Source organism: Simplicispira sp. GW247-4R2A (assembly GCF_059424465.1).
In genome coordinates this window covers 57,672-112,217 of sequence record NZ_JBWKZM010000008.1, presented here as the reverse complement: position 1 = coordinate 112,217, position 54,546 = coordinate 57,672, and the positions used below count along the sequence as shown (strand labels likewise).

Sequence of the window (54,546 nt, the reverse complement as noted above, 5' to 3'; positions counted from 1 at the left end):
GGCATGGGTTGGCGCGGAATGCTGGTGAACACCAGCTTCATCACCAGCCAGTTCATCAGCGAGCCCTCGGCGTAGTGCATCCAGAAGCGGCAGCGCCGGTGCTCGGGGGTGCCGGGCCGGGGCTGCAAATGCGCCAGATCGCCGCTGGCATGGGCGCCGTGGGTTTCCACCAGGTATTCAATGATGGCGCCCGACTCGGCAATCGTCTCGCCGTTCTCGGTAATCACCGGCGACTTGCCCAGCGGATGCACCTTGCGCAGCGCGGCCGGCGCCAGCCGGGTGCGCGGGTCGCGCGCGTAGACCTTCAGATCGTACGGAACACCCAGTTCTTCCAGCAGCCAAAGAATGCGCTGCGAACGCGAGGTTTCAAGGTGGTGGACGGTGAGCATGGCCACTATCTTAGGCAGAAACCCCGTGATGCGCTGACCCGAGATGCAGTGGCGTAGCTATCATAAACATAGCTACTTGCGCTTACCCCATAAGCGCTAGAGGCCAAAAAGATCAAAACTTCAAGGCAGTTCCTTGTTCACCTCGGGCGCCGCCGCATCGCGCGGACCGATCTTGCCCAGACGCTCGCGCAGCGACTGCGGCTTGCCGGTGAGCAGCGCCGCGTAGTTGGTGGTGTTGGCCAGCACCTTTTTCACGTAATCGCGCGTTTCGGTGAACGGTACGTTCTCGGCCCAGATGGCCGCGTCCAGCACCGGGCCGTTGCGCCAGTTGCGCGGCCGGCCTGGCCCGGCGTTGTAGGCCGCGGCGGCCAGCGGCATGGAGCCGGCAAAATCGTCCAGCGCCAGCTTGAGGTAGGCCGTGCCGATGGTGATGTTGGTGTCGCGGTCGTGCAACTGGTCGGGGGTAAAGCCGGCCAGTCCAATTTTTTTCGCCGTCCAGCGCGCCGTGGCCGGCATGACCTGCATCAGGCCCGAAGCGCCCACGCCCGAGCGCGCGTCCATGATGAAGCGGCTCTCCTGGCGGATCAGTCCGTACACGTAGGCCGGGTCCAGCCCCACCTGGCGGCTGTGCGCCACCACCACGCCCTCGAACGGCATGGGGTAGCGCTGCGAATAATCGGCCACCGCCTGGGTGCGCTCGCTGGTGTTGATGCAGCGGTCCCACACCTCGTACTGGCAGGCGAAATCGGCTGCGGCGAGCAACTCGCGCTCGCCCATACCGCCGCGCTCGTGCAGGTTGGTGGCGTAGTTCCATTCGCGCACGCCTTCGTGCCGCAAGCCAATCAGGATCGCGTAGAGCCCACGGTTGAGCCCGGGGTTGGCACGCGCGGCCGCTTTTTCCTCCGCCGTGAGCGGCGCGGGCGCGGGCGGCACGCTGACCCGCTCGCCCAGGTCTTCCAGGGCCAACTGCCCGTAGAAACCGCCGGGGCCGGCAATCGAGCGCAGCAAGGCGGTGGCCTCGGCACGTTCGGTGTCCGTCACACGGCCCTGTAGCAGGGCGCGCGCCTTCCAATAGGTCCAGGCGCTGTCTTTTTGCGCGCCGGGCGACATGGCGGAGATCGCCTTGCGCACCATGTCCCACTGGCCGGCACGCAGGGCTGCGCGCACCTTCCAGGCCAGCAATTCGTCGCTCAGATCGGCGTCGCGGCTGACCTTGGCAAAGTAGTCGCTCGCCATGGGCGAGAGGCGCAACGCGGCCTGTTTGCCGATCACGCCCCAGGTCCAGTTGCGCTCTTCGGCATTGAAATGCACGCTCCACTTTGAATCCAGCATCTGCGCCGCGTTGTCGGGGTCGCTGGTGGCCAGCTTGATCAGCGCCAGCACCATGATTTCCTTGCGCTCGCGGCCAGGCGCGGTGGAGTGTGCACGCAGGAACTTGGTGGGCGCGTCGTTCAACTGCGCGACCTGCGGCAACACATCCGTCGCCACGATAGCCACGGCATCGCGCGCAGCACGCACGCGGTTGGCCTCCATGGCCAGGCGGGCCTTGCGCCATACATCACTCGCTGACAGCGCACCCGCAGAAAACAGCTCGCTCGCCGCGTGCGTGCAGCCGTCGTCCGCGTCACGCTGCGCATACCAGTTCTCGCGCACCTGGGCCCCTATGTCCTGCGGCGCGTGCCCTTCGATCTGGTCAATCGTCAACGCGTAGCAGCGCACTTCGCGGTCATCGCCCATGCGAAATTGCGGCTGCATGGCGGCAAAGCGCGCCCATTCACGCCGCTGGCCCAGCAGCAGCAGCCAGTCGTTGCGCAGCCGATCTTCCTGGTAAGTGCCGGCCCAGCGCTGCAAAAAGGCGTCGACTTCGCTCGCCTGTGCGTCTTCCAGCCGCGCACGCAGTTCCCAGTACGCGGCCCAGGGCTCCAGGACATGGCCGCGCGTTTGTGGCAGGAGCTGCGCCAGACGCACGCGGTCCTTCTTGCGAAATGCCTGCTGCATATCGATCAGCACCTGGTCCGCCGCCGTGGGCGCCGCACCCACGGCCAGCGCCTGCGCACTGCTCCCCATGCCCATCAGGGACAACGAAAGCGCCAAGGGTGTCAGAATCTTCGTCCAATGCATGGGGGGAATTATGTGATGGACAAAGCAGCCTTGCGCCGAGCGCTGGTAGAACAGCGCCTGAATATGCCCGACCGGCTCGAACGCGCCGACCTGTTGCAGCGCGTGATGCGCATCTGGCTGGTGGACAGACCCGACACGGTGATTGGTGCCTACTGGCCCATCAAGGGCGAGTTTGACCCCCTGCCGGCCCTGCACCGCTGGAAGGAAGACGGCGAACTGCTGGACGAACCCCAGCTGCGCCGCATCGGCCTGCCGGTGGTGAACAAGCAGCACAAAACCCTTACCTTCCACGCCTGGTACCCCGGCTGCGAGATGGAGGAGGATGCCTACGGCATCCCCAAGCCCAAGGACACCGAGGTGATCGTGCCCACGCTGCTCTTCGTGCCCTGCGTCGGCTACGCCGCCGGCGGCTACCGCCTGGGCTACGGCGGCGGGTTTTACGACCGCACGCTGGCCACGCTGCAACCGCGCCCCGTTACGGTGGGTCTGGGCTATACGCAAGGCTTTCTGGACGATTTCGTGCCCGAACCGCACGACCTGCCGCTTGACGCCATCCTGAACGACAACGGCATCGTCTGGCCTGTATAAGAGCCTGTTGAGAACGTGCTCACGATCTAAGGGCAACCCTCTGAGCCGCGCGCGGCTCCGTGCCATCGCCAGATGGCGGCAAACAACAGGCAACAAGTGCGCCCAGCGCATGGCAATAAAAAGTGCCATGCATGGGTGCGCACTGTTTTATTACACATATACACAGCAATAGATTATTTATGTAATATTCAACCGCCATGTCTTCCCCCCACGCACCGGACGCCAAGGTCCAACCCAAGCACCTGCTACTGGAACTGCTGCTGGCCAGCGGCGACAACCCGCTGCCGGTCAGCCACGCCGTGGCGGCGTGCGCGGTGTTCGGCATCAGCGAAAACCATGTGCGCGTGACGCTGGCGCGGTTGGCGGCGCAGGACATGGTGCTGGCCACCGAGCGCGGCGCCTGGCGCCTGGGCCCGGCGGCGGAGCGCCTGGCCCAGGACGTGGCCAACTGGCGCAGCACCGAGCAACGCCTGCGCCCCTGGAACGGCCAGTACGTCGCCGTGCACTGCGGGTTGCTGGCGCGCAGCGACCGCGCTGCCACCCGGCAGCGCGAGCGCGCCCTGCACCTGCTGGGCTTTGCCGAGCTACAGCGTGACTTCTGGCTGCGCCCCGACAACATCGAGCAGGACATCGCCGCCATCCGCGAGCGCCTGTGCGCACTCGGGCTGGAGCCACAGGCGGTGGTCTGCGGCTGCACCTCGCTTGATGCGGCGACAGAAGCCGCTGTGGACGCGCTGTGGGACGGCTCGGCCCTCAACCTTGGTTACCGCACCACACAACAACGCCTGAAGGACTGGTTGGCCGGTGCAGCGCGCCTGCCCACCGCGCAGGCAGCGCGCGAATCCTTCTTTCTGGGCGGCGCGGCCATCCGCCAACTGGTGTACGACCCACTGTTGCCCGAGCCCATGGTGGACGGCGCACTGCGCGCGGCGTTCATCGCCAGCGTACATGCCTTTGACGATGCCGGCCGCACCATCTGGAACCGCTTCTACAGCGCCCTGCCTGCCCCGAGCACGGCCAACAGCAAGGCACGTCTGATTCCCTCGCACCTCCTGGAGACCTTGCCATGAACGCCCTTGACGACACCACCCTGAACACCCGTTACCTGGCCAACACCCATGTGGTGGAGAACGTCTCCTGCGAGCTCGCCGACTACAACATGTACGCCCAGGACACCGCCCTGCGCGAAGCCGTGCAGCGCGAGGGGGCGGCCTGGGCGGACGCCGAACTGCTTCAGTTCGGCCAGCTCACCGGCTCGGCCGATTACCTGGAGCAGGGCCATCTGGCGAACAAGTACCCGCCCGAGCTGGACACGCACGACCGCTTTGGCAACCGCATCGACCTGGTCAAGTTCCACCCGGCGTACCACCAGTTCATGGGTACGGCCATCCAGCACGGCCTGCATTCCTCGCCCTGGACCGACCCGAAAGCCGGCGCCCACGTGGCACGTGCCGCCGGCAACTACCTGCACACCCAGGTGGAGGCCGGCCACGGCTGCCCCATCACCATGACCTTTGCCGCCATTCCGGCGCTGCGCCTGCAACCCGACCTGGCAGCGCTGTGGGAACCCAGGATCACCGCCCGCGTGTACGACCCGCGCAACGTGCCCGCAGAGCAAAAGCAGGGCGTGACCATTGGCATGGCCATGACCGAAAAGCAAGGCGGATCGGACGTGCAGGCCAACAGCACCCGCGCCTACCCCGTGGGCCAGGGCGGCCCGGGCCAGGCCTATGAACTGGTCGGCCATAAGTACTTTGTGTCGGCGCCGATGTGCGACGCCTTCCTCGTGCTGGCGCACACCGACAAAGGTTTGTCGTGCTTCCTGCTGCCACGCTGGCGCCCGGATGGCACGAAGAACCCCATGCAGGTGCTGCGGCTGAAGAAAAAGATGGGCAACGCCTCCAACGCATCGAGCGAGACCGAGCTGCGCGGCGCGCTGGCCTGGATGGTGGGCGAGGAAGGACGCGGCGTGCGCAACATCATCGAAATGGTGGCCATGACGCGCTTTGACTGCATGGTGGGTTCGAGCGCGGGCATGCGCATGGCGCTGTCGCAGGCGCTGCACCACTGCGCGCACCGCAGCGCCTTTGGCGCGCGCCTGAACCAGCAGCCGCTGATGCAGAACGTGCTGGCCGACCTGGCGCTGGAGAGCGAGGCCGCGATGACACTGTCGATGCGCGTGGCGCGCGCGCTCGACCACCGTGATGATCGTCACGAAGACTTGCTCGTTCGCCTGGTGACCGCCGTGGGCAAATACTGGATCTGCAAGCGCACGCCGGGCCACGCCTACGAGGCCATGGAATGCATCGGCGGCAGCGGCGTGATGGAGGACAGCATGTTCCCGCGCCTGTACCGCGAGGCGCCGGTCAACGCCATCTGGGAGGGCAGCGGCAACATCCAGTGCCTGGACGTGCTGCGCGCCATGGGCAAGACGCCCGAGGTGGTGGAGGCCTTCTTCGCCGAACTGCGCCCCACGCAAGGCCAGAACGCGCTGCTCGACCAGCAGGTGCGCGGCCTGGCCAAGGAATTTGCCGACACCGCTGACCTGCCGTACCGCGCCCGCCATGTGGTTGAGCGCATGGCGCTGGCACTGCAGGCGTCGCTGCTGGTGCGCAGCGCGCCGGCCTTCGTGGCCGACGCGTTCTGCGCCTCACGCCTGGCGCCGGAAAACAGCTTCAATTACGGCGCTTTGCCGCGCGGCGTAGATGTGACCGCCATCATCGAGCGCGCCACACCGAGGTTGGGTTAAGGATGTCCTGCAAAACTCTACGCGAGTGGGTGTAGCGCGGATCGGGATGGGATGCTAGGCACGTTTTGCAGGCAATAGCCGTAGCTATTGGCTGTGAAACGCAACGACGCAGACCGCCCGAGTCCGGGCTATCACACGCCGCGAGGAGTTATGCAGGACGTCCTTGAGCCCCCTGAAGCACTTCGCGCTTTCCCCCAAGGAGGACGCACCCAGTGGCCCGGCAAAGCCGGTTCCACGGGTGCACTGGTGGAGGCAAACCCTGCGTGCGGCGTCCGAGATCTAAGGTCCGACATAGCGGTATGGAAAAGCGCATTGCCGCACAATGCCCGACGTCTTTCTGACCACCAAGGTGCCCCATGCTCAAGCTCTATATCGGCAACAAGAACTACTCCTCCTGGTCCCTGCGCCCCTGGGTGCTGCTGCGCCAATCCGGCATCCCCTTCCAGGAAGTGGTGGCCCGCTTTGACAGCTTCGATGCAGACTCGCAGTTCAAGGCGACGCTGGCTGGCATCTCGCCTACTGGCAAGGTGCCGGTGCTGGTCGATGGCGACTTGACGATCTGGGACACCCTGGCGATTGCCGAATACCTGGCCGAAACCTATCCCGACAAACAGCTCTGGCCCCAGGACAAGGCGGCCCGCGCCCGCGCCCGCAGCGTGGTGGCCGAAATGCACAGTGGTTTTGCCGCCTTGCGCGGTGCCTGCCCGATGAACATCGAGGCCGATCTGGCCCAGCAAGGCGCCCTGCTCTGGCGCGACCGCCCCGCCGTGCGCGCCGACGTGGCGCGGTTGGTGCAAATGTGGACCGAACTGCTGGAGCGCCACGGCGGCCCAATGCTGTTTGGCGCCTTCACCATCGCCGATGCGTTCTATGCACCGGTGTGCATGCGCCTCTCGCGTTATGGACTGCCCGTTCCGAAACCGATTGCGGAGTACATCCAGCGCGTCGAGCAACTGCCTGCGATGCAGGAATGGATTGCCGCAGCGAAGGCAGAGCAGGATTTCCGTGAGTTTGAAGAACCCTATCGGCTGGGGCGTTGACGCCTCGAACGATGCACTGGGTACCATCAAAGCCAGACAAGAGATCACAAAACTCTGCAAGAAAGGCTTGATGGGCAATGTCTGCTTTCAATTTTCTGGATGAGCTGCTCGACGACACCATCCATGCACTCGACTTCCGCACCTATTGGCGCATATATGCCGCTGTGGGGATCGGATGTCTGGTGGTCTTCATGCTGCCCTTTTTTGTTGCAAAGGAATCTGTGTCCGTCATTGGCATCCTGGGCATCATTGCCGCATCTGGAGTCATTGGCGGCATTTGGCACGGCAGATCTACCAACCGCTGAGCCTCCGCGGTATTCCTCTCGCCACGCACACCTTCTACCGGAACTGTTTGCGTAAAAACGCCTTGTGCCGCGCTATGTGAGCCATCTGCACGGGCGCAATGCTGCCCCCCAGGTCTTCGCCGTCCCCATTGAGCACCGCATTGGCATGCCCCATGGCGCGGGCCACCACGTCGGCCTCGTCAACGCCGTGCTGTGCCGCCAAATCCATGGCCACGCGGCGCATGGCACGCTGCGAGAGCATCCACATGGCGCCAAAGGCGTCCCAGGCGGCTGCGGCTTCAAGGGCCTTTTCACGGTCGGCCAGGATTTCATTCAAGGGTTTGGCAAGCAGCGCCTGGAGTTGATCCACCTGCGCCTGCAAGTGCTCTATCTGCCCCTCTTGATGAAATGCAGCCGCCGCAGCATTGGCCGCTGCATCTGGTGCAACGGGAACTGGCACGCTGCCATCAGGGTTCAACTGTGCAATGGTGAGCGTGGACGACAGGGACATGGTGCAAAACTCCGGCAAACCGCCTCGGATGGCGGCCGGCCACTATACGGCCGGGCAAGCCGGCCCAGGCGCTGTCCAAAGGCAATACTGAACAAGTCCCTCACACTCCGCGCATCCGCACCTCAAGCTGTATGCGGCGTTGCAAATCCTCGCCATAGCTTCGGCTATGGCGAGGATTTGCGCGCAGGGGGCCGCCCCCTTGCCTCCCCTCCCGATGCACGGCGCGCCTCATCGCGGTAACCTATTCGGCATCGCCCTAAACTCGCGGCCATGCAAATCTATATGGTCGGCGGCGCTGTACGCGACCGCCTGTTGGGCCTGCCCGTCAACGACCACGACTGGGTCGTGGTGGGCACCACGCCCGAGCAAATGCTCGCCCGGGGCTTCGTGCCGGTGGGGCGCGATTTCCCGGTGTTCCTGCACCCCAAAACGCACGAGGAATACGCCCTGGCGCGTACCGAGCGCAGCAGTGCACCCGGCTACCGGGGCTTTGTGGTGCACGCAGCTCCCGACGTGACGCTGGAAGAAGACCTGGCGCGGCGTGATCTGACCATCAATGCCATCGCTGCCAGCGCCGACTGGGCCAAAACGGGGGTGGTGATCGACCCTTATGGTGGCCAGCGCGACTTGCAGGCGCGCCTGCTGCGCCACGTCACCGGGGCCTTCCGAGAAGACCCGGTGCGCATCCTGCGCGTGGCGCGTTTTGCCGCACGCTTCACCGATTTTTCCGTGGCACCCGAAACCATGCGGCTGATGCGCCAGATGGTGCAAGCAGGGGATGCCGACCACCTGGTGCCCGAACGCGTCTGGCAAGAGCTTGCACGCGGACTGATGGAGGCGCAACCCTCCCGCATGTTCGAGGTGCTGCGGGCCTGCGGCGCGCTGGCCGTGCTGCTGCCCGAAGTCGAGCGCCTGTGGGGCGTGCCCCAGCGCCCTGAATACCACCCCGAGGTGGACACCGGCGTGCACCTGATGATGGTGCTGGACATGGCGGCGCGGCTGAACGCGCCGCTCGGCGTGCGCTTTGCCTGCCTGACGCACGACCTGGGCAAAGGCACCACGCCCGCCGACATGCTGCCGCGCCACATCGGCCACGAGCAGCGCAGCGCCCAATTGCTGCGCGGCGTGTGCGAGCGCCTGCGCGTGCCGGTGGACTGCCGCGAGCTGGCCGACGTGGTGGCGCGCGAGCACGGCAACATCCACCGCAGCGGCGAGCTGAACGCGGCGGCGCTGCTGCGCCTGCTCGAGCGCTGCGACGCCATCAGGAAGCCGGCGCGCTTCGAAGACGTGCTGCTGGCCTGCGAATGCGATGCCCGGGGGCGCCTGGGGTTTGAAGAATCCGCCTACCCGCAGCGCGCGCGCCTGCTGGCCGCCCTGCACGCCGCGCGTGCGGTGGAGACGGCGCCGCTGGCGGCCGAAGCGGCCAAGCGCGGCCTTAAGGGACCGCAGGTGGGCGAGCAGATACATGCCGCCCGCGCACAGGCCATTGCTGCCGCTGTGCCGCGCTGAATCACCAACGCAGTACCCGCGGCCCGAGCAAGGCGCCCAGCCCCGTGGGCAGGGCAATGCCCAGCACGTACCAGACGGCGAGAAAGGGGGCCTGCATTTCCGGGCAGTGCAAGGCATAGGCCAGGGTGGCCAGCGCGCCGGCCAGCAGACCAGCGCACGCGCCGGCCAGCCGCAAGCGCGTCGGCGCGGCCTGGCGCATGGCCCAGAGCAGCGCGGCAAAACCCGGCAGGGACAGCAGAGCAATATTGAACGGGCAGCTGCGCCAGGTGCTGCCCAGCACCATCGCCGCACGCTCACCGGGCGCGGCGCCCTGCAGCGCCGCCAGCGCCATCAGCCACAGCACCAGCGGCGGCAGCAGCACCCAGGCCGGCGCGTGGCCCAGGCGCATGCCGGGGCGCGCCAGGCGCAGCAGCGCCAGCGCTGCTGCGCCCGCCAGTGCGGCGGCAAAAGAAAACTTCAGCCACCACATGGGCAACTGCAGGGCCTGCGCCAGGTCCGGCCGCACGCCATAGATCAGCAGCATCAATGCGCCCGCGCCCACCAGGCCCAGCAGCACCGCGCCGCCAAAGCGCTGCTCCAGCCGGTGGGGCGCCACGGGGCGGGCGCCCGTGGCCAGAATGCCAATCAACTCATCCGTCTTCATGCCACACCCCTGATTCGAGCCGCCAGGGCCTTCAGGCCCCGGTGCACACCTACTTTGACCGCCGACTCGGAAAGCCCGGTCAGGCGGGCCGTCTCCACCACCGACAAGCCTTCAAGCTTGACGTGCTGGATCGGCAGGCGCTGTTTGTCGGGCAGCGTTTCCAGCAGCAGCCCCAGATCGCGGCGTGCCTGTGCGGCATCCTGGTCTTGCGTGGAAAACAATTCGTCCGCGTCATCCAGCGGCACGTTGCGCGCACCGCGCACCGCGTGTGCGCGAAACCAGTCCACCAGCTTGTAGCGCGCAATCGCGTGCGCCCAGGCGGTGACCGGCATATCGGCACGGTAGGTGTGGCGCTGGTTGTGCACCGCGAGCAAGGTTTCTTGCACCAGATCCTCCACTTCATCGGGCCATTGGCCCAGTCTGCGCCGCAAGAAGGCGCGCAAATGGGTGCTCAGTGCCGCGAGAAAGCGTTCGTAGTCCCGCGCCTCGCCAGCCAGGCCCTGCAGCAGCAGCGCACGCAGGCGCTCTTCAATTTCCATAGTCGGTTCCTGCGGATATTCGTTGCGAGGCGTGTTGCGGTTACAGCGTGGCGCAAAAAGAAATATCTGCCATTTTTAAGCCAGCCGTAACCGGTGGGATCAAAAGCGCGAATTACACCGCAGACAGGCCGGCGGTGATCACCCGGCATGGCCGGTCTGGAATAAAGCCGTATCCCAATCAACTTTCGCAATGGAGAAATTCACATGAAAGCATCTTCTCTCACCTTCGCCGCCATCGCCCTTGCCGCCCTGACTTCGGGCGCTGCCATGGCCCAGGCCCAGAACGGCGACATGAAATCGGACATGGCAAAACCGAAAATGGAAAAGTGCTTCGGCGTCGCCATGGCCGGCAAGAACGATTGTGCTGCCGGCCCCGGTACCACCTGTGCGGGCACCTCGAAGATGGACTACCAGGGCAATTCCTGGAAGTACGTGCCTGCAGGTACCTGCACCAGCATGAAGACACCCAAGGGCATGGGATCGCTCGAAGCCATGAAGTCCTGATCCACGCGGCGCTGCCATGAACACCTCCCTCACCGCCGGCCTGGGTCTCAAGCCTGAGCACCATGAACAGGCCCTGGCCTGCCAGGACACCGGCCTGTGGTGGGAAGTGCACCCAGAAAACTACCTCGCGGACGGCGGGCCGCGCCTGGCCTGGCTGGACGCCATCCGTTCGCGGCACCCAGTGTCGCTGCATGGCGTCTCGCTTTCGCTCGCGGCCGACGCGCCGCCCGACGAGACGCACCTCGCCCGCCTGGCTCTACTCGTGCGGCGCATCGAGCCGGCGCGGGTCTCCGAACACCTCGCGTGGTCGCACTGGCGCGGGGTGTACCAACCCGATCTGCTGCCGTTTCCCCGCACCCAGCAAGCCCTGGCGCGCGTGGCGCGCAACATCGAACGCACGCAAGAAGCCTTGGGCCGTCCCATTGCCATCGAAAACCCCAGCCACTACCTGCACCTTCCCGGCCACGACATGGGCGAGGGCGCATTCTTTGCCGAACTGGTGCGCCGCACCGGTTGCCAGTTGCTGCTGGACATCAACAACGTTTTTGTCAGCGCCAGCAACCTGGGCACCGACGCGCTCGACTACCTGGACCAGTACCCCTTGCACGCGGTGGCCGAGATGCACTTGGCCGGCCACCATGCCGACCCGGTGCACGGCGCAGCCCTGCTGATCGACAGCCACGACGCGCCCGTGGCCGAACCGGTATGGGCACTGTGGCGGCACACGATTGCACGCACCGGGTCGGTTCCCACCCTAATTGAGCGCGATGCCGAGCTGCCGCCACTGGCCGAGCTGCTGGCCGAACGTGCACGCGCCCACCGGGCGCTTTGCGGCACGCCGCACGAGGAGCTGGCATGCAACTGAGCGCGTTCCAGGACGGCTTCTGTGCCGCACTGCGCACGGAGGCCCCCACACCTGCCTGGATGGACGCCCTCTGCGCCCAACCCGGCTTTGCCGTCTACCGCAACAGTGGCCGCAAGGCGGCGCTGGACGCGCTGCGCGCCAACTACCCCACGGTGGTGCAACTGGTGGGTGAGGATTGGTTTTGCGGCGCAGCGCAAACCTACCTGGCAGACCAACCGCCCGCCGATGGCCGCCTGATGCACTATGGCGCCGGCTTTGCGGCGTTCCTGGCCCGCTTTGCGCCCGCAGCCGAACTGCCTTACCTGAGCGACGTGGCGCGCCTGGACCGCGCCTGGACCGAAGCGCACCTGGCAGCCGATGCGCCACCGCTGGCCGCCAGCTGGCTGGCTCGCCAGCCGCCCGAAGCCTTGGGCGCGGCACGTATCGCGCCCCACCCAGCCGCCCGCTGGCTGTGGTGCCACGAACACCCCGCGTATTCCATTTGGCAGCGCCACCGCGAAGGCCTGGCCGTCGATACGGCGCTGCCCTGGCAGGCCAAAGGCGCCTTGCTGACACGCCCCAGTGGCGCTGTGCAGTGGTGCGCCCTGCCGCGCGCCGGCGTGGCCTTTCTAGACGTTTGCGCCGCCGGCCAACCGCTTGCCGAAGCCGCCGAGTCAGCGCTGGCAGCAACGCCTGGTGGCGCTGGCGAAACCCTTGCCCAACTGACGGCGCTGCTGCTTTCCAGCGGCGCCCTGTGCGCGCCAACTGGCGCAGAGGACCCCGTATGAACACCGCCGCCCTGCCCCACCGCCCCACGCACACCGAACGCCCCCTCACGCGCCTGCGCCAACTCGCCGAGCACGCCACGCCGCACACGCTGCTGGCGCTGGTCAATCGCCTCGGCATCGCCAGCATCTTCTGGATGTCGGCACGGACCAAGGTTGACGGCTGGTTCCACATCAAGGACAGCACCTATGTGCTGTTTCGCGAGGAGTACCACCTGCCCGTCATTCCGCCCGAATGGGCAGCGCAGATGGCAACCGTCTCCGAACACCTGTTTTCGATACTGCTGGTGCTGGGCTTGTTCACACGCCTGTCCGCCCTGGCACTGCTGGGGATGACGGCGGTGATCGAGGTTTTCGTCTACCCGGACGCCTGGCCCACACACCTGTCATGGGCCGGCCTGTTGTTGTATCTGGTGGGGCGCGGCGGCGGTGCACTGTCGATGGACCGCGCGCTGTTCAACCGCTAGAACCGTCGAGGGACCCGGCCCCGAGGTGGCGGCACCAGCGGCGCAGGCCGTCCGCCGCGGCGTCTCTTGGCGATGTAAAAACTTGGTCTAAATAGCCTTTAGCGCTTGTCATTAATGCGTTTACAGCTATCATTTTTATTGTATCCACCCGCTGCAGGTGGAGCAGGGCGCGCCTGAATCCAACCTGTGGGCTTGTACCATCAAGCGCTTATGCGCCTTCTCGTTCAGCTTCTGCGGTTTTGCCTGCCTTTCTGCGCCCCACGCGCTGCACGCGCTGGCGGCAGTGGGCTGGCGCACACGCCGCCTGGCGGGGTTTCGTCCAGCAGCTTTCGCCTTGTCAGGCCGATGCCCAAGTGCCTGCGCGCCGTTTTCCTCATGGCGCTGGTCCATAGTGGTCTGGGCGTTGGGGCTGCGTGGGCGTCTGGCACTGCATCGCCCAGCGTCTACCTCGAAGACATGACATGGACCGAACTGCGGGACCGCATCGCCGCTGGCAGCACCACCGTGCTGGTGCCGATCGGTGGCACCGAACAAAGTGGTCCGCACATGGTGCTGGGCAAACACAATGCGCGCGTTCGCTTCCTGGCCGGGCAGATCGCGCAGCGCGCAGGGGGCACGGTGGTGGCGCCCGTGCTGGCCTATGTGCCGGAGGGCGCCATTGCCCCACCACAGGCGCACATGCGCTTTGCGGGCACGATTTCGATTCCCGACGCTGCCTTTGAAGCGGTGCTCGACGGCGCTGCGCGCTCGTTCAAACAGCACGGCTTTCGCCATGTCGTGTTCCTCGGTGACCACGGCGGCTACCAGCAACTCGAAGCCCGCGTGGCCCACCGCCTCAACCATGAGTGGGCGAGCGATCCGAGCTGCCGCGTGTATGCGCTGGCCGAGTACTACCAGGTCACGCAATCGCTTTACGTGGCCGAATTGTTGAAAAGGGGCTTCACCCGCGCTGAAATCGGGACCCATGCCGGCCTGGCCGATACATCGCTGTCGCTGGCGGTTGACCCGGCGCTGGTGCGCGCTGGTGAACTGAACAGCGCAGCGCAGGCCGGCAAGCGCGGCGGCGTTTACGGCGACCCGCGGCGTGCGAGCGCCGAACTTGGCCGCATCGGCGTGAACCAAATTGTGGACAGCAGCGTGGCAGCCCTGCATGCCCTGATGCAGGAGCAAGCCGGCTCAAGCCCTGCGCCAACCCCCCTCAAAAAATGAAACCCACTCCCATGAAAATCTGGCTTCTTCTCCTGACCGCATTCGGCGTGGTGGGCGCCAGCGCAGGCGATCGCCAGGAAGCAAGCGCACCGGTTCTGGCGCAAGGCACTGCCGCAACGGCGCCACCGGCGCCCCCGATCAAGACGGTGCCTGGCATGCCGCCGGTGCCAGACCCGAAAAACCTCTACAGCGAAACGACACCGGACCATATGAGTCCCGCTGTGAAAGACCACCTTAAGCGGGTTTACGTGCCCAACCTGCGCTCCGGGTCTGTGTCGGTGATCGACCCCCATACCCTGAAAGTGGTGGACACCTTGCGCGTCGAAAAAGGCCCGCAGCACGTGGTGCCGTCGTGGGATTTGTCCACGCTGTGGGTGGCCAACAACGCCGAGCGCAGCACCGAGGGTAGCCTGACCCCCATCGACCCACGCACCGGCCAAACAGGCAAGTCGGTGCCCGTGGACGACCCGTACAACGTGTATTTCACGCCCGATGGCGCCTCGCTCATCGTCGTTGCCGAAGCGCGGCGCAGGCTGGACTTTCGCGATCCGAAGACGCTGGCCATGCAGTACGCGATCAGCACGCCCCAATGTGGAGGCATCAACCACGGTGATTTCTCAATCGACGGCCGATTCGCACTCTTCACCTGTGAGTTCGACGGCAGCGTGGCCAAGATCGACCTCGCCAACCGGAAGGTGCTGGGCTACCTGAAGCTCAAGATGCCTGCTGTGCGCTTCTCAGAGTCGAAGGCGGCGCTCAATCCGTTGGAAACCGAGATTTGCACCTCAACCAAGGGCATGCCGCAGGACATCCGCATTTCCCCCGACGGCAAGCGCTTCTTTGTGGCCGACATGGACGCCGATGGCGTGCACGTGCTGGACGGCGATGCGTTCGTGGAAGTCGGTTTCATCCCCACGGGGCTGGGCACGCACGGTCTGTACCCGAGCCGCGATGGCAAGCGCCTGTATGTGGCGAACCGCGGAACGCACAAGATCCACGGCACCAAAAAGGGCCCCGGCAAGGTGAGCGTGATTGATTTCGCCACCCAGACTGTCGTGGCGCAATGGCCCATTCCCGGGGGCGGAAGCCCCGACATGGGCAACGTGAGTGCCGACGGCAAGTGGCTGTGGCTGTCCGGGCGGTTTGACGATGTGGTGTACCGGTTCGATACGGCGACCGGCGCGGTAACCAAGGTGCGCGTGGGCGCCGAACCCCACGGACTGACCGTCTGGCCGCAGCCGGGGCGCTATTCGCTGGGGCACACCGGCAATATGCGCTGACACTGGGGCACTTGCCCGCCCCGGGCTTTTACAGCGCTGTACGCACCCACCGCACGATTTCGCTGGCGGGCAGTGCGCCCGAAATGCGCGCTGCCTCCTTGCCGCCCTTGAACAGAATCATGGTGGGAATGCTGCGAATGTTGAAGCGTGCGGCGGGCTGCGGGTGCGCCTCGGTATCAAGTTTGGCCAGGCGCACCTGCGGCTCCAGTTCTTTGGCCGCCTGGGCAAAGGCCGGCGCCATCTGACGGCACGGCCCGCACCAGGGCGCCCAGAAATCCACCAGCACCGGAATCTGGCTGCGCCCGATATGGCGCTCGAAACTCGCCGCATCCAGCGCCAGCGGGCTGGCGGTGAACAGCGGTTGGTGGCATTTTCCGCAGTCTGGCGCACTGCCCAACTGGTCCGCCTGGACGCGGTTGGTGGTGTGGCAGTGCGGGCAGACGATGTGCAGCGTTTGTTCGGTCATGGTGCTTCTCTCCGGGGCGGGTACGGCTGCACATGGCGGCGATCTGCCTGCGATTCAAGGGCTGCGCAACGGCTGCGGTGTCCGCCTACGCAGTCTGCCGCGCGCTCCTGCTAAGGTACTGCTTCAATGCCCCTGATGCCCACCTTGACCCGCGCCAATGCGCTCTTTCTCGATTTCGACGGCACGCTGACCGATATTGCGGCCCAGCCGCAGGCAGTTCATGTGCCGGTCGGCCTGGCACCCACACTTTCCGCGCTGCACCGCCTGCTGGGTGGCGCGCTGGCCATCGTCACCGGGCGGCGCGAGTCCGATATCGACGGTTTTCTGGCACCTCTTGTGCTGCCGCTGGCCAGCGAGCATGGCGCGCAGTACCGATTTGGCGATGGCAACCGACCTGCCATAGCGGCCCCCGAACTCGGCCCAGTGCTGCAGGCTGCGGAACAACTGGCTGCCCAGCACCCTGCTTTGCTGGTGGAAGTCAAGCGTGCCAGTGTGGCGCTGCATTTTCGCCAGGCGCCGCACCTCGAAAAACTGTGCCGCCAAACGCTTGAACGGCCGATGAGGGGCCTGACCGGGCTCGAACTGCTGAACGGCAAATGCGTTTACGAAGTCAAACCGGCTGGCATCCACAAAGGCCAGGCCATTGCCGCCTTCATGGGCCAGCCCCCCTTTGCCGGTCGCACCCCCGTGTTTGTCGGTGACGACGTGACCGACGAAGCAGGGTTTGCCAGCGTGATGGCGCTCGGCGGCCTGGCGATCAAAGTGGGCGAAGGCCCGACGCACGCGCAATTTCGCTGCATGACGCCCGCCGCCCTGCGGGGCTGGCTGTCGGCGTCGCGAACAGCCTTGGAGCGTGCCTGATGAGCGAACCCATGAAGCACTCGCTGTCACCCGCCCTGCCTGGCTCACTCGGCCTGGGCATGATCGGCAACTGCGCCATCAGCGCACTCATCGACGCCCAGGCCCGCATGGTCTGGTGCTGCCTGCCGCGCTTTGATGGCGACCCGGTGTTCAACGCCCTGCTGGAGCCTGGTGAGAATGGCAGCCACTTCGCCATTGAAGTGGAGCACCTTGCCTCAACAGAGCAGTGGTACGAACCCAATACCGCCATCCTGCGCACGCGCTTGCTCGACAAGGCCGGCCAGGGGGTCGAGATCACCGACTTCGCCCCGCGGTTCTTCAGTCGCTCGCGCTATTTCCGGCCTATGACGCTGGTGCGCCGGGTGCGGCCGATCCAGGGCTCTCCGCGCATCCGCGTCGTCCTGAAACCCTGCTTCGACTGGGGCCAGAGCCCGCCACGCGTGACGCACGGCAGCAACCACATTCGCTACGTAGGCGAACCCATGACGCTGCGCGTCTCCACCGATGCGCCGATTGCGCACGTGCTCGCGGGCCAGCCCTACGTGCTGACGCGCGAGCAGAACTTCCTGCTGGGCGCCGACGAAACCCTGGACCACGGCATTGCCGACACCGCGCGCATGTTCGAGCAGGAAACGCAGGACTACTGGCGCGTATGGAGCCAACGCCTGGCGGTGCCGCTGGAATGGCAGGACGCGGTGATCCGCGCCGCCATCACGCTCAAACTCTCCGTGTTCGAAGACACGGGCGCCATCGTCGCCGCCATGACGACGAGCATCCCCGAGTCGGCCGACAGCGGACGCAACTGGGACTACCGCTACTGCTGGCTGCGCGATGCCTTCTTCGTCGTGCGCGCGCTCAACAGCCTGTCGGAAGTCGGCACCATGGAAGATTATTTGCGCTGGCTGGGCAACGTCGTGACCGACGCCGGCAGCGGCCACATCCAGCCGCTGTACGGCATCGGCCTGGAGCGCGAGCTGCCAGAAGCCACCGTGCCCACGCTCTCGGGCTACCGCGGCATGGGGCCGGTGCGCGTGGGCAACCAGGCGGCTGAACACTTTCAGCACGACGTGTACGGCAACATCGTCCTGGGCGCGGCGCAGGCGTTTCACGACCACCGGCTGCTGCACCGCGCGGGCCTGGCCGAGTTCACGCGCCTGGAGCGGGTGGGTGAGCAGGCGGTGCGCGTCTATGGCCAGCCCGACGCTGGCATGTGGGAGCTGCGCACGCGCGCCCGTGTGCACACTTCGTCGGCATTGATGAGCTGGGCCGCATGCGACCGGCTGGCAAAAATCGCGGTGTCGCTGGCGTTGCCCGAGCGTGCCGACTACTGGCGCAGGCACGCGGCGCATATGCAGCGCGAAATCCTCGACAAGTCCTGGAGCGACAAGCGGTGTGCCTTTGCCGAGAGCTTTGGCGGCAGCGAATTGGATGCCAGCGTGCTGCTGATGGCCGAAGTGGGCCTGATCGATGCCCGCGACCCACGCTTTGTGAGCACGGTGAACGCCATGGAAGCCAGCCTGTGCGACGGCCCCTACATGCGCCGCTACGAGGCTGCCGACGATTTCGGCAAACCAGAGACGGCGTTCAACATCTGTACCTTCTGGCGCATTGATGCGCTCGCGCGCATCGGCCGCCAACAGGAGGCACGCACCATCTTTGAAACCATGCTGGCCGCGCGCAACCCGCTCGGGCTGTTGTCGGAAGACACGCACCCCGATACCGGCGAAATGTGGGGCAACTTTCCACAAACCTATTCGATGGTGGGCATCATCAACGCGGCGGTACGGCTCTCGGCGCCCTGGGACAGCGTGATTTAAGCAAGCGTCCGACAGACAGGCCATGCACGATGAAGAATGATCGCCAGATGCAATTTTCAGGCCGCCTCGTCGTCGTCTCCAACCGCGTCGCCGACCCGCGCAAGCCCGCTGCCGGCGGCCTGGCCGTCGCTCTGGGCGAGGCCCTGGCACAAAGCGGCGGCCTGTGGTTTGGCTGGAGCGGCGCGATCGACGAAACGGGTGCGCCCGGCGAAGGCCGCTTGCAGACACGCCAGGCCGGCCGCGTCACGCTGGCCACGGTAGACCTCGCCCGCCAGGACCACGACAGCTACTACCTGGGCTACAGCAACAGCGTGCTGTGGCCGGTGTTCCACTGCCGGCTTGACCTGGCCAACTTCGAGACCGGCGACATCGCCGGCTACCGCCGCGTCAACCGCATGATGGCGCGCAAGCTATTGCCGCTGCTGCGGGACGATGATGTCATCTGGGTGCACGACTACCACCTGATTCCACTGGCCGCCGAGTTGCGCGCGCTGGGGTGCCGCCAGCGCATGGGCTTCTTTCTGCACATTCCGCTGCCGCCGCCGGTGATTCTGGCGGCGATTCCGCAGCACCAGTGGCTGATGCGCTCGCTCTTTGCCTATGACCTGGTGGGTTTGCAAAGCGAAGCTGATCTGTCGCATTTCGACCGCTATGTGCAAGCGGAAGCCGATGCCAAACCCGTGGCGGAACACCAGTACCGTGCCTTCGGCGCCACGGTGCGGGCCCAGGCGTTCCCCATTGGCATCGACGTGGCCGAGTTCGAGCGCCTGGGCAAGGCGCCCGAGGCCGTGGAAATCTACGAGAACATGCGCGAGGAATACGCCCGTCGGCGGCTGCTGCTGGGCATCGACCGGCTCGACTATTCCAAGGGCATTCCGCAGCGCGTGCGCGCCTTTCGCAACATGCTGTCGCGCTATCCGGATACGCACAACGACGCCACCCTGATCATGATTGCCTCGCCATCGCGCGACAGCGTGCACGCCTATGCGGATCTGCGCCAGGAGCTCGAAGGTCTGTGCGGCGCCACCAACGGCGACTATGGCGAGCTCGACTGGATGCCGGTGCGCTACATCCACCGCACGGTGGCGCGCAAGCGCGTGCCCGGCCTGTGCCGCGTCGCCCGCGTGGGGCTGGTGACGCCGCTGCGCGACGGCATGAACCTGGTAGCCAAGGAATACGTGGTGGCGCAAAACCCGGAAGACCCCGGCGTGCTGGTGCTCTCGCGCTTTGCGGGAGCCGCCGAGCAGCTCAAGGACGCGCTGCTGGTGAACCCCTATGACACCGAAGGCATGGCCGACGCCATGTACCGCGCCCTGCACATGCCGCTGGAGGAGCGCCAGCGCCGCCACCGCGCGCTGCTGGCCAACGTGTGCGAGTTCGATGTGCACTGGTGGCGTGGCCGCTTTCTGCAAGCGCTTGCCGAGACCAACGCCGACGCGGACGAGGCCGCGCGTGCCCTCATAGCCACGTCACGATAAGGCTGACCAGCACGCTGATCAGCACCGTGCTGGCGAGTGGAACAAACACGTCGCGCCCAAACAGCCGAAACTGAAAGTCGCCCGGCAACCGCCCCAGCCCGAGGCGCCGCAGCCAAGGCGTCAGGCTGTTGAGCACGACCAACGCCACAAAGGTGGCCAGCAGCCAGCGGATCATGGCAAAGAGGCCTTCACAGCCGGTGCGAGCGGTCGCCTTGCGAAAACCCGCACGGCTCCCACGGCTCGCCCTTGGCAAGCAGCAGCACCTTGAACAGCTCGCCCATCTCGTGTTCCATGATCAATTTGGCCGCCAGCGCACGTTCTGCTTGGCTTTGTAGCTCCATTTTTGGAAGCAATCCACAGTTGATGAGGAAATGCGCCTGCGTGGTGTAGCCCAGCACGTTCCAGCCCTGGCCGTCAGGCAGCAGTTGCTCCTGCGCCGCCAACGCGATACCGGTGAAGTTCACGTGGGCCGTAATGTCCTTGAGGCCGACGTCCGCCAGCGGGTTGTCGTCGGATCGGTGCGCGCGGTGGCACATCACGGTGCCCATGTGGCGCTGCGGGTGGTAATACTCACTCTCGCCAAAACCGTAGTCCAAAAACAAGGCAGCGCCGCGGGTGAGGCGATCGCCCAGGGTGTGAATGAACGCTTCTGCCTGGGGGTGGATTTCCGTCAGGTAGTCGTGATCGCCGTCAATCTCTACGGGTGGGCGCAGCTGCGTGGGCCGGTCCTGCCAGACGAATGCGTCGTCTTGCATGGCCACGCCGCGCTCGTGCCACTGCCCCGCGAGGCGCACCAGCAGCTTGACCGGCATCGCATCCAGCAATTCGTTGCCCACCACGACGCCCTCAAAGCGCTCGGGCAGCGCGTCGGCCCAGTGCACTGTGTCGGCGTGGCCCGCGAGCAGCAATTGCTGGCGAGCGCGCAGGCTCCCTGAAATATCGACGATGGTGTAGCGGTCCACCCGCTCGCCCAAGACGCCCAGCAACTGCAGCGCCAGCGCGCCCGAGCCGGCCCCAAACTCCCAGATCTCGCGCGTGCCGGTGCGCGCGAGCGCCTCGGCCACCTGCGCGGCCACGGTCTGGCCAAACAGCGGCGTCATCTCGGGCGCGGTGACAAAATCGCTGCCCGATTCGGGCATGGCGCCGAACTTGGTGCTGTCGTTGGCGTAGTAGCCCAGGCCAGGCGCGTACAGCGCCAGCGCCATGAAGCGGTCAAAGGCGATCCAGCCACCGGCATCCGCAATGGCGCGCGCCATACACCCGTGCAGGGCACTCGTTAAACTTGTGGGTTCGTTCATCACACCTGCGATTGTCCCCCAATGTCCCTTCCTGACCGCCCCAAAGCCGTACTTGTCACGGGTGGCGCGCGGCGCCTGGGCAAAGCGTTTTGCCTGGCCTTTGCCCGCGCGGGGTGGGATGTGGTGTGCCACTACCAGCACTCTGGCGAGGACGCCTTGCAGACTTGCGAGGCCGTGCGCGCTCTGGGCCAGGAGGCGCATGCGGTGCAAGGCGACCTGGACCAGTCAGATGCCATCGCAGCCCTATTCGCCGCCACCGTGGCCGCACTCGGGCAGGCGCCCGATGCGATCGTGAACAACGCCTCGGCCTTCGAGCCCGACAGCGGTGTGGATTTTTCTCCCAAGCTGCTGCAGCAGCAGATGCAGATCAACCTCTCGGCACCCTTGCAGCTCGCCAGCCTGCTGGCGCGGTCCACAAGCGCGGCCACCGCCGCGCCTCCCTGCGTGATCCACGTGCTCGACCAGAAGGTGTTCAACCTGAACCCCGATTATTTTTCCTACACCCTGAGCAAGCTGGCGCTCGAGCGCGCCGTGGCACTGCAGGCGCAGGCACTGGCGCCGCGGGTGCGGGTCAACGGCGTGGCGCCGGGGCTGATTTACGTGAGCGGCCCCCAGAGCGGCGAGAACTTCCGCCGCGCCAGCAGCGTGAACCTGCTGCAAAGCGCCACCGACCCGGCCGACGTGGCAAGCAGTGCCGTCTTTCTGGCGGAGAACCCTTCCATCACCGGCGTCACCATCGCCGTAGACAAGGGCCAGCACCTCGTCCCCCTGGCGCGCGACATCATGTTCGTGGCCGAGCAACTGGCGCCGGCCGCGCCACAGGGCAGCGCATGATCGATCCCTTGCTGACCGATTGCCGGCGCATTTTTCTGCGCGGCCTCAGCCGCCGGGTGCGCATCGGCATCCACGACTTCGAACGCGCTGCCGCCCAGCGCATTCTTTTTGACATCGACCTGTACGTTCCGCTGGTCCAAACGACGCCGCAGTGCGACCGCATCGACGAAGTGGTGGACTACGACTTTGTCCGCAATGAGGTCACCCACATCACCGAGCGCGGCCACATCGACCTGCAGGAGACCCTGTGCGACGCCGTGCTGAACGCCTTGCTGGCGCACCCGCTGGTCGTGGCGGCCCGCGTTTCCACCCGCAAACCCGACGTGTACGACGACTGCGAGGCCGTGGGCGTTGAAGCCTTCCGGCGCAAACCCACTCCCGGCGCCCTGCCACCCACCAAAGCCCTGCCATGACCGCTGCCTCTTCCGGCGCCCAGATCCTCACGCTCACCGGCCTGCGCTTTGATGCCAGCCTGGGCGTGCTCGACCACGAAAAAACCGCCCCCCAACCGATTCAGGTGGACGCCGAACTGAGCCTGGGGCGCCAGCCCCTGGCGCCGCGCGATGATGATCTGGCGCATGTGCTCGACTACCGGCGCGTGCGCCAGATCATCATCGACGAGTGCACGGCCGAGCACCTGAACCTGCTGGAGAGCCTGATTGGCAAACTCGCCCAGCGGCTGATGCAGCTGCCCGGCGTGCAAGGCGTGCGGGTGAAGATCGCCAAACTGGAAATATTCGACGACTGCGAAGTCGCCATACGCGTTGAAACCGGCGCCTGGTGACGCAGAGAATGACAAACATGGACACCGTGATTTCCGGCGCCTGGACCGCCGATACCCCTGACCCTCTTGAGGGCAGCGCGCCGGCCAGCAACGCCCAACGCCTGAAGATCGAGCGCGAAGCCCACAAGCTGGAAAAGCGCCTGTGCCGCGAAACCGGCCGCGCCATCGTGCACTACAACATGATCGAGGAAGGCGACAAGGTCATGGTCTGCATGTCGGGCGGCAAGGACAGCTACGCCCTGCTCGACATCCTCATCAAACTCAAGGCCAGAGCGCCCATCCGCTTCGACCTGGTGGCGGTGAACCTGGACCAGAAACAGCCGGGCTTTCCCGAGCATGTCTTGCCGGATTACCTTAAGAGCACCGGCATCCCTTTCCACATCGAGAACGAAGACACCTACAGCATCGTCAAGCGCCTGATTCCCGAGGGCAAAACCACCTGCAGCCTGTGCAGCCGGCTGCGCCGGGGCATCCTGTACCGGGTGGCCGACGAACTGGGCGCGACCAAGATTGCCCTGGGCCACCACCGCGACGACATTTTGCAGACCCTGCTGCTCAACATGTTCTTTGGCGGCAAGCTCAAAAGCATGCCGCCCAAACTGGTCAGCGACGACGGCAAGCATGTGGTGATCCGCCCGCTGGCCTTCGTGACCGAGAAGGACACCGCGCGCTGGGCCGCGCAGCGCAACTTCCCCATCATTCCCTGCAACCTTTGCGGCAGCCAGGAGAACCTGCAGCGCAAGCAGGTCGGCGAAATGCTGCGCGACTGGGAAAAGCGCTTTCCCGGCCGCATCGAAAATATGTTCAACGCCCTGCAGAACGTGGTGCCCAGCCATCTGCTGGACGCCAATTTGTACGATTTCAGGAACGCCGTGGCCACGGGCGTATCGGACGAGAACGGCGACAAGGCCTTTGACGCCGAAGACTTCCCCCCACCCCCGGCCCTGCCCGGCATGCAGGTGCTGCGGCTCGGGTAACGAGCCTTCTCACAGGAGTAGCGCCATGTTCGTACGCCTCGTCGCTGTGCTTTTGACCGCCCTCACGCTGGCCGGTTGCGCCGTGCAGCGCACCGTGGACAGCCAGGTGCAGAGCTGGTCCACGCTCGCCAGCCTGCCCCAGCCGCCCACCTACCGCCTGGATCTGCTGCCCTCCCAACAACAGGCGCGCGCCTTTGACGCCATCGTTCCCATGGCGCACGCCGCCTTGGCGCGCGCGGGCCTGCAGCGCGATGATGCGGCCCCGCGCCTGATCGCGGAAATCGGCGTGCGCACCGGCACCGCGCTGGCCGACGGCCCCTGGTACCCCTACGGCCCTTGGGGCGGCTGGGGTGGCGGCTTCGGCTGGGGCCACCACTCCGGCATGCACGCCGGCTGGATGCTGCGCGACATGCCGCCGACCCTGTACCGCAACGAAGTCAGCGTGGTGCTGCGCGACGCCGCCACGCAAAAGACCGTGTACGAGACCTCCGCCAGCAACGAAGACGTGTGGACCGACGCGCCGCGCATCTTTGGCGTGCTGTTCGATGCGGCGCTGGCGGGCTTCCCCACACCGCCCGCCGGAGCGCGCCAGGTGCGCCTGCCGCTGGTGCCCACACCCACTGCACACTAAACCCCATGGACGTCACCCGCCTCGTCGCCGTGCGCCACGGTGAGACCGCCTGGAACGTGGACACCCGCATCCAGGGCCACCGCGACATTGCGCTGAACGACACCGGGCGCTGGCAGGCCACGCAAGTGGCACGCGCACTCGCCGGCGAACCGATTGCCGCCGTGTACGCCAGCGACCTGCTGCGCGCGCACGCCACCGGCGCCGCCATCGCGGATGCCGCCAACGCCCCGCTGCACGCCGAACCCGGCCTGCGCGAACGCAGCTTTGGCGCCTTCGAAGGCCGCACCTTTGCCGAGATCGAGACCGAGCAGCCCGAGCAAGCACTGCGCTGGCGCAAACGCGACCCCCACTACGCGCCCGAGGGCGGCGAGAGCCTGACACGGCTGCAGGCGCGCATCGCCGATGTCACGGCGCGCCTGGCCGCACGCCACCTGGGCGAGCAGATCGTGCTGGTGGCGCATGGCGGCGTGCTCGATGTGCTCTACCGCCTGGCCACCGGGCAGGCGCTGCAGGCGCCCCGCACCTGGCTGCTGACCAACGCGGCCGTCAACCGGCTGCTGTGGACACCCCAGGCGCTCACCCTCGTGGGCTGGGGCGACACCAGCCACCTCGACAGCGCATCGCGCGAAGAAACCAGCACCTGATTCGGTTTCTCAATCAATCGAGTACGCGAAGGCGAAGCGCAGACAGTACAAGCGTACGCCAAGCGAAGCCGACAAAGTAATCGTTTGATTTAGAAATGGAATGACGCGATGGCACCAGACCGCACACCTTTGACGCGCCAGCCTTCCAACGCCACAGGCCTGTCGCTGCCGCAAAGCCTGCTGCACACGGTGCTCATTGGCCTGGCCACCTGGGCGCTGACCTGGCAGGCCGGCGTGCTCACGCGCGCGCACGTACTGGTCTGGCTGGCGGCCTTGTGCGCCGCCGCGTTGGCGGTAGTGGCGGCACGGCGTGGGCAAATCGCCAGTCTGGAGCTGTGGATGGTCGAGGCCAGCGCGCTGTCGGCGGCAACGGCCGCCACGGCGGCCTGGGACTGGCATCTGGCGTTCAAGCCCGCGGCGCTGTTAATTGCTATTTGTTTTGTAGCTGTTAGCGCATACCAGTCAAGCGCTAGAGGCCGATTTGACTCAAAATCCTGGTGGCTGTTGGGCATCGCGCTCGTGTGCTCATTGGCAGGCGACGTGGCGCTGATGCTACAAGGCTTGTTCATCCCCGGCCTGGTCAGCTTCCTGCTCGCGCACCTGGCCTACATCGCGCTGCTGCGCCGCGGCGTGCGCTGGTTTGCCCATCGGGGCGCGCTGCTGGCCACGGTGGCCCTAGGCGCCGCCATGGTCGCCTGGCTATGGCGCAGCGGCCTGCCCGCCGACCTGCGCATTCCCGTGGCGGTGTATGTGCTGGTGATCGCTCTGATGGCGGCGCAGGCACTGGGGCGTGCAGCCGAGCTGCAGACCCACGCCGCGCGCACCGTGGCACTGGGCGCCTGCATCTTCATGGCCAGCGATTCGGTGCTCGCCATCGACCGTTTCGTGCAGCCCGTGCCGATGGCCATCCTGTGGGTGCTGGCCACCTACTACGCCGCGCAGTTCTGCATCGTGCACGGCATGGTGCAGCAGTTGCGCAGCGCGCGCGGTTAAGCTGCGTCGGCCTGATTTGCCGGGTGTGCCTTGACGAAGGTCGCCAGCGCTTCGCAGTGCTCGGCGATGCGCTTCACCGTGGGATACGGCGCCAGGTCCAGACCAAAGCGGCGCGCGTTGAACACCTGCGGCACGAGGCAGCAGTCGGCCATGCCTGGGATGTCGCCGTGGCAGAACAGGCCGGTGGGCGCACCGGGGCGGGTGAGCATTTCCTCGAACGCCTCGAACCCGAGCGCAATCCAGTGGCAGGCCCAAGCCTTGCGCCCTTCTTCGCCTGCCCCCAGGGTATCGCCCACGTAGTTGAGCACACGCAGGTTGCCCAGCGGATGCACGTCGCAGGCGATGGTGAGCGCCAGCGCACGCACCCGGGCGCGGCCAAGCAGATCGCGCGGAAGCAGCGGCGACGCCGGGTAGGCCTCGTCCAGGTACTCCATGATGGCGAGGGACTGCGTGAGCACACTGTCTCCGTCCTGCAGCACCGGCACCAGGCCCGCAGGGTTGACGGCACGGAAGGCCGGCTGGTGCTGCTCGCCACCGCCCTTGAGCAGGTGCACTGCCACCGTCTCATAGGCGAGGCCCTTGAGCGCCAGGGCAATGCGCAGGCGGTACGACGCCGAACTGCGGAAATAGCTGTAGAGCGTGAGCATGGCGCTTGCGGCTCCTCAGAGCGCCGCCTGGATCTGGCGCACGGTCTGGTCGATGGCGCCAAAGATGCTCGCGCCCTGGGCATCCAGCATTTCGATGCGCACGCGGTCGCCAAAGTGCAGGAACTCGGTCACCGGCTTGCCGCCTTCAATGGTTTCGTACATGCGCACTTCGGCCAGGCAGCAGTAGCCCACGCCGCCGTTGGCGACGCTGGAGCCATGCAGGCTGCCCTGCTTGTTCGACACCGTCCCCGAGCCGATGATGGAGCCGGCACCTAGCGTGCGCGTCTTGGCCGCATGGGCCATGAGCTGCGCAAAGCTGAACGCCATGTCCTCGCCCGCGTCGGGCTCGCCAAAGGGCTGGCCGTTGATCTGCACGCGCAGTTGGCCTTTCAGTTTGCTGCCTTGCCAGGCGGCGCCGAGCTCGTCAGGCGTCACGGCCACGGGCGAAAAAGCGCTCGCCGGCTTGGCCTGGAAGAAGCCGAAACCCTTGGCGAGCTCGCCAGGAATCAGGTTGCGCAACGAGACATCGTTCACCAGCATGACTAGGCGAATGGCCTGCGCGCAGCGCTCCACGCCCGAGCCCATCGCCACGTCGCCGGTGACCACGGCCACCTCGGCTTCGAGGTCAATGCCCCAGTCTTCGCTGATCGCATCGATGGGGTCTCGCGGGCCGACGAACGAATCCGAGCCGCCCTGGTACATCAGCGGATCGGTCCAGAACGAGGCTGGCACCTCACTGCCGCGCGCCTTGCGCACCAGCTCCACGTGGTTGAGGTAGGCGGAGCCGTCGGCCCATTGGTAAGCGCGCGGCAGGGGTGAGTGGCAGGCTGTGGCGTCGAAGGCCGTTGCGCCTTGCGCGGTGCCGGCGTTAAGGGCGTCCGACACGGCCTGCAGCAGCGGCGCGCAGTGCTCCCAGTCGTCCAGTGCGGCTTGCAACGTGCGCGCAATCTGCGGCACGGCAAGGCATTGCGAGAGGTCGCGGCGCACGACGACGAGCGTACCGTCGCGGCCGCCAGTTTTGAGTGTGGCGAGTTTCATGGGGCAATCCTTGAGAAAACGGTCCGGCCCGCGCAAGAGGGCGCGGCCGCCGGAGAGGCACCCTGCCCGCGCAGGGCAAAGGGGCGGTGGTGCAGCGCCTTATTTGGCCAACTGGTCGGTCACTTCCTTGTACAGACCTTCGCCGACACTGGGCGCAAACATCTTCCACACGGGCTGGACTTTCTCGCGCATGCGGGCGCGTTCAGCATCGGTGACGTCGTTGACGATCAGTCCCTTGGCGGCCATTGCCGCCTGGGCGGATTTTTCCTGGTCACGCGCCACACCGCGCTGGAAGGCACGTGCCTCAATGGCGGAGTCCTTCAAGATTTTTTGATCCCCTGCGGAGAGCTTGTCCCAGAACTTCTTGGACACCAGGGGGATGAAGGCGCCGTAGCTGTGGCGGGTCAGCGAGAGGTACTTCTGCACTTCGTTGAGCTTGAGCGCAGCAATCACGGCCGTGGGCGTGCCCTGGCCATCGACGGTGCGGGTTTCCAGCGCGGTGTAGAGCTCCGGCACGGCCAGTGGGACCGGGTTGGCGCCCAGCGCCTTGACGGTTTCCTGCGAAATCTTGGCCTGCACGGCGCGGAATTTCAAGCCTTCAAAATCTTCCACCTTGTTGATGGGGTGCTTGCTGTTGGTGGCGTTGAAAAAACCGTTTTCCCAGTACGCCAGGCCCACCAAGCCCTTTGCAGGGAGCATGGCCAGCAGCTTGTCGCCCACCGGGCCGTCGAGCACTTTCTCAGCTTCCTGCACGTTGGAGAACAGGAACGGGAAATCAAGAATTTCGTATTCCTTCACCATGCCGGTCAGCGTGGTCGTCTGCGGCACGGTGAACTCAATGGTTCCGCCCTGCAAGGCCGAGGTCACCTGCACATCGTTGCCGAGCGCACCGGCATAAAAGCCTTTGATCTTGATCTTGCCGCCGCTCTTGGCGTCCACCAGTTCAATGAACTTGGCAACACCCTGGCCCTGGTGCGATTTTTCCGGCAGCGTCACGGCAAATTTTGCCGTGACCTGGGCCATAGCGGCCAACGGGGCCGCCACCGCAAAGCTGCCGGCAAGTGCCAGGGCCATCAATTTGGAAAACGTTTTCATGGGTTGTCTCCTGGGTTGAAAAAGGGGGAATCAGCGCCACCAACCAGCCGGCACGGTGACCAGTGCGGGGAACAGCACCAGAGCGACGAGCACCGCCAACTCGGCGATGAGGAAAGGCAGGACGCCGCGCGCCGCCTGGCCCAGCGTCACCTTGCCAATCGAACTTACGACATTGAGCACCACGCCCACGGGCGGCGTGATCATGCCGAGCGAGCAGTTGATGATGAAGATGACCCCGAAGTACACCGGGTCGATGCCCGCCTGCTGCACGATGGGCAGGAACACCGGCGTGAAAATCAGCACGATGGGAATGAAGTCCAGCACCATGCCGGCGAGGAACACCACCAGCATCATGGCGGCCGTGAGCGCCTGCGGGTGCTCGCTCAGACCGCTCAGCCAGCCGCCCACCTGGCCCGGCACATCGGCAATGGTGATCATGTAAGACGCCACCATGGCCAAGCTGGCCAGCAGCAGCACCACGGCGGTGGTGCGCGCCGTCACCAGGAAGCAGTGGTAGATGGCTGCCAGCGTGAGTTCGCGGTAGACGGCGGCACCGACAAACAGCGCGTACGCCGCTGCCACCACCGCCGCCTCGGTGGGCGTGAAGATGCCGAACTTCAGGCCGCCAATGATGATCACCGGCAGCATCAAGGCCCAGAAACCCTTGCCGAGCAGCGCCATGCGCTCGCCCCAGGGCTTGCGCGGCGCCACCTGCACGCTGGTGCGGCGCGACACCAGCCACCAGGCCAGCACCAGTGAGCCGCCCATCATCACGCCCGGCAATATGCCCGCCAGAAACAGCCGCGTAATGGACACGTTCGCCACCACGCCAAACAGCAGGAAACCAATGGAGGGCGGAATGACCGGGGCGATGATGCCCCCGGCCGCCATCAGCCCGCAGGCGCGTTCAGGGTTGTAGCCCGCCTGGCGCATCATGGGCACGAGAATGGCAGCCAGCGCTGCGGTATCCGCCACCGCCGAGCCTGAAAGACTGGCCAGCAGGATGGCGGCAAAAATGGCCACATAGCCGAGCCCGCCGCGCAAATGGCCGACAAAAGCCCCAGCCATTTCCACGATGCGGCGCGAGAGGCCACCGGCATTCATGAACTCACCGGCCAGAATGAAGAAAGGCACGGCCATGAGCACAAAGTTGTCGGCACCACCAATGGCGTTCTGCACGACGATTTGCGAGTCGAACTGGCCCATCTGGAACATCACGGCGACGCCGGAGAACAGCAGCGCAAAGGCGATCGGCATGCCCAGCACAATGAGCAACAAAAGCACTGCCAGGAAGATGAAGGCGCTCACCGCGGTTCTCCCTTTTGCTCAACGGATACCACTTCGGGCATCTTCTCCAGAATGCGATCGCCCAGATCTTTTGTCATCGCCGAACCGGCGGGACTGCGCAGCGTTTGCCAGATGTTGTTGGCGATGGCCAGCGCCATCCCGCCGCCAAACACGATGGCCACACCGTACAGCCAGCCGTAGGAAATGCCGAGCACCGGGTAGCTGTTGCCGAGGTTGATCTGCATTTGCTGCCAGCCCCCCACCAGGAACATGCCACAGGCCCAGAGCATGAGTCCTCCGGTCAACACCACCAGAAGCTTGCGGCCGGCCAGCGGCAGGCGCTCCACCAGTGCGTCGAAACCAATGTGCGCGCGCTGTACCGATGCCAGGATGGCACCGAGAAAAATCAACCAGACAAAGAGCAGGCGCGAGAGCTCTTCCGACACCGCAATGCCCGAATCAAACCCGTAGCGCAGCACCACATTGCCAAACACCAGGATCGCCATCACCGCCAGGCAGGTGACGATGACGATTTCCAGCACACGCACGCAGGCGCGTCCCCAGCGATTTCCCATGGATTCCCCTTTGTGCAGCCCGCACGCGGCGGGCTGAATTAACAACCTGTTGGCGGGCCTGCGCGCTCAGGCGCCGGGGAATCCCTTGCCGTCGTGCATCCAGGCAGCGTGCTTGGGCGCCTTCTTGGTGCGGTCCCACTCGTTGATCATGTCCCACTTGACTTCGTCGAGTTGCTTCATCATCTCGGGCGTACCGGTGTTCACGGCCAACTCCAGCCGGTGTCCGCTGGGGTCGCGGAAGTAGATGGACTTGAAGATGGTGTGGTCGGTGGGGCCCAGCACTTCGATGCCATCGGCTTCCATGCGCGCCTTGGCGTCCATCATTTCTTCCATGCTGCCCACTTCCATGGCCAGATGCTGCGTCCACGTGGGGGTGTTGCGGTCGCGGTCCATGGGCGGCTTGGTGGGCAGTTCAAAGAACGCCAGGATGTTGCCGTTGCCCGCATCCAGGAAGATGTGCATGTAGGGGTCGGGGTCCTTGGTGGACGGCACTTCGTCCTCGGCAATCGCCAGGATGAAATCCATGTTCAGGTATTTGCCGTACCACTCCACGGTTTGCTTGGCGTTGATGCAGCGGTAGGCCACATGGTGAAACTTCTTGATCTTCATGTGCTTGTCTCCAATCGGGTCGCTCGTGCCAGCATCCAGAAATCGCCTTGGTTGCAGCATGGACACGGCACGCTGCGGGCGGGTCGCAGACCACTTGGGGTGCCTTGCGATGGTTTGAATTAAAGACTTTCTCGATCTATGATTCAAACGCTTTATTTTTCTGCATTCACAAGGAAATTTAATGAATGTGAGCCTGCGCCAGTTGCGCGCTTTGGTGGCGCTGGTGCGCACCGGGAGCTTCACGCAGGCCGCTGTCTCCCTGCACGTGACGCAGTCGGCGCTCAGCAGCCTGATCAAGGAACTGGAGCAGAGCCTGGGCGTGCGCCTGGTCGAGCGCAGCACCCGCAGCATCGGCCTGACCGAAGCTGGCCGGGGCTTTGTGCCCTTGATCGACAAGATCCTGCAAGACCTCGACGGGGTGCTGGGCGGCATCGACGACCTCAAGGCATTGCGGCGCGGCGTGGTGCGCGTGGCAGCGCCCCAACTCATGGCGTGCACGCTGATGCCCGAAGTGATTGCCGCCTACCGGCGCGAGCACCCCGGCGTGCAGGTGCGCCTGTCGGACTGCGCGGTCGATGGCGTGCTCGCGCGCGTGGCCGCGGGGGAAGCCGATTTCGGTGTCGGCCCCGAGCGCGGCATGGGCGGCGACATGGCAGGTGAGACCTTGTTTGAAATGCCTTTCATGGTGGTGTTTCCAAGCGACCACCCGCTGGCCGAGCTGCCGCGCATTTGCTGGAGCGACGCCATCACGCACCCGTTCATTGCCTTGCAGGGGCAGTTTGCCGAACGGCTGTCGCTCGACCTGCACGGCGCCTTGCGGGAGATCACGCTCAACCCCAGCAACGAAGTGACCTTCATGACGACCGCGCTGAGCATGGTCAGCGCCGGCCTGGGTATCACGGCGTGCCTGCCTTATGCCAGCTCGCTGGTACGTCTGTACCAGCTGCGACTGGCCCCGCTGCACGAGCCGCAGGTACTGCGCAAGTTTCTGGTCTACCAGCGCAGCGCAGCCACGCTGTCGCCGGCTGCGCAGAGTTTCAGGGAATTTCTGCTGGCGTATGTGGCATCGCACCACTGGGGCGTTGCCGGAGACCCGACGGCCCTGCCAACGCAGGTATCAGACAGGCACAAGCCCTGACACCATGCCGGCGCCACCGGGCGGGACGACCTGGCGCCCGACGGCCTCGCCAATCATGATCAGCGCCGGCGGCTTCACGCCATACCGCACGCCCAGCGACGGCAATGTGGCCACGGTTCCTACGATGCAGCGCTGCTCGGGCAGCGTGGCGCGCTCGACGAGCGCCGCCGGTGTGGTTTCCGGCAAGCCATGGGCAACAAGTTGCTCGCACACCACAGGCAATGTGCCGACACCCATGTAAATGACTACCGTCTGCCAGGGGCGCGCAAGCGCCTCCCAATCGAGCTGCACCGTACGGTCCTCCTGTGCACCCTGCAGGTGCCCCGTGGCGTAGACCAGCATGCCGGCGGTTTCCCGGTGCGTGAGCGGTATGCCGGTGGCGGCGGCGGCACCCTGGGCCGCGCTGATGCCCGGAATGGTTTCGCAGGCAATGCCGGCCGCAGCCAAGCCTTCGGCCTCTTCGCCTCCGCGCCCGAAGACAAACGGATCGCCGCCTTTAAGGCGCACCAGCGAGCGCCCCTGGCGCGCCAACCGCACCATCAGCTCGATGATGCCTTCCTGCGGCAGGGTGTGGTTTCGGCTTTGTTTGCCGACATAGATCCGCTCTGCGCCAGGCGCAATGTGGGCGAGTACAGCGTCGGACACCAGATGGTCGTAGAGCACCAGCTCTGCGCTTCCCAGCACGCGCGCCGCCTTGAGCGTCAGCAGTTCCGCATCCCCCGGACCGGCCCCGACCAATGTGACCAAGCCCCAGGGGGCGGGACTGGCGGGGGGCGCAGCGCTTGCGGCGCCCGGCGAAACATCATTCATCGCATCTCCTGCATCAATACAGACCATTGTCAAAAGCTGCAGCACGATAGCTCTTGATACTAGTCAAGTACTCGGCGCGGGATAACCCTGATTATTTGTTTGTCTTCGTTTTGGCGCCACGCTATGTTGTTTTTCCCTGTCCCTTGCTTGCGGCGCAAGCTCGCTGGCGCCGTCGCCTTCCTGGCCTTGGCTCCGGGCATCACCATTGCGGGCAATGCACAGACGGTACCGGACACCGGGCGCCAGCAGGCACTCGTGCGCATGGTCCGGCAGGACTGTGGCTCCTGCCACGGCATGCGCCTGACTGGGGGCCTGGGGCCGGCACTGACCGCAGCCGCTCTGGCCGGCAAACCCGTTGAAGCCCTGGAAGCCACCATCTACGGTGGGCGTCCTGGAACACCCATGGCCCCCTGGAGCGCCATGCTGAGCGAAAGCGACGCCCACTGGATTGCAGAACAACTGCTCACCGGTTTTCCCGAACTTCCGAAAGCACATCCATGAACCGCAGGCATCTTCTCACCACCGCCGCCGCTGCCGGCCTTCTTGCCAGCGGCTGTGCCTCCACCGCTCCGCCACCCCAAGCTGCGGCCCCCGTGCTGCGAGGCACCGGCGACCTGGGTGTGGTGGTGCTGCGCGCCAGCGGCACGCTGGCCATCATCGACACCAGCCACCGCACGCTGCTGGGCCAGGTCACGGGCCTGGGCGACTTGTCGCACGCCTCGGTGGTTTTTTCGCGCGATACCCGCTATGCCTTTGTGTTCGGGCGTGACGGGTGCCTCACCAAGGTGGATCTGCTCACCCAGGCCATCGTCGGCCGCGTGATGCAGGCAGGCAACTCCATCGGTGGAGCCATCAGCGCGGACGGGCGCCTGGTGGTGGCGCAGAACTACACGCCTGGCGGTATCAAGGCATTCGATGCGCAGACGCTGGCGCTGGTGGCCGACGTGCCCGCCGAGTACGCGCCGGGAAAACTCTCGCGCGTGGTGGGCCTCGTGGACCTGCCCGGCCAGCGCTTTGCCTACAGCCTGTTCGACGCGGGCGAGATTCGCATCACCGATTTTTCCGACCCTGCGCACCCCCACACCACGCGCATCCCGAACATCGGGCGCCAGCCCTACGACGCGCTGGTCACGCCCAATGGTCGGCACTACATCGCCGGCCTGTTTGGCGAGGACGGACTGGCGCTGGTGGACCTGTGGCAGGAGCCCCCCAAAGTACGCCGCATTCTGAACGGCTATGGCCGCGGTGAGCAGACGCTGCCGGTCTACAAGATGCCGCATCTGCGCGGCTGGGCCGTGGCCAGCCGGCGCGCCTACCTGCCCGCGATTGGCCACCACGAGGTGCTGGTGGTGGACACCGAAAGCTGGCAGGAGGTGGGCCGCATCCCGGTCGCCGGCCAACCGGTGTTCGTCATGGCGCAGCCCGACGGACGCCAGGTGTGGGTGAACTTTGCCGTACCCGACTACCACCGCGTACAAGTCATCGACACCACCACGCAGCAGATCGTGCGCACGCTGGAGCCCGGCAAGGCGGTGCTGCACATGGAGTTCACACCACGCGGCGAATCGGTATGGATCAGCTCGCGCGATGCCAACCGGGTGAGCGTAATCGACACCCACAGCTTCGCCACCCAGGCCGTTCTGGAGGTCGATTCCCCCAGCGGCGTTTTCTTCACTTCACGCGCCGCCCGCCTCGGGTTCTGAGCGCTCAACCGCATGCCCTCCGTGCTCCCCACCGCCGATCCGCTGGTGCTGGCGCTGCTCAACCCCTGGCAGCGCGGCTTCCCGCTGGTGCGCGCGCCCTTTGCGCAGATCGGCGCCACCGCCCACCTGAGTGAAACGCAGGTGATCGACGGCTACCGCCGTCTGCAGGAGACAGGCGCACTCAGCCGCATTGGCGGCGTGTTCTCCGGAGGCGCAGGCGGCGCGGCCTTGCTCGCTGCCATGGCCGTGCCCCCCGCGCGTCTGGCCGAGGTCGCCGCCATCGTGTCGCAGCACCCCGGCGTCAACCACAACTACCAGCGCGAGCACACCCACAACCTGTGGTTCGTGATGACCGGTGCCGACCAGCACGCTGTCCAGAACGCCCTGCACAGCCTGGACGCAGCGACCGGCCTGCGCGCCCTGCAATTGCCCATGCTGCGCGCCTACCGCATCGATCTGGGCTTCGATCTGCGCTCGAACACGGCCGCCCACGCCATGCCCGAGGCGACTGGAACGACCCCCGTCGCCCCATCTGACCGGCCCCTTGCCGCCTTGCTGGAAGCCGGGCTTCCTTTGACGCCCCACCCCTTCGACGACTGGGCGCAAGTGCTGAACCGCACGCCAGAGGCCATTCTGGCCACGCTGCAACAGTGGCTGGACCAGGGCACGCTGCGGCGCATGGGCGCGATCGTGCGGCACCACGAACTGGGCTTTGACGCCAACGCCATGACGGTATTTGACATTCCTGAAGCTGCCGTTGACGCCTGTGGCGAGGCGCTGGCGCGCGAAACCGGCGTGACGCTGGCCTACCGGCGCGAACGCGCCGAAGGATGGCCCTACAACCTGTACTGCATGGTGCATGGCCGCGACCGCACCGAGGTGCTGGAGGTGATCGCACGCGCCATCGGCAATACAGGCCTGGCGCCCTACCCGCACGAGGTGCTGTTCTCCTGCCGCCGCTTCAAGCAGACCGGCCCCCGGCGTTTTCGCGCCCTGCCCGTCGCTATGGCCCCGGACACCGCTGCCACACCGGAGGTGCTCGATGCTGTCGCCGGATGACGCCCGCCTACTGGAGCGCCTGCACGGCGACCTGCCCCTGACCGAGCGGCCCTTCGCCGATGTGGCGGCCGAGTTTGGCTGGACCGAAGACGATGTGATCGGACGGCTGTCGGCCCTGTTGGAGAACGGCATGCTCACCCGCTTTGGCCCGTTGTTCCAGATCGAACGGGCCGGCGGCCTGTTCGTGCTGGCCGCCATAGCCGTGCCCGAGGAGCGCTACGAGGCTGTCACGGCCCAGGTCAACGCACACGCCGAGATCGCGCACAACTACCGGCGCGCCCATGCGCTGAACATGTGGTTCGTGCTCGGCACGGAGACCCCGGCGCAATGCGCGGCAGCCATCGCACGCATCGAGGCTGAAACAGGATTGAGCGTGCTGGCCTTTCCAAAAGAGCGCGAGTTCTTCGTCGAGCTCAAACTCCCTCTCACCAGCGGAGCCCCCCATGGCGCTTGACGACTTTGACCGCGCCCTTATCGCGACCACCCAGGGCGGCCTGCCGCTGGTGCCGCGCCCTTACGACGCCGTAGGCGAACGCCTGGGCGTCTCGGGCCAGCAGGTGCGCGAGCGGCTGGCACAGATGCTGGAGACCGGCCTGGTTCGCCGCATCGGCGCCGTACCCAACCACTACCGCCTGGGTTTTACCGCCAATGGCATGAGCGTGTGGAACGTGGACGACGCCCAGGTGGATGCCTTGGGCGAGCGCATCGGCCAGTTGCCAGGCGTGAGCCACTGCTACCGCCGCCCACGCCGCCTGCCAGCCTGGCCCTACAACCTGTTCGCCATGCTGCATGGCCGCTCGCGCGCCGAGGTCGAACAGCAGGCCGCGCAGGTGCAACAGCTCCTGGGCGCGGCCTGCACGGGCCACGACATTCTTTACTCCACCGCGATCCTGAAAAAAACCGGATTGCGCCTCAAGGAAAACTGAACCATGTTCCGCATCAGCCAGTACATGCGCGAGCTCGCGCACGCCGAAAAAACAGGGCATTACCCAGAGGCAGTGCACGCACGCCGGGGCAGCGGTGGCGCCCCCGGACCGGTGGTCATCTGGAACCTGATCCGCCGCTGCAACCTGACCTGCAAGCACTGCTATGCGCTCTCGGCTGACCACGACTACGAGGGGGAGCTCTCGACCAGCGAAGTGTTCGGCGTGATGGACGACCTCAAGGACTACCGCGTGCCGGTGCTCATCCTCTCGGGCGGCGAGCCGCTCATGCGCCCCGACATCTTCGAGGTCGCCGAACGTGCCAAGGCGATGAAGTTCTACACGGGCCTCTCGACCAACGGCACGCTGATCGACGAGGCCATGGCCGACCGCGTGGCCGCCACGGGGTTTGACTATGTGGGCATCAGCCTGGACGGCCTGCGCGAAACGCACGACCATTTCAGGCGGCTCGAAGGCGCTTTCGAGCGCAGCCTGGCCGCCGTGCGCCACCTGCACGCGCGCGGCGTGAAGGTAGGGCTGCGCTTCACCATGACCGCCATGAACGCGCACGACCTGCCCGCGCTGCTCGACCTGATGCGCGCCGAGCAGGTGGACAAGTTCTACTTCTCGCACCTCAACTACGCCGGCCGGGGCAACATCCACCGCGGCAAGGACGCGCAGTTCCAGGCCACGCGCAATGCGCTGGACATGCTGTTCGAGCGCGCCTGGCAGGCGGCGCTGGAGGGCCGCGAGGAAGACTACGTGACCGGCAACAACGACGCCGACGGCCCCTATCTGAGTCAGTGGGTGCGCGCACGCATGCCGCAGTGGGAGGCCCCCCTGCGCGAGCGCCTGGTCGCCTGGGGCGGCAATTCGAGCGGCGTGAACGTGGCCAACATCGACAACCTGGGCAGCGTGCACCCCGACACCATGTGGTGGCACCACGACCTGGGCAACGTGCGCCAGCGGCCTTTCTCGGCCATCTGGTCCGACACCTCCGAGCCGCTGATGGCCGGCCTCAAGGCCCACCCGCGCCCCGTGGGCGGGCGCTGCGCGCAGTGCCACTACTTTGACCTGTGCGGCGGCAACACCCGCGTGCGCGCCCAGCAGCTCACGGGCGACGCCTGGGCCGAAGACCCCGGCTGCTACCTGCGCGACGACGAGATCGGCCTCGCGGCGGGCAGCGATGCCAGCCGCGTCGCCGTGACGCCGTTTCGCAATGCACGCCAGACGATCCGCATCGTCGCCGGAGAAACCCATGTCTGACAACACACTCTTCGCCCGCGTCGCTCCCTGGCTGCTCGCCGCCGGCCTGATGTGGATGGGCCAGGGCCTGGCACGTGCGGATAGCGCGGCCGCACCCCACATCGACGCTGCCAGGCTCTACCAACAGCATTGCGCCACCTGCCACGACAGCGCGCGCACCGGCGGCATGGGGCCGGCGCTGCTGCCCGAGAGCCTGGAGCGCCTGCGCAACAAAGACGCCCTCGACGTGGTGCAGCACGGTCGCGCCGCCACCCAGATGGCGGGCTTTGCGCAGCAGCTCTTGCCTGAAGAGATTACCGCCGTGGTGGACTGGATCTACCGGCCCGTCATCCCCGCGCCCACCTGGAGCGACGCCGACGTCCGCGCATCACGCGTCGAGACACCCGGCGCCAAAGACCTGCCTGCCAAGCCCCAATGGAGCGCCGACCCGATGAACCTGTTTGTCGTGGTCGAAGCCGGTGACCACCATGTGTCCCTCGTCGATGGCGACCGCTTCGAAGTGATCCACAGGTTCCCCAGCCGCTACGCCCTGCACGGCGGACCGAAATTCACGCCCGACGGCCGCTTTGTCTATTTCGGCTCGCGCGACGGCTGGATCACCAAGTACGACCTGTGGAACCTCACGGTGGTGGCTGAAGTGCGCGCTGGCCTGAACATGCGCAACGTGGCCGTCAGCGGCGATGGCCGCTACGTGATGGCGGCCAACTACCTGCCCAAGGACGTGGTGCTGTTCGATGCCGACCTGCAACTCATCAAGCACATCGATGCGAGCACGCTCGATGGCAAGCAGACCTCGCGCGTCTCGGCCGTGTACGACGCCGAGCCGCGCAAGAGCTTCGTCGTCGCACTCAAAGATATTCCTGAACTTTGGGAAATTTCGTACGACGAAAAGGCGGCGCCCATCTACGACGGACTGGTGCACGACTACAAGATGGCCGAGGCGATCGCCAAACCCGGATTTCTGAACCCGCGCCGCACGCCACTCGACGAGCCACTGGACGACTTCTTCTTCGACCAGAGCTACAAGAACGTGCTGGGCTCCACCCGCCCCAAGCCCGGCGCGCAGGGAACCCCCAAGGCGCAGGTAGTCAACCTCGATGTGCGCCGCAAGATCGCCGAACTGCCGATGGCCGGCATGCCGCACCTGGGCTCGGGCATCACCTTCGCATGGAATGGCACCACCGTACTCGCCAGCCCCAACCTGAAGGACGGCACGATCGACGTGATCGACATGCACACCTGGAAGTTGGTCAAGGCCATTCCCACGCCCGGCCCAGGCTTCTTCATCCGCAGCCACGAGAACACCCGTTACGCCTGGGCCGACTCCATGATGAGCCCAACAGCCAAGGACACGCTGACGCTGATCGACAAGCAGACTTTGGAGCCCGTGGCGACTCTGCGCGAACCCGGCCACACCTTGGCACACACCGAATTCACCAAGGATGGCCGCTACGCGCTGGTGAGCGTGTGGGACATGGACGGGGCGCTCATCGTCTTTGACGCCAAGACGCTCAAGGAGGTCAAGCGCCTGCCCATGAAAAAACCTGTGGGCAAGTACAACGTATGGAACAAGATCACGCGCTCGGAAGGCACCTCGCACTAAGGCGATGCTGGATAGGTCACCGCGATGGCGCGCGCCGCCGTGCATCGGGATGGGAGGCAAGGCGCCAACCGCAGCCATAGCCGCAGCTATGGCGAGGATTGGCAACGCCGCAGACCGCCCGAAGCACGGATGCGCGGCACGTGAGGGACTTGTTCAGCATTGCCCTAAAGCCCAGTGAGGCTGGGCCCACGGGCTGTACGGATTCTTGTGAAAATTGATAGAAAAATGGCTTCTAGCGCTTATCCAATAAGCGTAGGAAGCTATTTATTTAGGAGCAATCCAAGTCTTTTTGGGCCCTGCTTTTTTGATCCAAGCTGAGAAAAAATAGCAGGGCCAGCAGCCCCGCGCCTGATTTCACTTCAGTGGGCACGCAGGCAGCGCGTCTGCACTGGGCCGGCTGATACCCAGCGTCTGCAATTCCTCGTCGGTGAACACCCGCGAGCGCGTATGGAAGGCCTTGCCCTCCGGCCCTTCGAGCGAAAAGCTGCCGCCATGGCCCTCGATCACATCGAGGATGAGTTGGGTATGTTTCCAGGTTTCGTACTGCGCGCGTCCCATGTAGAACGGGCAGCCGCCCACATCGCCCAGGTACACATCGCCAGCCCCCATGGTGATCTCGCCGGGCAGGAAGCAATTGGCCGCGCTGTTGTCACAACAACCGCCTGACTGGTGAAACATCAGTTCAGGGCCGTATTTGGTTTGGAGGAAAGCCACCAGTTCCAGTGCGGCAGGTGTGGCAATGATTTTGTCGACCATGCTCGTCTCCTTGTTCTCTAAAGCCTAGACCGATCGGCAGTTGGCCGCTGAGGCGTCTTCTCTATCCCTTGTGCAACCAGGGTTTGGTGGCTTCGACCGCGCTCGCCGCAAGGGTGCGTTGTGCCCACCAGCACCGCACTCGGCGCGCCATGCAGCGCGACCCCTCCTTGCGGGCATGAACCCGCTGCCTCGTCTCGCTCACCTTGCCTGGCACACCGCTAACGGCACCGCCGCGCGGAGCCAAATGCCGGTTTCAGGTTCTCAAACGAAGAAGGGGAGCGGCTGCCCGCACCCCTTCGCTCATTGGTAGCAGCCGCCGGCCTTAAAAGAAGCCCAGCTTGTTTTCGCTGTAGCTCACGAGCAGGTTCTTGGTCTGCTGGTAGTGGTCGAGCATCATCTTGTGCGTCTCACGCCCAATACCCGATTCCTTGTAACCGCCGAACGCAGCGTGCGCCGGGTAGGCGTGGTAGCAGTTGGTCCACACGCGCCCGGCCTTGATGGCGCGGCCCATGCGGTAGGCCACGTTGCCGTTGCGGCTCCACACGCCGGCACCCAGGCCGTACAGCGTGTCATTGGCAATGGCCAGCGCTTCAGCTTCGTCCTTGAAGGTGGTCACGGCCAGCACGGGACCAAAGATTTCTTCCTGGAAAATGCGCATCTTGTTGTGGCCCTTGAACAGCGTGGGCTGCACGTAGTAGCCGCCTTCCAAGTCCCCGCCCAGATGCGCTTGGCTGCCACCGGCCAGCACCTCGGCACCTTCCTGTTTGCCCAGATCAAGGTACGACAGAATCTTGGTGAGCTGCTCTTTGGAGGCCTGTGCGCCCATCATGCTGTCGGTGTCCAGCGGGTTCATGTGCTTGATGGACGCCACGCGTTTGAGCACACGTTCCATGAACTTGTCGTAGATGGATTCCTGGATCAGTGCGCGCGATGGGCAGGTGCAAACCTCACCCTGGTTAAAGGCAAACAGCACCAGGCCTTCAATCGCCTTGTCGAGGAAGGCATCGTCTTTGTCCATGATGTCGGCAAAGAAGATGTTGGGCGACTTGCCACCCAGCTCCAGCGTGGCGGGAATCAGGTTGTTGGCCGCGGCCTGCGCAATCACGCGGCCCGTGGTGGTGGAACCAGTAAAGGCAATCTTGGCAATGCGCTTGCTGGTGGCCAGCGGCATGCCGGCTTCACGGCCGTAGCCGTTGACGATATTGAGCACGCCAGGGGGAACGATGTCGGCAATCAGCTCGGCCAAAATCAGAATGCTGATGGGGGTGCTCTCTGCGGGCTTGAGCACCACGCAGTTGCCGGCGCCAATGGCAGGGGCCAGTTTCCAGGCTGCCATCAGGATGGGGAAGTTCCACGGAATGATCTGGCCCACCACGCCCAGAGGTTCCTGGATGTGGTACGCCACGGTGTTCTCATCGATGTTGGACAGCGCGCCTTCTTGTGCCCGCACGCAGCCGGCAAAGTAGCGGAAATGGTCCACGGTGAGCGGAATGTCGGCGTTCAGCGTCTCGCGGATCGCCTTGCCGTTGTCCACGGTTTCAGCGTAGGCCAGCAACTCCAGATTTTGCTCAATGCGGTCGGCAATCTTGAGCAGGATGTTGGAGCGCGTGGCGGCGTCGGTCTTGCCCCAGGCGTCGGCGGCGGCGTGGGCGGCGTCGAGCGCCAGTTCGATGTCTTCGGCGGTGGAGCGGGCTACCTGCGTATAGACCTTTCCACTGATAGGCGTCACCACGTCAAAGTATTGGCCTTTCACAGGGGCGACGAACTTGCCACCGATGAAGTTGTTGTACTGGGGTTTGTAGGCGATTTTGGCGCCAGCGGCGCCAGGGGCTGCATAAACGGTCATGTGCTTGTCTCCAGGTGAAAAGTCAATCCAGCGTCCACTTGGACGGCCAGATACCAGACACCATTCACAAACCGTGCCAGGCTGTCCCTGTGCTGCCAATGCATTGAATTTGCAGGACCTTGCAAACTTTCTGAGCAGGATGCCGCCAGTCGCCCGTGGGGCGACGCTCCACAGTGCAACGACTGTCACAGAACGAAACACTTGGCCAGCATAGGGGTAATGCACAGTTGCCTGCGGGTGGCGAGCCGCCCATACTCGCGCCAAAAAGCGGGGCACCCCAGCACCCGCACAGGAGACAACACATGCCATCGATCCCTACTCCCATCGCCTTGCGCCAGGCCAGGCAGCATCTGCTGGAATCGGGCCAGTGCCCAGGTGGCCTGGTCCATGAACGCCTGACGCGTTCGTGGTCGCGCAGCATGGCAGCGGGGTTGGTGCCCACGGGCCGGGTGCTGGCGCCCGAGCCAGCAAGCAGCGGCAGCCTGCGCCAGGCCCTGTCGGCCAGCCATTCGCTCTTGGCGCATTCACGCCCCATCATGGAATATGTGTTTGACCAGGTGCGCCACAGCCAGAGCGTGGTCGTGCTGGCCGACCCCCGCGGCATGCTGGTGCACACGCTGGGCGACCCGCTTTTCGCCGACAAGGCGGCACGCGTGGCGCTGGCCTGCGGGGCGTCCTGGCACGAGGAACACCGCGGCACGAATGCCGTTGGCACAGCCCTGGTCGAGCGCAGCGCCGTGCAGATACACGGCTCCGAGCACTTCCTGGAGCGCAACAGTTTCCTGACCTGCGCGGCTTCGCCCATTCTGTCGGCCACGGGCGATCTGCTGGGTATCCTGGACATTTCTGGCGACCACCGCAGCGGCCAGGCCCATGGGCATACGCTGGGCCTGGTCAGTACGGCCGCCCGCATGATCGAGAACCGCCTGCTGGTGGCCACCTGCCAGCGCAACCTTCGGCTGCACTTGCACACGCAGCCCGAAGGCATTGGCAGCGTCGCGGAAGGCATTGTGGTGGTCTCCGAGGACGGCTGGATCGTGGGCGCCAACCGCGTGGCCCTGACGCAGCTGGGCCTGCAGACCGGGGACATCGGCGCGACGCTGCTCGAACGCGTACTCGATGTGCGGCTCGATGACCTGCTCACCCGCCACCAGCGCCGGTCCTCGCAGACCCACATGCTTCGCTTGCACAGCGGCGCCACGCTGTTTGCCCAGCTGCAGGCGGATGCGGCTACCTGGCCCACGCGCCGCGCGAGCAGTGCGGCGCACCTTCAGCCTGCACAGCCCGCGGGCGATGCACTGGCCCAGATCGATACGGGCGATGCCCGCTGGCGCGCCGCCGCCGACAAGGTGCGCCGCGTGGTGGGCAAGCCTATCGCGGTGTTGATCCAGGGTGAGTGCGGCGTGGGCAAGGAGGTGTTTGCGCGCGCCTTGCATGCCAGCGGTCCGCGGCATGCAGCGCCCTTTGTCGCCATCAACTGCGGTGCCATTCCAGAATCCCTGATCGAGGCCGAGCTGTTTGGCTACGTGGGCGGGGCTTTTACGGGCGCGCGCAAGGAGGGAAGCCTGGGGCGCCTGCGCGAAGCGCATGGCGGCACGCTGTTTCTCGATGAGATTGGCGATATGCCGCTGCCCATGCAGACCCGGCTGCTGCGGGTGCTGCAGGAGCGCAGCGTCACGCCGGTCGGCTCGGGCACGGCGGTGCCGGTGGACTTTGCTCTTGTCTGCGCCACGCATTGCCAGTTGCTGGAGGCTGCAGCGCAGGGGCGTTTCCGGCAAGACCTGTACTACCGCATCAATGGCCTGACGGTGCAGTTGCCGGCGCTGCGCGAGCGCAGCGATTTCGGGGCGCTCGCCCAGCGGTTGCTGCACGACCTGCACCCGGAGCGCGCGCTGCAGTTGGCGCCAGATCTGTATGCACAGCTGGCCGGTTACGCCTGGCCCGGCAATCTGCGCCAGGTCGCGAGTGTGCTGCGCACGGCCTGCGCCATGCTGGGGGACGAGGAGGACACGCTGGACTGGGTGCATATGCCTGATGACCTGATCGCCGCCTTGTCCCTTCCTTTGAAGAATGCAGTCGCTGCACCGTGCCCTACAGACCAAGTGCCGGCCCAGAACGCCACGCTCAACCTGCAGGAGTTGTCGCACGCCGCCATCCAGCAAGCCCTGCAAAGCACGCGCGGCAACGTCACCCAGGCCGCTCGCCAGTTGGGTATCAGCCGGCAGACCATCTACCGCAAGCTCGAAGCCGCCCGTGCGCCGCGCAGTGCCTGAGGGACTTGTTCTGCGTGACCTGCCCCCTTGGCGAGCCGCACTCGTCAGTGCATTTCCAAGGTCATCTGCACCATGGTCTGGTTCAGCAACTGGTAGGCCACTTCGCCAAAAGTCATCGGACCAATCACCTGCCCGGTGTGTTTTCCCTCTAGTTCCCCATAGAGGTAATTGAGAATGCAGTTGCAGGAAAAACTGGCCTCTGGCAGATCGGCGCTGGCCTGCGCGAAGGCTGCCTCATAGTCGACATGGAACGAATCGGCAAGCCGGTACGCAACCTTAGGAAAAACCGGGCCGTAGAAATCTACGGTCGCGTCCTGGGAATTGACCGCCTTGAAGCTCACATTGACGCTGGCGCCGTTGTAGTCGGCCACCAGGGGCAAGCGTGTGTCGTGGCCCATCTCCTTCAAGTACTTTGCGAAAGACACGGGCCTCTGGTTGATAACGCAGGTAGACGCACTGAAGCCTTCTTTTTCGAAATAGATGACGTCACCACTGCCTTGCTTGAACAGGTTGACAATGCTCACATTGACGCTGATGTTGTCTGGCAAGGGTACATGCAGCACCACGGCCCGGTCTTCGAACAGCTCACCCGTGCGCCCGTCCAAGGTCTTGGGCTTGCACGTGGCCAGGTCATCTAGATGAGCGCCAGAGATCCAACCCACCAGGGGCTTCATGTACATGTCTTCGTACATGGGCGCGTTTTTGGCGAATTCGTAATGAATCCTGGAAAAGGCAGGAAGAATGATCAGGCTGTAACCGTTGTCAGGTCCATCCTGGCACACCGACGGCAGATGCTGCGCGTCGTATTGGGTGATAGTCGGGAGGAGACCAAAGGTATCGAGTTTGGTCACGAAGACTTGCTCGCGAGTGGTTTGTCCGCCTTCCTGCGCCATGAAGTAAGCAATCGTGCCGCCAATCCAGTTGCCCCTGGGAAGACCTACCAGAACCGCTTCGTCACCCGCGATGGCGAGGTACGCCCCACTGGCAATGAGCGCCGCCGCCTCGCGCGGTTCAAGCAGGGCTTGGTTCAAGACATTCATGTTCGATTCCCTACTTAGAACGGTTTGAGCTGGACCAGTTCATGCCGGAGCACGCGCTGATGCCGCTCCACGTAGCGATGCAGTTCACGCAGCTTCATGATTTTCACGTCTGCACTTTGCAACTGGCTGACTTGTTGCCGCAGCTTCGTTAGCAAGAGCTGAAGACTGAGCGTCTTGATATCGATGTTCAGTTTCCCAGTAATCAAATGTTCCCACACCGGATCAGACACGTCGGGAACCGGGATGGCCGTCTCAACTGCTTTGGCATCCGGCGCAGCAGCCTGTATCGCCGCTGGTGCCTGGGATTCGGAGTGAAATTTCGCCCTGCGCCGCACTGATGGTTGGTATTCGAAGTTCAGCAGTCCATTGTCCAGGTCGAACTTGAACTTCCAGAGTTCGGCAAACGGAATGCGCAGCACCTCGCAAATGACCTGCATGTCGACACCTTCCATCAGCAGTTGGAAGATTCTCTTTGCCAGGCACTTGGTGAACGGGCTGTTGGGCAGACCAAGCCAGTCCAGTTCATGGTCGTCAGGCTGCAGCGGGTCGCATGTATGAACCACGCAGCTGTAGGTCATGCAATCCACATGGCGCCATTGCTTGTCTTCAGCGCTGGTGATTTTGCTGGGCACTCGTGCCGCCTTTGGGACAAACCACAGGCGCCGTTGCTCGGCGGTCGCTAGGCCTTGGTTGGTGATCCACAGGTGGATCGTTTTGGAGACTTCGTTTACCGTGCATTTGCTGGCTCGCCAAGGCAAACGCAGACCCACCGCCAAACCAAATTCTTCAATCGGCAGCATTTGTTGAGCTTGCATACGCGTACTTCTCCCAATGGGGCAACAGCGGATCGAAAAGAATCAAGCGGCCTGTCTGGCCGCTTGATTCCCCCTAGCCACAATGAAAATCGCGGTAGACCGAATTGCGCCTACGCTTTCGTCATCGCAGCGCCCCAGCGCGCTGACACCAGGCCGAAGAGCCCCCCTACCACCAGCGACAGAGAGACCACGATCAGCGAGTTTTTCAAGGTTGCCGAGAGCAGCACGTCAAGCTTGAGCATGTCGGGGGTTTGCAGCAGGTACGCAAAGGTGGAGGCAAAGCCAAACACCGTGGCAGGAATAGTGGCCAGTGCCGGCACGTTGGCCGCCAACACCACGACCACCACGCCAACACCCACCGCCAGCGCCGCCCACAGAGGCAAACCCAGAAGCCCCGCGAACGGCAGCGCAAGGATCGCCACCGCAACCACCCAAGCCACCAACGCCCCGAAGACGCCACAGACAATCAGTTTTTGCAGCGCAGCCAGATCTGCACCCAGCGCGTAGAAAGCCCCCCAGGCCACGAACACGGCCCATATCAGGTACACCCCGCTGAATGGCCCAAGGGCAAGAAATGTGGCCAGAGCGCCCAACACCGAGATGCTGATGGCCAGCGCGTTCAAATTCTTCATCGTCGTCTCCTTTTATTTGCTAATGAATGAAGTCATACCTACCCACAGGAACGTCACTGACCACTCGCCCAACCTCTGCTGCCTGGGTAACCGATTACCCCTTGCATGGCCCTTGGCGACCCACTTCGATAGAATTGAACGTAGGTGTTAGCTTCGGGGATGCTTTGTTCGGCCCTGAGTCAAATCCGCTCCTAGGAAGCGTGGGTAGCAAGTTGTGTGCCTTGCGCGACATCCCATGTGCGGAAAACGCTGTACAGCCGTGCGATGGCACCTGATACAGGCCGTCAAGCCTGCAACCCAGAACCTCCGAAGACTGCGCCCGAATAGGCTGTCATGGGGTGCACTGGCCCTTGGCGACAACGCTCCACAGTGCAACGACTGTCACAGAACGAAACACTTGGCCAGCATAGGGGTAATGCACAGTTGCCTGCGGGTGGCGAGCCGCCCATACTCGCGCCAAAAAGCGGGGCACCCCAGCACCCGCACAGGAGACAACACATGCCATCGATCCCTACTCCCATCGCCTTGCGCCAGGCCAGGCAGCATCTGCTGGAATCGGGCCAGTGCCCAGGTGGCCTGGTCCATGAACGCCTGACGCGTTCGTGGTCGCGCAGCATGGCAGCGGGGTTGGTGCCCACGGGCCGGGTGCTGGCGCCCGAGCCAGCAAGCAGCGGCAGCCTGCGCCAGGCCCTGTCGGCCAGCCATTCGCTCTTGGCGCATTCACGCCCCATCATGGAATATGTGTTTGACCAGGTGCGCCACAGCCAGAGCGTGGTCGTGCTGGCCGACCCCCGCGGCATGCTGGTGCACACGCTGGGCGACCCGCTTTTCGCCGACAAGGCGGCACGCGTGGCGCTGGCCTGCGGGGCGTCCTGGCACGAGGAACACCGCGGCACGAATGCCGTTGGCACAGCCCTGGTCGAGCGCAGCGCCGTGCAGATACACGGCTCCGAGCACTTCCTGGAGCGCAACAGTTTCCTGACCTGCGCGGCTTCGCCCATTCTGTCGGCCACGGGCGATCTGCTGGGTATCCTGGACATTTCTGGCGACCACCGCAGCGGCCAGGCCCATGGGCATACGCTGGGCCTGGTCAGTACGGCCGCCCGCATGATCGAGAACCGCCTGCTGGTGGCCACCTGCCAGCGCAACCTTCGGCTGCACTTGCACACGCAGCCCGAAGGCATTGGCAGCGTCGCGGAAGGCATTGTGGTGGTCTCCGAGGACGGCTGGATCGTGGGCGCCAACCGCGTGGCCCTGACGCAGCTGGGCCTGCAGACCGGGGACATCGGCGCGACGCTGCTCGAACGCGTACTCGATGTGCGGCTCGATGACCTGCTCACCCGCCACCAGCGCCGGTCCTCGCAGACCCACATGCTTCGCTTGCACAGCGGCGCCACGCTGTTTGCCCAGCTGCAGGCGGATGCGGCTACCTGGCCCACGCGCCGCGCGAGCAGTGCGGCGCACCTTCAGCCTGCACAGCCCGCGGGCGATGCACTGGCCCAGATCGATACGGGCGATGCCCGCTGGCGCGCCGCCGCCGACAAGGTGCGCCGCGTGGTGGGCAAGCCTATCGCGGTGTTGATCCAGGGTGAGTGCGGCGTGGGCAAGGAGGTGTTTGCGCGCGCCTTGCATGCCAGCGGTCCGCGGCATGCAGCGCCCTTTGTCGCCATCAACTGCGGTGCCATTCCAGAATCCCTGATCGAGGCCGAGCTGTTTGGCTACGTGGGCGGGGCTTTTACGGGCGCGCGCAAGGAGGGAAGCCTGGGGCGCCTGCGCGAAGCGCATGGCGGCACGCTGTTTCTCGATGAGATTGGCGATATGCCGCTGCCCATGCAGACCCGGCTGCTGCGGGTGCTGCAGGAGCGCAGCGTCACGCCGGTCGGCTCGGGCACGGCGGTGCCGGTGGACTTTGCTCTTGTCTGCGCCACGCATTGCCAGTTGCTGGAGGCTGCAGCGCAGGGGCGTTTCCGGCAAGACCTGTACTACCGCATCAATGGCCTGACGGTGCAGTTGCCGGCGCTGCGCGAGCGCAGCGATTTCGGGGCGCTCGCCCAGCGGTTGCTGCACGACCTGCACCCGGAGCGCGCGCTGCAGTTGGCGCCAGATCTGTATGCACAGCTGGCCGGTTACGCCTGGCCCGGCAATCTGCGCCAGGTCGCGAGTGTGCTGCGCACGGCCTGCGCCATGCTGGGGGACGAGGAGGACACGCTGGACTGGGTGCATATGCCTGATGACCTGATCGCCGCCTTGTCCCTTCCTTTGAAGAATGCAGTCGCTGCACCGTGCCCTACAGACCAAGTGCCGGCCCAGAACGCCACGCTCAACCTGCAGGAGTTGTCGCACGCCGCCATCCAGCAAGCCCTGCAAAGCACGCGCGGCAACGTCACCCAGGCCGCTCGCCAGTTGGGTATCAGCCGGCAGACCATCTACCGCAAGCTCGAAGCCAGCGCCGCTCGACAGCCTTCTTGACGGGCCGACCTGCGCCACTGGACAGGGGGTACCAGCATGCGTCCATAGGCGCCTTCTCCCTGAGAACGTGAGCCCATACGTTCTGAGGGTGCCACCGTAGAAAACATCCTGCAAAAAACCCGCTCCTGTTGGGGTCGGAGCCATTAAAAATACCATAGATATGAGGCTCTATGGCTTACAGAACATGTGCTTTTAGCTATCTTTTTGATAGTCAAAAACTCCCTTGCGGACAGGCCAATGCGTTATTGCACCTGTAATGCTGCTGTGCAACAATCGCGCACCCTGATTTTTGGAGCCCCCCGCGTGGACTGTGCCAGTTCTTCCAGTGATTTCCAGCGTGCCGCCAAGGCAGCGCTTCTGGCCGACTGAGTCCCGCGCACGGGGCGCGGTCCGGTCCGCGACTGCTGCCCCTGGTTTCTGACATCCCGGCGCTTGCCCGCGCCCTGGCGATGCCGCGCCTGAATCACTGATGCTTTCCTGCCCTGCGCAGGCCAGGCTAGACATGCCTGTGCCCTCCGCCGTGCCAGGAGGCTGAGAATCCGCCCGGCCGCGACGCTCCCGTGTTCTGGAAGAAAGAAATGGCCCTGCAATTCTTCAAAGCCCGCTTTGCCCTGTTCCTGCGCAGCCGCCACACGCTGCGGCATTTCCGGCGCCGCCTGATGTTGGAGTCGCTCGATACGCACGGCCACGCCGTGGCGGTACCACCAGCGCTGACGCAGGCGCTGCGTCAGGCCAGCAAGGACAGCACGGCAGCCTTGCTGACGCGCGCCGGCAGCCAGGCGCGTGGCCTGACCGACGCTGAGGCCGCAGACATCCGCGCGCGCATCGGCCCCAATGAGGTCGAGCATGAAAAACCCCTGCCGGCCTGGCTGCACCTGTGGCACTGTTACCAGAACCCGTTCAACCTGCTGCTGACGGCGCTGGCCGTCATTTCGTGGCTCACGGAAGACGCCAAAGCCACGGTTGTGATCGGCAGCATGGTGGTGCTGTCGACGCTGATGCGCTTTGTCCAGGAGGGCCGCTCGCACCGCGCAGCCGAACGGCTCAAGGCCCTGGTCAGCAACACCGCCACGGTGCTGCGCCGCAGCGAAACTGGCGCAGCAGGCGGCGCCAGCGCGCAGCAAGAGCTGCCCATCACGCAGCTCGTGCCTGGCGACCTGATCATTCTGTCGGCTGGTGACATGATCCCGGCTGACTGCCGCGTACTGGTGTCCAAGGACCTGTTCGTCAGCCAGGCGGCCATGACCGGTGAGTCGCTGCCCATCGAGAAGCATGCCGATGCGGCCAAGAATGCTGAGAATAGCGAGAGCGTGCTGGACGCTGCCAACCTGCTGTTCATGGGCACCAACGTGGTCTCTGGCGCGGCCACTGCGCTGGTGCTCAGCACCGGCAACGGCACGTATTTCGGCACCATCGCCACGCGCGTCACCGCAGCCGACCGCACGCCCACGGCCTTCCAGACCGGGGTGAACAACGTCAGCTGGGTGCTGATACGGTTTGCACTGGTGATGGTGCCTATCGTGTTCGTCATCAACGGCGTCACCAAGGGCGACTGGGTCGAGGCCTTTTTGTTTGCCTTGTCGGTGGCCGTGGGCCTGACGCCCGAGATGCTTCCCATGATCGTCACCTCGACCCTGGCCAAGGGCGCCGTGGTGCTGTCGCGCAAGAAGGTGGTGGTCAAGCGCCTGGATGCGATCCAGAACTTTGGCGCCATGGACGTGTTGTGTACCGACAAGACCGGCACGCTGACGCAGGACAAGATCGTCCTGGAGCGCCACACCAACGTGCTTGGCGTCGCCTCTGACGAGGTGCTGAAGTTCGCTTTCCTCAACAGCCACTACCAGACCGGGCTGAAGAACCTGCTGGACCGCGCCGTGCTCGAACACGTGGAGTTGCAGACCGCGCTGCGCGTCAGCGAGGATTACCGCAAGGTCGATGAAATCCCGTTTGACTTTCAGCGTCGGCGCATGTCGGTGGTGGTGTCCGAGAAGGGCGACCACCACGAGCTGATCTGCAAGGGCGCGGTCGAAGAAGTACTGGCCGCCTGCAGCCACATCCAGGACGGTGCGCAGGTGCTGGCGCTCGACGCCGCGCTGCTGGCGCGCGTGCAGGCCGTGACCGGCGCACTCAACCAGGAGGGCCTGCGCGTGGTCGCCGTGGCCGTCAAGGAGGTGCCGCCGAGCAAGGCCGTCTACAGCGTGGCCGACGAGGCCGATCTGACGCTGATCGGCTACATCGCCTTTCTCGATCCGCCCAAAGAATCCGCCGCCCCGGCCCTGCAGGCGCTGGCCGTGCACGGCGTGGCCGTGAAGGTGTTGACCGGCGACAACGACCTGGTGGCCGCCAAGGTCTGCCGCGACGTCGGTCTGCCGGTCGATGGCGTGGTGCTGGGCGCCCAGATCGAAGACCTGGACGAGGCCGGCCTGCGCCGGCTGGTGGAGCAGCACAACCTGTTCGCCAAGCTCACGCCGCTGCACAAGGAGCGCATCGTGCGTGCGCTGCGCGCCAATGGGCATATCGTCGGCTTCATGGGCGACGGCATCAACGACGCGCCCGCACTGCGCGCCGCCGACATCGGCATCAGCGTGGACAGCGCGGTGGACATCGCCAAGGAAGCGGCCGACATCATCCTGCTGGAGAAAAGCCTGATGGTGCTCGAACAGGGCGTGGTGGAAGGCCGCAAGACCTTCAGCAACATGCTCAAGTACATCCGCATGACGGCCAGCTCCAACTTTGGCAACGTGTTCTCGGTGCTGGTGGCCAGCGCCTTCCTGCCGTTCCTGCCGATGCTGCCGATCCAGCTGCTGGTGCAGAACCTGCTTTACGACATCTCGCAGATCGCCATCCCGTTTGACAACGTCGACGAAGAGCTGGTGCGCCAGCCGCTGCGCTGGAACCCGCAGGACCTGGGGCGCTTCATGGTGTTTTTTGGCCCGATCAGCTCGGTGTTCGATATCCTCACTTTTGCGCTGATGTGGTGGGTGTTCCAGGCCAACTCGCTGGCAGAGCAGACGCTGTTCCAGTCGGGCTGGTTTGTCGTCGGCCTGCTGACGCAGACGCTGATCGTGCACATGATCCGCACACCCAAGCTGCCCTTCCTCCAGAGCCGCGCCGCCTGGCCGCTGATGGGCATGACCGTGCTGGTCATGGCCGTGGGCGTGTTTCTGCCCATGGGGCCGCTGGCCGATTACTTCAAGCTGCAGGCGCTGCCGCTGCCCTACTTTGGCGCGCTGGTGGCGATCTTGCTGGGCTACGCCACGCTGACCACGGTGCTCAAACGCTTCTATATCCGCCGCTTTGGCTGGCAGTGAGCAGGGCCGCGCCGATGGCCAAGCGCGCAGAAAATATCAGTCAAATAGGCCTTCATCGCTTATGCAGTAAGCGCTGACAGCTCACTTTTTTGATGGTTCCCGCATGCCACTGGTCACGGCGGCGGCACGGGCAAGCTGCTGGGAACCGGCTCTACGCCTTGCACCATCGCCTCGTCGCGGGCGATGCGTCCGTCCACCAGTTCCACCAGCCGGTCACAGTGCGCGGCCAGGCGCGGGTCGTGGGTGACGATGATGAAGCTGGTGCCGCGCTCGGCATGCATGCGCCGCAGGAGCGCAAACACTTCGCTGGACGCGGCGGTGTCCAGATTGCCCGTGGGCTCGTCGGCCAGCACCAGCGGCGGGTCCAGCACCAGGGCACGGGCAATGGCCACGCGCTGCTGCATGCCGCCTGAGAGCTCGCCGGGCCGCTTGTCCATGGCATTGGCAAGGCCCACGGCGTCCAGCAGGCTGCGCGCACGCTCGCGCTGCTGGCTGCTCACGCGCCCCTCGCCCATCAGCGCCGGCAGCGTGACGTTCTCCAGCGCCGAGAAGGCTGGCAGCAGGTGGTGAAACTGGAACACAAAGCCCAGCGTGTGGCGCCGCCGCAGCGTGAGCGCGGCATCGTCGAGGTTTTGGACGGTCTCCCCCTGCAGGCGGTAGTCGCCTGAAGTAGCGCGCTCCAGCAGACCCAGAATGTTCAGCAGCGTGCTCTTGCCTGAGCCCGAGGGGCCCATGAGTGCGATGAACTCGCCTGCTGCGACCTGCAGGTCCAGCCCGTGCAGTATTTCGGCCTCGCTGGGGCGCCCGATGTTGTAGCTTTTCTTGATACAGGAGAGCGCAATCAGCGCTGGTGTTCCGGGCGGCGCAGCCATGGATCAAATACGAATAGCCTGCGCCGGATCCAGCCGGGCGGCGCTGCGCGCAGGCGCAATGGCCGCCAGTACCCCGCACACGGTAGCAATCAGTGCCACCAGCAGCGCGGTTGCAGGGAGCAGGTGAATGTCAAACAGCGGACGCCCGTCCGAGCCATGCACGAAGCGGGTAAACACAAAAATGAGCGCTACCGCGAGCAGCAGGCCGAGCAGCGAGCCCACCGCACCGACCACGGCGCCCTGCACCAGAAACACCCGCATGATCTGCCCGCGCGTAGCACCCATGGCACGCAGGATGCCGATCTCGCGGCGCTTTTGAACGACCGACACCACCAGCACGCTGGCAATGCCCAGCACCACCACGGCCAGGACCACGCCGCGAATGATGCCGGTGGCAACGGACTGGGCGTTGAGCGCCGCGACGAGCTGCGCGTTGTTCTCCTGCCAGCTCTCGATTTTGTAGGGAAACTGCGCGCGCAGATCGCGCGCCATGGTCTGCGCCACCCAGACGTCGTTCAGCGTCAAGTCGAGGCT

55 protein-coding genes (2 of these 55 running past the window's edge) are annotated in these 54,546 nt (G+C 65.1%); 33 read left to right on the top strand and 22 right to left on the bottom strand.

Going from position 1 to position 54,546, the window contains the following annotated elements:
* Positions 1-389 carry the 5' portion of a glutathione S-transferase family protein gene (locus tag AC07ZH_RS07860; RefSeq protein ID WP_495199257.1) on the bottom strand. Its footprint begins 301 nt before the window's first position, so 389 of the gene's 690 nt are visible here — the first part of the coding sequence; it begins with the start codon at positions 387-389; its stop codon lies off the left edge, out of view.
* A gap of 120 nt (positions 390-509) precedes the next feature.
* Positions 510-2,510 (bottom strand): lytic transglycosylase domain-containing protein, encoded by a 2,001-nt coding sequence (locus tag AC07ZH_RS07855; RefSeq protein WP_495199256.1) that lies wholly within the window; start codon positions 2,508-2,510, stop codon positions 510-512.
* 15 nt (positions 2,511-2,525) lie between these two features.
* Here AC07ZH_RS07855 and AC07ZH_RS07850 point away from each other — a divergent pair, with 15 nt between their 5' ends.
* The 5 genes from AC07ZH_RS07850 (at position 2,526) to AC07ZH_RS07830 (ending at position 7,192) form a co-directional block, all read left to right on the top strand.
* The gene (locus AC07ZH_RS07850; protein ID WP_495199255.1) at positions 2,526-3,098 is read left to right on the top strand and encodes a 5-formyltetrahydrofolate cyclo-ligase; all 573 of its coding nucleotides are present in this window, start codon (positions 2,526-2,528) and stop codon (positions 3,096-3,098) included.
* A 197-nt stretch (positions 3,099-3,295) separates the two neighbouring features.
* Positions 3,296-4,168 (top strand): PaaX family transcriptional regulator C-terminal domain-containing protein, encoded by an 873-nt coding sequence (locus AC07ZH_RS07845; RefSeq protein ID WP_495199254.1) that lies wholly within the window; start codon positions 3,296-3,298, stop codon positions 4,166-4,168.
* Positions 4,165-5,847 carry an isovaleryl-CoA dehydrogenase gene (locus AC07ZH_RS07840; protein WP_495199253.1) on the top strand — a complete coding sequence of 561 codons (1,683 nt, stop codon included), beginning with the start codon at positions 4,165-4,167 and terminating at the stop codon, positions 5,845-5,847. Before AC07ZH_RS07845 ends, AC07ZH_RS07840 begins: the two co-directional genes overlap by 4 nt.
* A 356-nt stretch (positions 5,848-6,203) precedes the next feature.
* Complete coding sequence (locus AC07ZH_RS07835; protein ID WP_495199252.1) at positions 6,204-6,887, top strand: glutathione S-transferase family protein; 684 nt, start codon at positions 6,204-6,206, stop codon at positions 6,885-6,887.
* A 77-nt stretch (positions 6,888-6,964) separates the two neighbouring features.
* Positions 6,965-7,192 carry a hypothetical protein gene (locus tag AC07ZH_RS07830; RefSeq protein ID WP_495199251.1) on the top strand — a complete coding sequence of 76 codons (228 nt, stop codon included), beginning with the start codon at positions 6,965-6,967 and terminating at the stop codon, positions 7,190-7,192.
* Between the two features lie 34 nt (positions 7,193-7,226).
* Here AC07ZH_RS07830 and AC07ZH_RS07825 read toward each other — a convergent pair whose 3' ends face one another.
* On the bottom strand, positions 7,227-7,682 hold the full coding sequence (locus AC07ZH_RS07825; RefSeq protein WP_495199250.1) for a hypothetical protein: 456 nt from the start codon (positions 7,680-7,682) through the stop codon (positions 7,227-7,229).
* 270 nt (positions 7,683-7,952) lie between these two features.
* Between AC07ZH_RS07825 and AC07ZH_RS07820 the strand changes: the two genes are divergently transcribed.
* Entirely contained in the window at positions 7,953-9,191 is a 1,239-nt protein-coding gene (locus AC07ZH_RS07820; protein WP_495199249.1) for a multifunctional CCA addition/repair protein, read from the top strand.
* A gap of 1 nt (position 9,192) precedes the next feature.
* Here the strand turns inward: AC07ZH_RS07820 and AC07ZH_RS07815 are convergent, their stop codons facing one another.
* Both AC07ZH_RS07815 and AC07ZH_RS07810 read right to left on the bottom strand, forming a co-directional pair.
* Positions 9,193-9,834: an NrsF family protein gene (locus tag AC07ZH_RS07815; RefSeq protein WP_495199248.1), complete on the bottom strand. Its 642-nt coding sequence runs from the start codon at positions 9,832-9,834 to the stop codon at positions 9,193-9,195.
* A complete protein-coding gene (locus tag AC07ZH_RS07810) occupies positions 9,831-10,373 on the bottom strand; it encodes a sigma-70 family RNA polymerase sigma factor (protein ID WP_119110203.1) in 543 nt (180 codons plus the stop codon). The genes AC07ZH_RS07815 and AC07ZH_RS07810 overlap by 4 nt, the downstream gene beginning before the upstream one ends.
* Before the next feature lie 204 nt (positions 10,374-10,577).
* Here AC07ZH_RS07810 and AC07ZH_RS07805 point away from each other — a divergent pair, with 204 nt between their 5' ends.
* The 6 genes from AC07ZH_RS07805 to AC07ZH_RS07780 all read left to right on the top strand — a co-directional run bounded on the left by AC07ZH_RS07805 (position 10,578) and on the right by AC07ZH_RS07780 (position 15,462).
* Positions 10,578-10,877, top strand: a complete 300-nt coding sequence (locus AC07ZH_RS07805) for a BufA1 family periplasmic bufferin-type metallophore (RefSeq protein WP_119110202.1) — start codon at positions 10,578-10,580, stop codon at positions 10,875-10,877.
* A gap of 16 nt (positions 10,878-10,893) precedes the next feature.
* Positions 10,894-11,742 carry an MNIO family bufferin maturase gene (bufB, locus tag AC07ZH_RS07800; protein ID WP_495199247.1) on the top strand — a complete coding sequence of 283 codons (849 nt, stop codon included), beginning with the start codon at positions 10,894-10,896 and terminating at the stop codon, positions 11,740-11,742.
* Positions 11,733-12,509, top strand: coding sequence for an HvfC/BufC family peptide modification chaperone (locus AC07ZH_RS07795; protein ID WP_495199246.1), 777 nt, complete (start codon positions 11,733-11,735; stop codon positions 12,507-12,509). The genes bufB and AC07ZH_RS07795 overlap by 10 nt, the downstream gene beginning before the upstream one ends.
* Positions 12,506-12,973 carry a DoxX family protein gene (locus AC07ZH_RS07790; protein WP_495199245.1) on the top strand — a complete coding sequence of 156 codons (468 nt, stop codon included), beginning with the start codon at positions 12,506-12,508 and terminating at the stop codon, positions 12,971-12,973. Before AC07ZH_RS07795 ends, AC07ZH_RS07790 begins: the two co-directional genes overlap by 4 nt.
* Positions 12,974-13,429: 456 nt before the next feature.
* Positions 13,430-14,182, top strand: a complete 753-nt coding sequence (locus tag AC07ZH_RS07785; RefSeq protein WP_495199244.1) for a creatininase family protein — start codon at positions 13,430-13,432, stop codon at positions 14,180-14,182.
* Between the two features lie 11 nt (positions 14,183-14,193).
* The gene (locus tag AC07ZH_RS07780; RefSeq protein ID WP_495199243.1) at positions 14,194-15,462 is read left to right on the top strand and encodes a YncE family protein; all 1,269 of its coding nucleotides are present in this window, start codon (positions 14,194-14,196) and stop codon (positions 15,460-15,462) included.
* A 28-nt stretch (positions 15,463-15,490) separates the two neighbouring features.
* Here AC07ZH_RS07780 and trxC read toward each other — a convergent pair whose 3' ends face one another.
* Complete coding sequence (gene trxC / locus AC07ZH_RS07775) at positions 15,491-15,928, bottom strand: thioredoxin TrxC (RefSeq protein WP_495199242.1); 438 nt, start codon at positions 15,926-15,928, stop codon at positions 15,491-15,493.
* 126 nt (positions 15,929-16,054) lie between these two features.
* Between trxC and otsB the strand changes: the two genes are divergently transcribed.
* From otsB to AC07ZH_RS07760, 3 genes are read left to right on the top strand one after another with little or no spacing between them, the layout of a single operon-like run.
* Entirely contained in the window at positions 16,055-16,789 is a 735-nt protein-coding gene (otsB, locus tag AC07ZH_RS07770; protein ID WP_495199241.1) for a trehalose-phosphatase, read from the top strand.
* Entirely contained in the window at positions 16,789-18,606 is a 1,818-nt protein-coding gene (locus AC07ZH_RS07765) for a glycoside hydrolase family 15 protein (protein ID WP_495199240.1), read from the top strand. Before otsB ends, AC07ZH_RS07765 begins: the two co-directional genes overlap by 1 nt.
* A gap of 29 nt (positions 18,607-18,635) precedes the next feature.
* A complete protein-coding gene (locus AC07ZH_RS07760; protein WP_495199239.1) occupies positions 18,636-20,084 on the top strand; it encodes an alpha,alpha-trehalose-phosphate synthase (UDP-forming) in 1,449 nt (482 codons plus the stop codon).
* Here the strand turns inward: AC07ZH_RS07760 and AC07ZH_RS07755 are convergent.
* Together AC07ZH_RS07755 and AC07ZH_RS07750 are read right to left on the bottom strand one after the other, a co-directional pair.
* Entirely contained in the window at positions 20,065-20,259 is a 195-nt protein-coding gene (locus AC07ZH_RS07755; RefSeq protein ID WP_495199238.1) for a DUF2905 domain-containing protein, read from the bottom strand. The genes AC07ZH_RS07760 and AC07ZH_RS07755 overlap by 20 nt on opposite strands.
* Before the next feature lie 13 nt (positions 20,260-20,272).
* Positions 20,273-21,382 carry a class I SAM-dependent methyltransferase gene (locus AC07ZH_RS07750; protein WP_495199237.1) on the bottom strand — a complete coding sequence of 370 codons (1,110 nt, stop codon included), beginning with the start codon at positions 21,380-21,382 and terminating at the stop codon, positions 20,273-20,275.
* A gap of 21 nt (positions 21,383-21,403) precedes the next feature.
* Here AC07ZH_RS07750 and AC07ZH_RS07745 point away from each other — a divergent pair, with 21 nt between their 5' ends.
* The 7 genes from AC07ZH_RS07745 to AC07ZH_RS07715 all read left to right on the top strand — a co-directional run bounded on the left by AC07ZH_RS07745 (position 21,404) and on the right by AC07ZH_RS07715 (position 26,245).
* On the top strand, positions 21,404-22,216 hold the full coding sequence (locus AC07ZH_RS07745) for an SDR family oxidoreductase (RefSeq protein ID WP_495199236.1): 813 nt from the start codon (positions 21,404-21,406) through the stop codon (positions 22,214-22,216).
* Positions 22,213-22,629: a dihydroneopterin aldolase gene (locus AC07ZH_RS07740; protein WP_119110191.1), complete on the top strand. Its 417-nt coding sequence runs from the start codon at positions 22,213-22,215 to the stop codon at positions 22,627-22,629. Before AC07ZH_RS07745 ends, AC07ZH_RS07740 begins: the two co-directional genes overlap by 4 nt.
* Positions 22,626-23,000, top strand: a complete 375-nt coding sequence (locus AC07ZH_RS07735; protein ID WP_495199235.1) for a dihydroneopterin aldolase — start codon at positions 22,626-22,628, stop codon at positions 22,998-23,000. Before AC07ZH_RS07740 ends, AC07ZH_RS07735 begins: the two co-directional genes overlap by 4 nt.
* Before the next feature lie 17 nt (positions 23,001-23,017).
* On the top strand, positions 23,018-23,977 hold the full coding sequence (gene ttcA, locus AC07ZH_RS07730; RefSeq protein ID WP_495199234.1) for a tRNA 2-thiocytidine(32) synthetase TtcA: 960 nt from the start codon (positions 23,018-23,020) through the stop codon (positions 23,975-23,977).
* A 25-nt stretch (positions 23,978-24,002) separates the two neighbouring features.
* On the top strand, positions 24,003-24,608 hold the full coding sequence (locus AC07ZH_RS07725; protein ID WP_495199233.1) for a DUF4136 domain-containing protein: 606 nt from the start codon (positions 24,003-24,005) through the stop codon (positions 24,606-24,608).
* A gap of 5 nt (positions 24,609-24,613) precedes the next feature.
* Entirely contained in the window at positions 24,614-25,252 is a 639-nt protein-coding gene (locus AC07ZH_RS07720; RefSeq protein ID WP_495199232.1) for a histidine phosphatase family protein, read from the top strand.
* Between the two features lie 108 nt (positions 25,253-25,360).
* Positions 25,361-26,245 carry a lysoplasmalogenase gene (locus tag AC07ZH_RS07715; RefSeq protein ID WP_495199231.1) on the top strand — a complete coding sequence of 295 codons (885 nt, stop codon included), beginning with the start codon at positions 25,361-25,363 and terminating at the stop codon, positions 26,243-26,245.
* Here AC07ZH_RS07715 and maiA read toward each other — a convergent pair.
* The 6 genes from maiA to AC07ZH_RS07685 form a co-directional block, all read right to left on the bottom strand.
* Positions 26,242-26,892, bottom strand: coding sequence for a maleylacetoacetate isomerase (gene maiA / locus AC07ZH_RS07710; protein ID WP_495199230.1), 651 nt, complete (start codon positions 26,890-26,892; stop codon positions 26,242-26,244). The genes AC07ZH_RS07715 and maiA overlap by 4 nt on opposite strands.
* Before the next feature lie 15 nt (positions 26,893-26,907).
* Positions 26,908-27,930 (bottom strand): fumarylacetoacetate hydrolase family protein, encoded by a 1,023-nt coding sequence (locus AC07ZH_RS07705; protein WP_495199229.1) that lies wholly within the window; start codon positions 27,928-27,930, stop codon positions 26,908-26,910.
* Positions 27,931-28,029: 99 nt separating this feature from the next.
* Positions 28,030-29,025, bottom strand: coding sequence for a TRAP transporter substrate-binding protein (locus tag AC07ZH_RS07700; RefSeq protein ID WP_119110184.1), 996 nt, complete (start codon positions 29,023-29,025; stop codon positions 28,030-28,032).
* A 30-nt stretch (positions 29,026-29,055) separates the two neighbouring features.
* Positions 29,056-30,333 (bottom strand): TRAP transporter large permease, encoded by a 1,278-nt coding sequence (locus AC07ZH_RS07695; RefSeq protein ID WP_495199228.1) that lies wholly within the window; start codon positions 30,331-30,333, stop codon positions 29,056-29,058.
* A complete protein-coding gene (locus AC07ZH_RS07690; RefSeq protein WP_495199227.1) occupies positions 30,330-30,887 on the bottom strand; it encodes a TRAP transporter small permease in 558 nt (185 codons plus the stop codon). Before AC07ZH_RS07690 ends, AC07ZH_RS07695 begins: the two co-directional genes overlap by 4 nt.
* A gap of 66 nt (positions 30,888-30,953) precedes the next feature.
* Positions 30,954-31,496, bottom strand: a complete 543-nt coding sequence (locus AC07ZH_RS07685) for a VOC family protein (RefSeq protein WP_119110181.1) — start codon at positions 31,494-31,496, stop codon at positions 30,954-30,956.
* Between the two features lie 181 nt (positions 31,497-31,677).
* Here AC07ZH_RS07685 and AC07ZH_RS07680 point away from each other — a divergent pair, with 181 nt between their 5' ends.
* Positions 31,678-32,634 (top strand): LysR family transcriptional regulator, encoded by a 957-nt coding sequence (locus tag AC07ZH_RS07680; protein WP_495199226.1) that lies wholly within the window; start codon positions 31,678-31,680, stop codon positions 32,632-32,634.
* On the opposite strand, the gene cobA is transcribed toward AC07ZH_RS07680, so the two are convergent.
* Entirely contained in the window at positions 32,614-33,444 is an 831-nt protein-coding gene (cobA, locus tag AC07ZH_RS07675) for a uroporphyrinogen-III C-methyltransferase (protein ID WP_495199225.1), read from the bottom strand. The two genes, AC07ZH_RS07680 and cobA, sit on opposite strands and share 21 nt — an antisense overlap.
* Positions 33,445-33,567: 123 nt before the next feature.
* Here cobA and AC07ZH_RS07670 point away from each other — a divergent pair, with 123 nt between their 5' ends.
* Genes AC07ZH_RS07670 through AC07ZH_RS07640 form a run of 7 tightly spaced genes read left to right on the top strand, consistent with a single transcriptional unit; the run spans position 33,568 to position 39,998 of the window.
* Positions 33,568-33,945, top strand: a complete 378-nt coding sequence (locus tag AC07ZH_RS07670; RefSeq protein WP_119110178.1) for a c-type cytochrome — start codon at positions 33,568-33,570, stop codon at positions 33,943-33,945.
* On the top strand, positions 33,942-35,147 hold the full coding sequence (locus AC07ZH_RS07665) for a cytochrome D1 domain-containing protein (protein WP_495199224.1): 1,206 nt from the start codon (positions 33,942-33,944) through the stop codon (positions 35,145-35,147). The genes AC07ZH_RS07670 and AC07ZH_RS07665 overlap by 4 nt, the downstream gene beginning before the upstream one ends.
* Positions 35,148-35,159: 12 nt before the next feature.
* Positions 35,160-36,206, top strand: coding sequence for a siroheme decarboxylase subunit beta (ahbB, locus tag AC07ZH_RS07660; protein WP_495199223.1), 1,047 nt, complete (start codon positions 35,160-35,162; stop codon positions 36,204-36,206).
* Positions 36,190-36,660, top strand: a complete 471-nt coding sequence (locus AC07ZH_RS07655) for an Lrp/AsnC family transcriptional regulator (RefSeq protein WP_495199222.1) — start codon at positions 36,190-36,192, stop codon at positions 36,658-36,660. Before ahbB (AC07ZH_RS07660) ends, AC07ZH_RS07655 begins: the two co-directional genes overlap by 17 nt.
* The gene (gene ahbB, locus AC07ZH_RS07650) at positions 36,650-37,132 is read left to right on the top strand and encodes a siroheme decarboxylase subunit beta (protein ID WP_495199221.1); all 483 of its coding nucleotides are present in this window, start codon (positions 36,650-36,652) and stop codon (positions 37,130-37,132) included. Before AC07ZH_RS07655 ends, ahbB (AC07ZH_RS07650) begins: the two co-directional genes overlap by 11 nt.
* Positions 37,133-37,135: 3 nt before the next feature.
* The gene (gene nirJ / locus AC07ZH_RS07645; RefSeq protein ID WP_495199220.1) at positions 37,136-38,395 is read left to right on the top strand and encodes a heme d1 biosynthesis radical SAM protein NirJ; all 1,260 of its coding nucleotides are present in this window, start codon (positions 37,136-37,138) and stop codon (positions 38,393-38,395) included.
* A complete protein-coding gene (locus AC07ZH_RS07640) occupies positions 38,388-39,998 on the top strand; it encodes a cytochrome D1 domain-containing protein (protein ID WP_495199219.1) in 1,611 nt (536 codons plus the stop codon). Before nirJ ends, AC07ZH_RS07640 begins: the two co-directional genes overlap by 8 nt.
* Before the next feature lie 354 nt (positions 39,999-40,352).
* Here the strand turns inward: AC07ZH_RS07640 and AC07ZH_RS07635 are convergent, their stop codons facing one another.
* A complete protein-coding gene (locus AC07ZH_RS07635) occupies positions 40,353-40,754 on the bottom strand; it encodes a DUF779 domain-containing protein (protein ID WP_119110173.1) in 402 nt (133 codons plus the stop codon).
* A 322-nt stretch (positions 40,755-41,076) separates the two neighbouring features.
* Positions 41,077-42,600 (bottom strand): acetaldehyde dehydrogenase ExaC, encoded by a 1,524-nt coding sequence (gene exaC / locus AC07ZH_RS07630; RefSeq protein WP_495199218.1) that lies wholly within the window; start codon positions 42,598-42,600, stop codon positions 41,077-41,079.
* A 302-nt stretch (positions 42,601-42,902) separates the two neighbouring features.
* Here exaC and AC07ZH_RS07625 point away from each other — a divergent pair, with 302 nt between their 5' ends.
* Complete coding sequence (locus AC07ZH_RS07625) at positions 42,903-44,873, top strand: sigma-54-dependent Fis family transcriptional regulator (protein WP_495199217.1); 1,971 nt, start codon at positions 42,903-42,905, stop codon at positions 44,871-44,873.
* Positions 44,874-44,917: 44 nt separating this feature from the next.
* On the opposite strand, the gene AC07ZH_RS07620 is transcribed toward AC07ZH_RS07625, so the two are convergent.
* The 3 genes from AC07ZH_RS07620 to AC07ZH_RS07610 all read right to left on the bottom strand — a co-directional run bounded on the left by AC07ZH_RS07620 (position 44,918) and on the right by AC07ZH_RS07610 (position 47,360).
* On the bottom strand, positions 44,918-45,913 hold the full coding sequence (locus AC07ZH_RS07620) for a DUF6976 family protein (protein ID WP_495199216.1): 996 nt from the start codon (positions 45,911-45,913) through the stop codon (positions 44,918-44,920).
* A gap of 14 nt (positions 45,914-45,927) precedes the next feature.
* Positions 45,928-46,728 carry a hypothetical protein gene (locus AC07ZH_RS07615; RefSeq protein WP_495199215.1) on the bottom strand — a complete coding sequence of 267 codons (801 nt, stop codon included), beginning with the start codon at positions 46,726-46,728 and terminating at the stop codon, positions 45,928-45,930.
* Positions 46,729-46,838: 110 nt separating this feature from the next.
* Entirely contained in the window at positions 46,839-47,360 is a 522-nt protein-coding gene (locus AC07ZH_RS07610) for a DUF1097 domain-containing protein (protein WP_119110146.1), read from the bottom strand.
* Between the two features lie 498 nt (positions 47,361-47,858).
* Here AC07ZH_RS07610 and AC07ZH_RS07605 point away from each other — a divergent pair, with 498 nt between their 5' ends.
* On the top strand, positions 47,859-49,829 hold the full coding sequence (locus AC07ZH_RS07605) for a sigma-54-dependent Fis family transcriptional regulator (protein WP_495199214.1): 1,971 nt from the start codon (positions 47,859-47,861) through the stop codon (positions 49,827-49,829).
* 578 nt (positions 49,830-50,407) lie between these two features.
* Positions 50,408-53,140 carry a magnesium-translocating P-type ATPase gene (gene mgtA / locus AC07ZH_RS07600; RefSeq protein ID WP_495199213.1) on the top strand — a complete coding sequence of 911 codons (2,733 nt, stop codon included), beginning with the start codon at positions 50,408-50,410 and terminating at the stop codon, positions 53,138-53,140.
* 113 nt (positions 53,141-53,253) lie between these two features.
* Here the strand turns inward: mgtA and AC07ZH_RS07595 are convergent, their stop codons facing one another.
* Positions 53,254-54,012: an ABC transporter ATP-binding protein gene (locus AC07ZH_RS07595; protein ID WP_495199212.1), complete on the bottom strand. Its 759-nt coding sequence runs from the start codon at positions 54,010-54,012 to the stop codon at positions 53,254-53,256.
* Between the two features lie 3 nt (positions 54,013-54,015).
* Positions 54,016-54,546, bottom strand: partial view of an ABC transporter permease gene (locus AC07ZH_RS07590; RefSeq protein WP_495199211.1) — the 3' portion only. Its footprint extends 696 nt past the window's final position; the window shows 531 of its 1,227 coding nt (coding positions 697-1,227); its start codon lies off the right edge, out of view; its stop codon occupies positions 54,016-54,018.

What these genes read in the sequence shown, in the direction of transcription:
- AC07ZH_RS07855 (WP_495199256.1), bottom strand. Translation starts at nt 2,510, where the DNA reads ATGCATTGGACGAAGATTCTGACACCCTTGGCGCTTTCGTTGTCCCTG.
- AC07ZH_RS07850 (WP_495199255.1), top strand. Translation starts at nt 2,526, where the DNA reads ATGGACAAAGCAGCCTTGCGCCGAGCGCTGGTAGAACAGCGCCTGAAT.
- AC07ZH_RS07845 (WP_495199254.1), top strand. Translation starts at nt 3,296, where the DNA reads ATGTCTTCCCCCCACGCACCGGACGCCAAGGTCCAACCCAAGCACCTG.
- AC07ZH_RS07840 (WP_495199253.1), top strand. Translation starts at nt 4,165, where the DNA reads ATGAACGCCCTTGACGACACCACCCTGAACACCCGTTACCTGGCCAAC.
- AC07ZH_RS07835 (WP_495199252.1), top strand. Translation starts at nt 6,204, where the DNA reads ATGCTCAAGCTCTATATCGGCAACAAGAACTACTCCTCCTGGTCCCTG.
- AC07ZH_RS07830 (WP_495199251.1), top strand. Translation starts at nt 6,965, where the DNA reads ATGTCTGCTTTCAATTTTCTGGATGAGCTGCTCGACGACACCATCCAT.
- AC07ZH_RS07825 (WP_495199250.1), bottom strand. Translation starts at nt 7,682, where the DNA reads ATGTCCCTGTCGTCCACGCTCACCATTGCACAGTTGAACCCTGATGGC.
- AC07ZH_RS07820 (WP_495199249.1), top strand. Translation starts at nt 7,953, where the DNA reads ATGCAAATCTATATGGTCGGCGGCGCTGTACGCGACCGCCTGTTGGGC.
- AC07ZH_RS07815 (WP_495199248.1), bottom strand. Translation starts at nt 9,834, where the DNA reads ATGAAGACGGATGAGTTGATTGGCATTCTGGCCACGGGCGCCCGCCCC.
- AC07ZH_RS07810 (WP_119110203.1), bottom strand. Translation starts at nt 10,373, where the DNA reads ATGGAAATTGAAGAGCGCCTGCGTGCGCTGCTGCTGCAGGGCCTGGCT.
- AC07ZH_RS07805 (WP_119110202.1), top strand. Translation starts at nt 10,578, where the DNA reads ATGAAAGCATCTTCTCTCACCTTCGCCGCCATCGCCCTTGCCGCCCTG.
- bufB (WP_495199247.1), top strand. Translation starts at nt 10,894, where the DNA reads ATGAACACCTCCCTCACCGCCGGCCTGGGTCTCAAGCCTGAGCACCAT.
- AC07ZH_RS07795 (WP_495199246.1), top strand. Translation starts at nt 11,733, where the DNA reads ATGCAACTGAGCGCGTTCCAGGACGGCTTCTGTGCCGCACTGCGCACG.
- AC07ZH_RS07790 (WP_495199245.1), top strand. Translation starts at nt 12,506, where the DNA reads ATGAACACCGCCGCCCTGCCCCACCGCCCCACGCACACCGAACGCCCC.
- AC07ZH_RS07785 (WP_495199244.1), top strand. Translation starts at nt 13,430, where the DNA reads ATGACATGGACCGAACTGCGGGACCGCATCGCCGCTGGCAGCACCACC.
- AC07ZH_RS07780 (WP_495199243.1), top strand. Translation starts at nt 14,194, where the DNA reads ATGAAAATCTGGCTTCTTCTCCTGACCGCATTCGGCGTGGTGGGCGCC.
- trxC (WP_495199242.1), bottom strand. Translation starts at nt 15,928, where the DNA reads ATGACCGAACAAACGCTGCACATCGTCTGCCCGCACTGCCACACCACC.
- otsB (WP_495199241.1), top strand. Translation starts at nt 16,055, where the DNA reads ATGCCCCTGATGCCCACCTTGACCCGCGCCAATGCGCTCTTTCTCGAT.
- AC07ZH_RS07765 (WP_495199240.1), top strand. Translation starts at nt 16,789, where the DNA reads ATGAGCGAACCCATGAAGCACTCGCTGTCACCCGCCCTGCCTGGCTCA.
- AC07ZH_RS07760 (WP_495199239.1), top strand. Translation starts at nt 18,636, where the DNA reads ATGAAGAATGATCGCCAGATGCAATTTTCAGGCCGCCTCGTCGTCGTC.
- AC07ZH_RS07755 (WP_495199238.1), bottom strand. Translation starts at nt 20,259, where the DNA reads ATGATCCGCTGGCTGCTGGCCACCTTTGTGGCGTTGGTCGTGCTCAAC.
- AC07ZH_RS07750 (WP_495199237.1), bottom strand. Translation starts at nt 21,382, where the DNA reads ATGAACGAACCCACAAGTTTAACGAGTGCCCTGCACGGGTGTATGGCG.
- AC07ZH_RS07745 (WP_495199236.1), top strand. Translation starts at nt 21,404, where the DNA reads ATGTCCCTTCCTGACCGCCCCAAAGCCGTACTTGTCACGGGTGGCGCG.
- AC07ZH_RS07740 (WP_119110191.1), top strand. Translation starts at nt 22,213, where the DNA reads ATGATCGATCCCTTGCTGACCGATTGCCGGCGCATTTTTCTGCGCGGC.
- AC07ZH_RS07735 (WP_495199235.1), top strand. Translation starts at nt 22,626, where the DNA reads ATGACCGCTGCCTCTTCCGGCGCCCAGATCCTCACGCTCACCGGCCTG.
- ttcA (WP_495199234.1), top strand. Translation starts at nt 23,018, where the DNA reads ATGGACACCGTGATTTCCGGCGCCTGGACCGCCGATACCCCTGACCCT.
- AC07ZH_RS07725 (WP_495199233.1), top strand. Translation starts at nt 24,003, where the DNA reads ATGTTCGTACGCCTCGTCGCTGTGCTTTTGACCGCCCTCACGCTGGCC.
- AC07ZH_RS07720 (WP_495199232.1), top strand. Translation starts at nt 24,614, where the DNA reads ATGGACGTCACCCGCCTCGTCGCCGTGCGCCACGGTGAGACCGCCTGG.
- AC07ZH_RS07715 (WP_495199231.1), top strand. Translation starts at nt 25,361, where the DNA reads ATGGCACCAGACCGCACACCTTTGACGCGCCAGCCTTCCAACGCCACA.
- maiA (WP_495199230.1), bottom strand. Translation starts at nt 26,892, where the DNA reads ATGCTCACGCTCTACAGCTATTTCCGCAGTTCGGCGTCGTACCGCCTG.
- AC07ZH_RS07705 (WP_495199229.1), bottom strand. Translation starts at nt 27,930, where the DNA reads ATGAAACTCGCCACACTCAAAACTGGCGGCCGCGACGGTACGCTCGTC.
- AC07ZH_RS07700 (WP_119110184.1), bottom strand. Translation starts at nt 29,025, where the DNA reads ATGAAAACGTTTTCCAAATTGATGGCCCTGGCACTTGCCGGCAGCTTT.
- AC07ZH_RS07690 (WP_495199227.1), bottom strand. Translation starts at nt 30,887, where the DNA reads ATGGGAAATCGCTGGGGACGCGCCTGCGTGCGTGTGCTGGAAATCGTC.
- AC07ZH_RS07685 (WP_119110181.1), bottom strand. Translation starts at nt 31,496, where the DNA reads ATGAAGATCAAGAAGTTTCACCATGTGGCCTACCGCTGCATCAACGCC.
- AC07ZH_RS07680 (WP_495199226.1), top strand. Translation starts at nt 31,678, where the DNA reads ATGAATGTGAGCCTGCGCCAGTTGCGCGCTTTGGTGGCGCTGGTGCGC.
- cobA (WP_495199225.1), bottom strand. Translation starts at nt 33,444, where the DNA reads ATGAATGATGTTTCGCCGGGCGCCGCAAGCGCTGCGCCCCCCGCCAGT.
- AC07ZH_RS07670 (WP_119110178.1), top strand. Translation starts at nt 33,568, where the DNA reads ATGTTGTTTTTCCCTGTCCCTTGCTTGCGGCGCAAGCTCGCTGGCGCC.
- AC07ZH_RS07665 (WP_495199224.1), top strand. Translation starts at nt 33,942, where the DNA reads ATGAACCGCAGGCATCTTCTCACCACCGCCGCCGCTGCCGGCCTTCTT.
- ahbB (WP_495199223.1), top strand. Translation starts at nt 35,160, where the DNA reads ATGCCCTCCGTGCTCCCCACCGCCGATCCGCTGGTGCTGGCGCTGCTC.
- AC07ZH_RS07655 (WP_495199222.1), top strand. Translation starts at nt 36,190, where the DNA reads ATGCTGTCGCCGGATGACGCCCGCCTACTGGAGCGCCTGCACGGCGAC.
- ahbB (WP_495199221.1), top strand. Translation starts at nt 36,650, where the DNA reads ATGGCGCTTGACGACTTTGACCGCGCCCTTATCGCGACCACCCAGGGC.
- nirJ (WP_495199220.1), top strand. Translation starts at nt 37,136, where the DNA reads ATGTTCCGCATCAGCCAGTACATGCGCGAGCTCGCGCACGCCGAAAAA.
- AC07ZH_RS07640 (WP_495199219.1), top strand. Translation starts at nt 38,388, where the DNA reads ATGTCTGACAACACACTCTTCGCCCGCGTCGCTCCCTGGCTGCTCGCC.
- AC07ZH_RS07635 (WP_119110173.1), bottom strand. Translation starts at nt 40,754, where the DNA reads ATGGTCGACAAAATCATTGCCACACCTGCCGCACTGGAACTGGTGGCT.
- exaC (WP_495199218.1), bottom strand. Translation starts at nt 42,600, where the DNA reads ATGACCGTTTATGCAGCCCCTGGCGCCGCTGGCGCCAAAATCGCCTAC.
- AC07ZH_RS07625 (WP_495199217.1), top strand. Translation starts at nt 42,903, where the DNA reads ATGCCATCGATCCCTACTCCCATCGCCTTGCGCCAGGCCAGGCAGCAT.
- AC07ZH_RS07620 (WP_495199216.1), bottom strand. Translation starts at nt 45,913, where the DNA reads ATGAATGTCTTGAACCAAGCCCTGCTTGAACCGCGCGAGGCGGCGGCG.
- AC07ZH_RS07615 (WP_495199215.1), bottom strand. Translation starts at nt 46,728, where the DNA reads ATGCAAGCTCAACAAATGCTGCCGATTGAAGAATTTGGTTTGGCGGTG.
- AC07ZH_RS07610 (WP_119110146.1), bottom strand. Translation starts at nt 47,360, where the DNA reads ATGAAGAATTTGAACGCGCTGGCCATCAGCATCTCGGTGTTGGGCGCT.
- AC07ZH_RS07605 (WP_495199214.1), top strand. Translation starts at nt 47,859, where the DNA reads ATGCCATCGATCCCTACTCCCATCGCCTTGCGCCAGGCCAGGCAGCAT.
- mgtA (WP_495199213.1), top strand. Translation starts at nt 50,408, where the DNA reads ATGGCCCTGCAATTCTTCAAAGCCCGCTTTGCCCTGTTCCTGCGCAGC.
- AC07ZH_RS07595 (WP_495199212.1), bottom strand. Translation starts at nt 54,012, where the DNA reads ATGGCTGCGCCGCCCGGAACACCAGCGCTGATTGCGCTCTCCTGTATC.